This window comes from Mesorhizobium sp. CA4, from assembly GCF_020165075.1.
Classification (GTDB): Bacteria; Pseudomonadota; Alphaproteobacteria; order Rhizobiales; family Rhizobiaceae; genus Mesorhizobium.
On record NZ_JAIUHK010000002.1, the window covers coordinates 111201 to 168871 of the forward strand.

53 protein-coding genes (2 of these 53 cut by a window edge) are annotated in these 57671 nt (G+C 63.9%); 37 read left to right on the top strand and 16 right to left on the bottom strand.

Going from position 1 to position 57671, the window contains the following annotated elements; genetic code table 11:
• The 6 genes from LB528_RS02180 to LB528_RS02205 all read left to right on the top strand — a co-directional run.
• Positions 1–421, top strand: partial view of a glutathione S-transferase family protein gene (locus LB528_RS02180; protein WP_224713669.1) — the 3' portion only. 185 nt of this gene lie to the left of the window's left edge; only the last 421 of its 606 coding nucleotides appear in the window; the start codon falls outside the window, past its left edge; it ends in the stop codon at positions 419–421.
• The gene (ureE, locus tag LB528_RS02185) at positions 418–1002 is read left to right on the top strand and encodes an urease accessory protein UreE (RefSeq protein ID WP_224713670.1); all 585 of its coding nucleotides are present in this window, start codon (positions 418–420) and stop codon (positions 1000–1002) included. Before LB528_RS02180 ends, ureE begins: the two co-directional genes overlap by 4 nt.
• Positions 956–1666, top strand: coding sequence for an urease accessory protein UreF (locus tag LB528_RS02190; protein WP_224713794.1), 711 nt, complete (start codon positions 956–958; stop codon positions 1664–1666). Before ureE ends, LB528_RS02190 begins: the two co-directional genes overlap by 47 nt.
• Positions 1663–2103, top strand: coding sequence for a DUF3995 domain-containing protein (locus LB528_RS02195; RefSeq protein ID WP_224713671.1), 441 nt, complete (start codon positions 1663–1665; stop codon positions 2101–2103). The genes LB528_RS02190 and LB528_RS02195 overlap by 4 nt, the downstream gene beginning before the upstream one ends.
• Positions 2100–2732, top strand: a complete 633-nt coding sequence (gene ureG, locus LB528_RS02200; protein WP_224713672.1) for an urease accessory protein UreG — start codon at positions 2100–2102, stop codon at positions 2730–2732. Before LB528_RS02195 ends, ureG begins: the two co-directional genes overlap by 4 nt.
• A gap of 80 nt (positions 2733–2812) precedes the next feature.
• Positions 2813–3580, top strand: coding sequence for a class II aldolase and adducin N-terminal domain-containing protein (locus tag LB528_RS02205; RefSeq protein WP_224713673.1), 768 nt, complete (start codon positions 2813–2815; stop codon positions 3578–3580).
• Between the two features lie 68 nt (positions 3581–3648).
• Here LB528_RS02205 and LB528_RS02210 read toward each other — a convergent pair whose 3' ends face one another.
• Positions 3649–4281 (bottom strand): HAD family hydrolase, encoded by a 633-nt coding sequence (locus tag LB528_RS02210; protein WP_224515037.1) that lies wholly within the window; start codon positions 4279–4281, stop codon positions 3649–3651.
• Positions 4282–4488: 207 nt separating this feature from the next.
• Between LB528_RS02210 and LB528_RS02215 the strand changes: the two genes are divergently transcribed.
• Positions 4489–5445 (top strand): sugar-binding transcriptional regulator, encoded by a 957-nt coding sequence (locus tag LB528_RS02215; protein WP_224713674.1) that lies wholly within the window; start codon positions 4489–4491, stop codon positions 5443–5445.
• Positions 5446–5468: 23 nt separating this feature from the next.
• On the opposite strand, the gene LB528_RS02220 is transcribed toward LB528_RS02215, so the two are convergent.
• Positions 5469–5702, bottom strand: a complete 234-nt coding sequence (locus LB528_RS02220) for a hypothetical protein (protein WP_224713675.1) — start codon at positions 5700–5702, stop codon at positions 5469–5471.
• 62 nt (positions 5703–5764) lie between these two features.
• Between LB528_RS02220 and gcvA (LB528_RS02225) the strand changes: the two genes are divergently transcribed.
• The 9 genes from gcvA (LB528_RS02225) to LB528_RS02265 all read left to right on the top strand — a co-directional run bounded on the left by gcvA (LB528_RS02225) (position 5765) and on the right by LB528_RS02265 (position 15758).
• Complete coding sequence (gene gcvA / locus LB528_RS02225; protein WP_224515039.1) at positions 5765–6673, top strand: transcriptional regulator GcvA; 909 nt, start codon at positions 5765–5767, stop codon at positions 6671–6673.
• A 173-nt stretch (positions 6674–6846) separates the two neighbouring features.
• A complete protein-coding gene (locus LB528_RS02230; protein ID WP_224515040.1) occupies positions 6847–8157 on the top strand; it encodes an ABC transporter substrate-binding protein in 1311 nt (436 codons plus the stop codon).
• Between the two features lie 143 nt (positions 8158–8300).
• Positions 8301–9173 (top strand): carbohydrate ABC transporter permease, encoded by an 873-nt coding sequence (locus tag LB528_RS02235; protein WP_224708610.1) that lies wholly within the window; start codon positions 8301–8303, stop codon positions 9171–9173.
• Between the two features lie 11 nt (positions 9174–9184).
• On the top strand, positions 9185–10009 hold the full coding sequence (locus tag LB528_RS02240; protein ID WP_140846390.1) for a carbohydrate ABC transporter permease: 825 nt from the start codon (positions 9185–9187) through the stop codon (positions 10007–10009).
• A gap of 46 nt (positions 10010–10055) precedes the next feature.
• Positions 10056–11060 (top strand): ABC transporter ATP-binding protein, encoded by a 1005-nt coding sequence (locus LB528_RS02245; RefSeq protein ID WP_224515042.1) that lies wholly within the window; start codon positions 10056–10058, stop codon positions 11058–11060.
• Positions 11057–11827: an L-iditol 2-dehydrogenase gene (locus LB528_RS02250; RefSeq protein ID WP_224713676.1), complete on the top strand. Its 771-nt coding sequence runs from the start codon at positions 11057–11059 to the stop codon at positions 11825–11827. Before LB528_RS02245 ends, LB528_RS02250 begins: the two co-directional genes overlap by 4 nt.
• A gap of 165 nt (positions 11828–11992) precedes the next feature.
• A complete protein-coding gene (locus tag LB528_RS02255) occupies positions 11993–13471 on the top strand; it encodes a mannitol dehydrogenase family protein (protein WP_224713677.1) in 1479 nt (492 codons plus the stop codon).
• A gap of 20 nt (positions 13472–13491) precedes the next feature.
• Entirely contained in the window at positions 13492–14175 is a 684-nt protein-coding gene (locus LB528_RS02260; protein WP_224713678.1) for an HAD family hydrolase, read from the top strand.
• Positions 14172–15758, top strand: coding sequence for an FGGY-family carbohydrate kinase (locus tag LB528_RS02265; RefSeq protein WP_224713679.1), 1587 nt, complete (start codon positions 14172–14174; stop codon positions 15756–15758). Before LB528_RS02260 ends, LB528_RS02265 begins: the two co-directional genes overlap by 4 nt.
• A gap of 62 nt (positions 15759–15820) precedes the next feature.
• On the opposite strand, the gene LB528_RS02270 is transcribed toward LB528_RS02265, so the two are convergent.
• The 6 genes from LB528_RS02270 to LB528_RS02295 form a co-directional block, all read right to left on the bottom strand.
• On the bottom strand, positions 15821–16906 hold the full coding sequence (locus LB528_RS02270) for an ABC transporter ATP-binding protein (protein ID WP_224713680.1): 1086 nt from the start codon (positions 16904–16906) through the stop codon (positions 15821–15823).
• Between the two features lie 3 nt (positions 16907–16909).
• A complete protein-coding gene (locus LB528_RS02275) occupies positions 16910–17956 on the bottom strand; it encodes an NAD(P)-dependent alcohol dehydrogenase (protein WP_224713681.1) in 1047 nt (348 codons plus the stop codon).
• A gap of 14 nt (positions 17957–17970) precedes the next feature.
• Positions 17971–18798, bottom strand: coding sequence for a carbohydrate ABC transporter permease (locus LB528_RS02280; RefSeq protein ID WP_224515056.1), 828 nt, complete (start codon positions 18796–18798; stop codon positions 17971–17973).
• Positions 18795–19661, bottom strand: a complete 867-nt coding sequence (locus tag LB528_RS02285; protein ID WP_224515058.1) for a carbohydrate ABC transporter permease — start codon at positions 19659–19661, stop codon at positions 18795–18797. Before LB528_RS02285 ends, LB528_RS02280 begins: the two co-directional genes overlap by 4 nt.
• A gap of 99 nt (positions 19662–19760) precedes the next feature.
• Positions 19761–21035: an ABC transporter substrate-binding protein gene (locus tag LB528_RS02290; protein ID WP_224515059.1), complete on the bottom strand. Its 1275-nt coding sequence runs from the start codon at positions 21033–21035 to the stop codon at positions 19761–19763.
• 238 nt (positions 21036–21273) lie between these two features.
• Positions 21274–22191: an AraC family transcriptional regulator gene (locus tag LB528_RS02295; RefSeq protein WP_224713682.1), complete on the bottom strand. Its 918-nt coding sequence runs from the start codon at positions 22189–22191 to the stop codon at positions 21274–21276.
• 244 nt (positions 22192–22435) lie between these two features.
• Between LB528_RS02295 and LB528_RS02300 the strand changes: the two genes are divergently transcribed.
• The 4 genes from LB528_RS02300 (at position 22436) to LB528_RS02315 (ending at position 27234) form a co-directional block, all read left to right on the top strand.
• Positions 22436–23839 carry an MATE family efflux transporter gene (locus tag LB528_RS02300; protein ID WP_224713683.1) on the top strand — a complete coding sequence of 468 codons (1404 nt, stop codon included), beginning with the start codon at positions 22436–22438 and terminating at the stop codon, positions 23837–23839.
• Positions 23840–24362: 523 nt separating this feature from the next.
• Positions 24363–25262, top strand: coding sequence for an ABC-three component system protein (locus tag LB528_RS02305; protein WP_224713684.1), 900 nt, complete (start codon positions 24363–24365; stop codon positions 25260–25262).
• A complete protein-coding gene (locus tag LB528_RS02310) occupies positions 25262–25504 on the top strand; it encodes an ABC-three component system middle component 6 (protein WP_224713685.1) in 243 nt (80 codons plus the stop codon). Before LB528_RS02305 ends, LB528_RS02310 begins: the two co-directional genes overlap by 1 nt.
• On the top strand, positions 25501–27234 hold the full coding sequence (locus LB528_RS02315; protein WP_224713686.1) for a DUF2326 domain-containing protein: 1734 nt from the start codon (positions 25501–25503) through the stop codon (positions 27232–27234). The genes LB528_RS02310 and LB528_RS02315 overlap by 4 nt, the downstream gene beginning before the upstream one ends.
• 159 nt (positions 27235–27393) lie before the next feature.
• Here the strand turns inward: LB528_RS02315 and LB528_RS02320 are convergent, their stop codons facing one another.
• From LB528_RS02320 to speB, 4 genes are all read right to left on the bottom strand, one after another.
• On the bottom strand, positions 27394–28041 hold the full coding sequence (locus tag LB528_RS02320) for an amino acid ABC transporter permease (RefSeq protein WP_224713687.1): 648 nt from the start codon (positions 28039–28041) through the stop codon (positions 27394–27396).
• Positions 28038–28706 (bottom strand): amino acid ABC transporter permease, encoded by a 669-nt coding sequence (locus LB528_RS02325; protein ID WP_224713688.1) that lies wholly within the window; start codon positions 28704–28706, stop codon positions 28038–28040. Before LB528_RS02325 ends, LB528_RS02320 begins: the two co-directional genes overlap by 4 nt.
• 76 nt (positions 28707–28782) lie before the next feature.
• Positions 28783–29586 carry a transporter substrate-binding domain-containing protein gene (locus tag LB528_RS02330; RefSeq protein WP_224515067.1) on the bottom strand — a complete coding sequence of 268 codons (804 nt, stop codon included), beginning with the start codon at positions 29584–29586 and terminating at the stop codon, positions 28783–28785.
• Between the two features lie 140 nt (positions 29587–29726).
• Positions 29727–30782, bottom strand: coding sequence for an agmatinase (speB, locus tag LB528_RS02335; RefSeq protein ID WP_224713689.1), 1056 nt, complete (start codon positions 30780–30782; stop codon positions 29727–29729).
• Between the two features lie 217 nt (positions 30783–30999).
• Between speB and gcvA (LB528_RS02340) the strand changes: the two genes are divergently transcribed.
• The 8 genes from gcvA (LB528_RS02340) (at position 31000) to LB528_RS02380 (ending at position 39875) form a co-directional block, all read left to right on the top strand.
• Positions 31000–31974: a transcriptional regulator GcvA gene (gene gcvA / locus LB528_RS02340; protein ID WP_224713690.1), complete on the top strand. Its 975-nt coding sequence runs from the start codon at positions 31000–31002 to the stop codon at positions 31972–31974.
• Between the two features lie 189 nt (positions 31975–32163).
• Positions 32164–33468 carry a nicotinate phosphoribosyltransferase gene (gene pncB / locus LB528_RS02345; RefSeq protein WP_224713691.1) on the top strand — a complete coding sequence of 435 codons (1305 nt, stop codon included), beginning with the start codon at positions 32164–32166 and terminating at the stop codon, positions 33466–33468.
• Between the two features lie 204 nt (positions 33469–33672).
• Positions 33673–35115, top strand: coding sequence for a hypothetical protein (locus LB528_RS02355; protein WP_224713692.1), 1443 nt, complete (start codon positions 33673–33675; stop codon positions 35113–35115).
• Between the two features lie 155 nt (positions 35116–35270).
• Positions 35271–36575: an ABC transporter substrate-binding protein gene (locus tag LB528_RS02360; RefSeq protein WP_224713693.1), complete on the top strand. Its 1305-nt coding sequence runs from the start codon at positions 35271–35273 to the stop codon at positions 36573–36575.
• A gap of 16 nt (positions 36576–36591) precedes the next feature.
• Complete coding sequence (locus tag LB528_RS02365; protein ID WP_224713694.1) at positions 36592–37470, top strand: branched-chain amino acid ABC transporter permease; 879 nt, start codon at positions 36592–36594, stop codon at positions 37468–37470.
• Positions 37467–38429 (top strand): branched-chain amino acid ABC transporter permease, encoded by a 963-nt coding sequence (locus tag LB528_RS02370; RefSeq protein ID WP_224713695.1) that lies wholly within the window; start codon positions 37467–37469, stop codon positions 38427–38429. The genes LB528_RS02365 and LB528_RS02370 overlap by 4 nt, the downstream gene beginning before the upstream one ends.
• A complete protein-coding gene (locus LB528_RS02375; protein ID WP_224713696.1) occupies positions 38426–39154 on the top strand; it encodes an ABC transporter ATP-binding protein in 729 nt (242 codons plus the stop codon). The genes LB528_RS02370 and LB528_RS02375 overlap by 4 nt, the downstream gene beginning before the upstream one ends.
• Complete coding sequence (locus tag LB528_RS02380; RefSeq protein ID WP_224713697.1) at positions 39147–39875, top strand: ABC transporter ATP-binding protein; 729 nt, start codon at positions 39147–39149, stop codon at positions 39873–39875. The genes LB528_RS02375 and LB528_RS02380 overlap by 8 nt, the downstream gene beginning before the upstream one ends.
• 110 nt (positions 39876–39985) lie before the next feature.
• Here LB528_RS02380 and LB528_RS02385 read toward each other — a convergent pair whose 3' ends face one another.
• Together LB528_RS02385 and pncA are read right to left on the bottom strand one after the other, a co-directional pair.
• Entirely contained in the window at positions 39986–41407 is a 1422-nt protein-coding gene (locus tag LB528_RS02385; protein WP_224713698.1) for a sodium:proton antiporter, read from the bottom strand.
• Between the two features lie 249 nt (positions 41408–41656).
• Positions 41657–42271: a bifunctional nicotinamidase/pyrazinamidase gene (gene pncA, locus LB528_RS02390; RefSeq protein ID WP_224515090.1), complete on the bottom strand. Its 615-nt coding sequence runs from the start codon at positions 42269–42271 to the stop codon at positions 41657–41659.
• 284 nt (positions 42272–42555) lie between these two features.
• Here pncA and LB528_RS02395 point away from each other — a divergent pair, with 284 nt between their 5' ends.
• Genes LB528_RS02395 through LB528_RS02420 form a run of 6 tightly spaced genes read left to right on the top strand, consistent with a single transcriptional unit; the run spans position 42556 to position 49665 of the window.
• Positions 42556–43413, top strand: coding sequence for an FAD binding domain-containing protein (locus tag LB528_RS02395; RefSeq protein ID WP_224713699.1), 858 nt, complete (start codon positions 42556–42558; stop codon positions 43411–43413).
• A 47-nt stretch (positions 43414–43460) separates the two neighbouring features.
• A complete protein-coding gene (locus LB528_RS02400; protein WP_411962089.1) occupies positions 43461–46208 on the top strand; it encodes a molybdopterin-dependent oxidoreductase in 2748 nt (915 codons plus the stop codon).
• Positions 46205–47746: a 6-hydroxynicotinate reductase gene (locus LB528_RS02405; protein WP_224713701.1), complete on the top strand. Its 1542-nt coding sequence runs from the start codon at positions 46205–46207 to the stop codon at positions 47744–47746. Before LB528_RS02400 ends, LB528_RS02405 begins: the two co-directional genes overlap by 4 nt.
• Positions 47746–48630 (top strand): UPF0280 family protein, encoded by an 885-nt coding sequence (locus tag LB528_RS02410; RefSeq protein ID WP_224713702.1) that lies wholly within the window; start codon positions 47746–47748, stop codon positions 48628–48630. Before LB528_RS02405 ends, LB528_RS02410 begins: the two co-directional genes overlap by 1 nt.
• Positions 48623–49207: an amino acid synthesis family protein gene (locus LB528_RS02415; protein WP_224515100.1), complete on the top strand. Its 585-nt coding sequence runs from the start codon at positions 48623–48625 to the stop codon at positions 49205–49207. The genes LB528_RS02410 and LB528_RS02415 overlap by 8 nt, the downstream gene beginning before the upstream one ends.
• Entirely contained in the window at positions 49204–49665 is a 462-nt protein-coding gene (locus LB528_RS02420; protein WP_224515124.1) for a MarR family winged helix-turn-helix transcriptional regulator, read from the top strand. Before LB528_RS02415 ends, LB528_RS02420 begins: the two co-directional genes overlap by 4 nt.
• A gap of 231 nt (positions 49666–49896) precedes the next feature.
• Here LB528_RS02420 and LB528_RS02425 read toward each other — a convergent pair whose 3' ends face one another.
• Both LB528_RS02425 and LB528_RS02430 read right to left on the bottom strand, forming a co-directional pair.
• The gene (locus tag LB528_RS02425; RefSeq protein ID WP_224515102.1) at positions 49897–51585 is read right to left on the bottom strand and encodes a hydantoinase B/oxoprolinase family protein; all 1689 of its coding nucleotides are present in this window, start codon (positions 51583–51585) and stop codon (positions 49897–49899) included.
• A gap of 1 nt (position 51586) precedes the next feature.
• Entirely contained in the window at positions 51587–53659 is a 2073-nt protein-coding gene (locus tag LB528_RS02430) for a hydantoinase/oxoprolinase family protein (protein ID WP_224515104.1), read from the bottom strand.
• Between the two features lie 222 nt (positions 53660–53881).
• Here LB528_RS02430 and LB528_RS02435 point away from each other — a divergent pair, with 222 nt between their 5' ends.
• From LB528_RS02435 to LB528_RS02445, 3 genes are all read left to right on the top strand, one after another.
• Positions 53882–54709 carry a ferredoxin--NADP reductase gene (locus LB528_RS02435; protein ID WP_224713703.1) on the top strand — a complete coding sequence of 276 codons (828 nt, stop codon included), beginning with the start codon at positions 53882–53884 and terminating at the stop codon, positions 54707–54709.
• A gap of 143 nt (positions 54710–54852) precedes the next feature.
• Positions 54853–55905 (top strand): deoxyribose-phosphate aldolase, encoded by a 1053-nt coding sequence (gene deoC / locus LB528_RS02440; protein WP_224713704.1) that lies wholly within the window; start codon positions 54853–54855, stop codon positions 55903–55905.
• Between the two features lie 162 nt (positions 55906–56067).
• On the top strand, positions 56068–57671 hold the 5' portion of the coding sequence (locus LB528_RS02445; protein ID WP_224713705.1) for an aldehyde dehydrogenase family protein. It continues 772 nt past the right edge of the window; the window shows 1604 of its 2376 coding nt (coding positions 1–1604); its start codon is at positions 56068–56070; its stop codon lies off the right edge, out of view.

Below are 57671 nucleotides of genomic sequence, written 5' to 3' on the forward strand. Positions count from 1 at the left end.
GATCTGCGTCTATCTGGCCGACAAACATTCTGACAAGGGCATGGGCGCCAATCCCGGTCTCGCCGGCCGCGCCGAGATGGATTCCTGGATGCATTTTGCCCAGAGCGAGCTGGAAGCGCCGCTCTGGAACAAGCTGCGCCACCGCTTCCTGCTGCCCAAGGATGTTCGGGTCGATGTCGGCCCAGCCGCGGCCTATGATTTCGCATCCGAAATAAAGGCGCTGGATCGCCGGCTTGGCGATCAGCCCTTTGCGCTGGGCGACCGGTTCTCCGCCGTCGACGTGCTGCTCGGCGATATCGGCGGCTGGGCCCGCGCCGGGCGTTTCCCGATCGATTCCGAGCGCGTCAACGCCTATTTCGACCGTGTCCTTCAGCGCCCCGCTCGTGCAAGGGCGCAAGCCAATGGCGGAGCCATGAAATGAAGCTCAACATTAACACCGATTTCACAAAATTCCCGCGTGCCGTTTCGGTGCTCGCCGCCGGCGATCCGGCTTTGACCGAACCCTACGACAAAGCCGTGCTGCCGCATGACGAGCGGCACCTGCGTCGCCGCGCCATCGAGACGGCCGGTGGCGAAAAGGTGCTGGTCGACCTGCCCGAGCCGGTGGCGCTGAACAATGGCGACCGGCTGGTGCTGGAAGACGGCCGCCAGCTCGAAATCGTCGCAGCACCCGAGGAGGTCTACGACATCCGCGCCCGCGACGCGGTTCATCTCACCGAACTCGCCTGGCACATCGGCAACCGTCACCTTGCCGCGGCGATCGAGGCGGACCGCATCCTTATCCTGCGCGATCATGTCATCAAGGCGATGCTCGAAGGCCTCGGCGCCACGGTGAACGAGGTTTCGCAACCCTTCAGCCCAGTGCGTGGCGCCTATTCCGGGCATAGCCGCGACCACGGCCATTCGCATGGTCACGATCATGACCACCACGGCCATGATCACGATCACCACGATCATGCGCACGACCACGACCACCACCACCACCACCACCACCATGACTGAGGAGCTTTCCAGCGTCGCGCTGCTGCGGCTGATGGCCTGGCTGTCGCCGTCCTTTCCGGTGGGCGGCTTCTCTTACAGCCACGGCCTCGAACGCGCCGTGCAGGACGGGCTGATCGCCGACCGGGAAGATCTCGCCGGCTGGCTGGAGACGCTGGTCGAGATCGGCTCGGGCTGGAACGATGCCGTGCTCTTCGCCGAAAGCTGGCGCCGCGGACGGGACGGCGGCGATCTCAGCGAGGTTGCCGCGCTGGCCGAGGCGCTTGCCGGATCGCAGGAGCGTCATCTCGAAACCATGCTGCAGGGCACGGCCTTCCTCCAGGCGGCGTCGGCCTGGTCGTCTCCGGTGCTGGAGCGTTTGCCGGCCGATTGCCCCTATTGTGTTGCGGTCGGCGCCGTTGCGGGCAGCGGCGCCATCGTCCTTTCGGATGCGCTTTCCGCCTTCCTGCAGGCTTTCTTCTCCAATCTCGTGCAGGCGGCAATCAGGTTGGGTGTTGTCGGCCAGGTCGACGCCGTCGCATTGTTAGCCGGCTTCGAATCGCTGGCGCTGGCGACTGCGTCGCGTGCCGCCGCTTCCAGCCTGGACGATCTGGGCGGCGCGGCCTTCATGTCCGACATCATGGCGATGCAGCACGAGACGCAATACTCCAGGCTGTTCCGCTCATGATCGTGCTTGCCGTCATCCTTTCCTTCGTCCTGCTCCTGATCACCACGCTGCATGTCTATTGGGGCATAGGCGGCATCTGGCCGGGCACGGACCGCGCGTCTTGCGCCCGCGCCGTCGTCGGCTTCCGCGGCGTCGATGAGATGCCGTCGTCATTCGCGAGTTTTGCTGTCGCCGCTTGCCTCGCGCTCGCGACGCTCTGGCCGCTGGCGCTCGCGGGTATCTTTGCGACGCCCTTTCCAAGAGAAGGCCTGGCTGCCACGGCGATGATGATCGGCCTCGTCTTCCTCGGCCGCGGCATTGCCGGCTTCACGCCCTGGTGGCGCCGGCTTGCGCCCGAACAGCCTTTCGCGTGGCTTGACCAAAGCCTTTATTCGCCGCTTTGCCTCTTGATCGGGGCAGGCTTCGCAATCCTTGCCATCACGGAGTTTCCGGCATGACGTCGAAAAACGGTCCTCTTCGCATCGGCATCGGCGGCCCGGTCGGCTCCGGCAAGACGACGCTTACCGAACAGCTCTGCAAGGCGCTGCGCGACGATTTCTCGATCGCCGTCGTCACCAACGACATCTACACCAAGGAGGACGCGATGATGCTCGCGCGGCTGCAGGCGCTGCCGGAAGAGCGTATCGTCGGTGTCGAGACCGGCGGTTGCCCGCACACGGCCATCCGCGAGGATGCCTCGATCAATCTGCGGGCCATTGCCGAGCTGAACAAGAAATTCCCTGATCTCGACATCATCTTCATCGAATCTGGTGGCGACAACCTCGCCGCCACCTTCTCGCCGGACCTTGCCGACTTGACCCTCTATGTCATCTCGGTCTGCCAGGGCGAGGAGATCCCGCGCAAGGGGGGCCCGGCCATCACCCGCTCGGATTTCCTGATCATCAACAAGAGCGACCTTGCGCCTTATGTGAACGTCAACCTCGACGTCATGGAGAGCGACGCCCGCCGCATGCGCGGCAAAAGGCCGTTCGGCCTCACCGACCTGTCGCGCGGCAAGGGCTTGCAGGAAGTGATCGAGTTCATCGTCGAGCAGGGCGGCCTGCAGTCGGCGCGCCCGGCGGCTTGATCCGCTGAGCCAGCGTTTACCGGTTGCTGGCAGCCGCCATGCGCGGCATTCTCGGAACACAACCCAAGCGGAGGATTTCGATGAGCCTTGCCCGTCTGCACAAGGAACCGCTGAGCAACCTGCCTTACTATGAGGAGCGGGTCGATCTTGCCGCCGCCTTCCGCTGGACGGCGCGGCTCAACATGCATGAGGCGGTGGCAAACCACTTCTCGCTGTCCGTCAGCGAGGACGGCACGAAGTTCCTGATGAACCCCAACCAGGTGCATTTCTCGCGCATCAAGGCGAGCGACCTGCTGCTGATCGACGCCAACGATCCCGACACGCTGTCCGGCCCCAACGCCCCCGACCCGACCGCCTGGGGCCTGCATGGCGCCATCCACCGCAACGTCCCGCATGCGCGCTGCGTCATGCACGTCCATTCGATCCACGCCACCGTGCTTGCCTCGCTGGCCGATTCGACGCTGCCGCCGGTCGACCAGAACTCGGCCATGTTCTTCAACCGCCATGTCGTCGACGCCAATTATGGCGGGCTGGCCTTCGAAGAGGAGGGCGAGCGCTGCTCGCAGCTTCTGACCGACCCCAAGGTCAAGGTGATGGTCATGGGCAATCACGGTGTGATGGTCATCGGCGACACTGTCGCCGACACCTTCAACCGCATGTTCTACTTCGAGCGCGCCGCCGAGACCTACATCAAGGCGCTGTGGACCGGACGTCCGCTGCGCACGCTCTCCGACGAGATCGCCGAGAAGACCGCGCGCGAGATGGACGACTACCCGGGCCAAGCCGAGCGCCATCTGGCCGAGCTGAAGGCGATCCTCGACGAGGAAGAGCCGGTCTACCGGAATTGATCTTCCTTCTCCCCGGTCACGGGGAGAAGGTGCCGGCAGGCGGATGAGGGCAGCGCTGACGCCGGGGCTCAGAGCCCCAGTTGCGCCCGCAACTCCTCGGCGCTGTTGATGACGATGGCGCCGGGCGGACCTTCCATCGGCGCTTCCGGCCAGAAGATCGTCTTCATCCCGGCCGCCAGTCCGGCCATGGCGCCCGTGAGGCTGTCGTCGACGGCGAATGCGTCTGCCGGCTCGACCCCGGCCAGATAGGCGGCGCGCAGGAAGGGCTCGGGCAGCGGCTTGCCGTCGATCACATCGTTGCGGCTGACCGTCAGCATACCGGGATAGACAAGGCCGACGGCGCGCAGATTGGCATCGACGATCAGCCGGTCGGAGTTGGATACCACCGCCTGCTCGACGCCGAGCGCGCGCAATTCGTTGAACACTTCGATCGCGCCGGGACGCGGCTTCAGCGTTGCTGCCAACGGCAGATAGTGATCGTATTTGCGCACGATCCAGTCATCGAAGGGCAGGGCGAGGCCGAACTCGTCGCGCAGCATCTCGTAGACCGGCCATGCCGCGATGCCCAGCACCCGCTCATGCAGGTCGGGCGGCGGGGCGATGCCGACGCTGCGCAGGGCGGCCGCGAGTGCCGCCTCGTGCAGCGGCTCGCTATCGACCAGCGTTCCGTCCATATCCCAGAAAACGGCTTTCGGCGTCATGCGCGGCTCCTCTCGCCGATCCCTTAATCGGTTTCCCGGCGGAGATAAACCGTCCCACAGGCAAATGGTCGGAAGCGCGACGAATTCATCGTTCGGCAGCCTACGAGGCGTCCAAGCAATTGCTCTTTCGATAGACAATTGCGCGCCGAAATATTCGCGGTAAGCTATGGCGCCCGATTCAGCATTCTTGCGGGCGGGGAGGCGGACGTGAATTCGCGACAGGAAACCGGCAACACCAGGTTGGACGAAGCCGCGCGCGCCGGCTGGCTCTATTATGTTGCCGGCAACACCCAGGACCAGATCGCCGCCAAGCTCGGCATCTCCAGGCAGACGGCGCAGCGGCTGGTATCGCTCGCCATGTCGGAGGGCCTGATCAAGGTGCGGGTCGATCATCCGATCGCCAACTGCCTGGACCTTGCCGCGCGGCTGAAGTCGCGCTTCGCGCTCAACCTTGTCGAAGTGGTGCCGAGCGACCCGACCTCGAGCTCGACGACGATCGGCATCGCCGAGGCGGCCGCGGCCGAGATCGAACGCCGGCTGCGCTCTGAGGCTCCCATCGTCATGGCGATCGGCACCGGGCGCACGCTGAAGGCGGCGATCGAGCAGCTGCCGCCGATGGACTGCCCGCAGCACAAAGTCGTGTCCTTGACCGGCAACATCTCGCCCGACGGCTCGGCCGCCTTCTACAACGTCATCTTCACCATGGCCGACCGCGTCAAGGCGCGGTCCTTCCCGATGCCGCTGCCGGTCATCGCCTCCTCACCGGAAGAGCGCGAGATGCTGCTCAACCAACCGATGATCCAGCCGACCCTGGCGCTGGCCGCCGAAGCCAATGTCACCTTCGTCGGCATCGGCGATCTCGGGCCCAAGGCCCCGCTCTACGAGGACGGCTTCATTTCCGAAAGCGAGCTGAAGGCGCTGCAGAAGGCCGGCGGCATCGCCGAGATCGTCGGCTGGGTCTTCGACCGCGAAGGCCGCATGATCGAGGGCATCACCAACGACCGCGTGTCCTCCGCTGCGCTGCCGTCGCGGGAGAAGTCCCTGGTCATCGCCTTGGCCATGGGCGAGCGCAAGCTGCCTGGCATCCTCGCCGCCGTCAACCGCCGGCTGGTCAATGGCCTCATCACCGATGAACGGACGGCCGAAGCCCTGCTTGCCGGCTGACTGCCCATAAAAAGAGCCTCCTACTATTGCGAACGGCCTCGCGGGTCGTTGCCGTCGAGAAACCCCATGTCCCGCTGCAGATGCTCGGAAAATTCCCGGACATCGAGATAGCCGCGCCTGCGGCCGGCAAACCTTGCAAATCCCCGCACCAGCGCGAAAAACCAGCCCCGTGCCGGGGTTGAAACGAGTTTTTCCTGAACCGTGACCATGATCGTCAGCCTTCGCAATGCTTGAACTGGATTGACCGTCGACCCCAAATATCGGTCTGGCCGGTTCGTGCTTCCAATCAAACCTCGATCATGACCCATAAGGAGGCCTTATGCCCGATCTGAACTCTCCGCAGCTTGCGCCGCTGCCGCCGCTGCAGGCGATCCGGGTGTTCGAAGCGGTGGCAAGGCACCTGTCCTTCACCAAGGCGGCGCAGGAGCTGGGCATGACCCAGGCGGCTGCGAGCTACCAGATCAAGCTGCTGGAGGAACGCATCGGCGCGCCGCTGTTTCTGCGCCGTCCACGGCAGATCGAGTTGACCGAGCCCGGCCAGCGCCTGGCGCCCGCCGTCAGCGAGGCTTTTTCCATCCTGGGCCAGGCCTATGCCGCGGCGCGCGGCGGCGCCGACGGCCTGCTTTGCGTCACCACCGTGCTGACCTTCGCCTCGAACTGGCTGGCGCAGCATCTGGGCTCGTTCCAGCTTGCCCATCCCGCAATTGCCGTGCGGCTCGACACGTCCAGCCGCCTGACCGATTTCGCGCGCGAGGATGTCGATCTCGCCATCCGCTCCGGCGGCGGCAAATGGCCGGGCCTCGAGGCTCACAAGCTGCTCGACGCCGATTTCACGCCGATGCTGAGCCCCAAGCTCGCGGCGAGCATAGGCGGCGTCAAGGAGCCGGCTGACCTGCTGCGCCTGCCGATCCTCGACCCCGGCGACATCTGGTGGTCGCAATGGTTCGAGGCCGCCGGCGTGACCGGGCATGATCTCGCCAAGCGGCCGGGCTCCAGCATGGGCGCGCAGGCCTATGAGGCGAACGCGGCGATGGCCGGCCATGGCGTGGCCATCCTGACCAGAGCCCTGTTCAAGAACGAGCTCGCCGACGGCCGCCTGATCCAGCCCTTCGACCTCGTTGGCGATGACGGCCATGCCTATTGGCTGGTCTATCCGACGGCGCGCCGCAACGTGCCGAAGATCCGCGCCTTCCGCGACTGGATCCTGGCCGAGATCGCCTGCCCGTAAGCCGACCGCCGTAGCATCCTTCGCGAAGGGGACCGGCTTGTCGCCGGATCGGGTCACGTTGCGTCACTTCTGCTGCGCTGCAGCATAGATTCCCGCTTGACATAAATCACGGCAAGTGAGTAATTGCTCATAACCAAGGCAAATGCTCATCTTGGTTTATGGGAGGAATTTTGATGAAACTTCGCACGCTCACCCTGGGCCTGTTGTCGGCCAGCGCCCTCGCTTTCGCCGCGCATGCCGAATCCATCACCATCGCCACTGTCAACAATGGCGACATGGTCCGCATGCAGAAGCTGACGGACGACTTCACCAAGGCCAACCCGGACATCCAGCTCAACTGGGTTACCCTTGAAGAGAACGTGCTGCGCGAGCGCGTCACCACCGACATCGCCACCAAGGGCGGCCAGTACGACGTCATGACCATCGGCACCTATGAGGTTCCGATCTGGGCGAAGCAGAACTGGCTCCTGCCGCTCGACAAGCTCGGCGACGACTACGACGTCAAGGACATCATTCCGGCCATCGCCGGCGGCCTTTCCGTTGACGGCAAGCTCTATGCCGCGCCCTTCTACGGCGAGAGCTCCTTCGTCATGTACCGCAAGGACCTGATGGAGAAGGCTGGCTTGAAGATGCCCGACGCGCCGACCTGGGACTTCATCAAGCAGGCCGCCGACAAGATGACCGACCGCGCCAACGGCGTGAATGGCGTGTGCCTGCGCGGCAAGGCCGGCTGGGGCGAGAACATGGCCTTCCTCACCGCCATGTCGAACTCCTTCGGCGCCCGCTGGTTCGACGAGAACTGGAAGCCGCAGTTCGATCAGCCGGAATGGAAGAACACGCTGCAGTTCTATGTCGACCTGATGAAGGCCGACGGTCCGGAAGGCGCTTCCTCCAACGGCTTCAACGAGAACCTGGCGCTCTTCCAGCAGGGCAAGTGCGGCATGTGGATCGACGCCACCGTCGCGGCGTCCTTCGTCTCCGATCCGAAGGCCTCGAAGGTTGCGGACAAGGTCGGCTATGCGCTAGCGCCCGACAACGGGCTCGGCAAGCGCGGCAACTGGCTGTGGGCATGGTCGCTCGCCATTCCCGCCGGCACCCAGAAGGCCGATGCCGCCGAGAAATTCGTCTCATGGGCGACCTCGAAGCACTATCTCGAGCTCGTCGCCTCGAAGGAGGGCTGGGCCAATGTTCCTCCTGGAACGCGCTCCTCGCTCTACGCCAATCCTGAGTACCAGAAGGCGGCGCCCTTCGCGAAGATGACGCTGGACTCCATCAACGCCGCCGATCCGACGCATCCGACCGTCAAGCCGGTGCCCTATGTCGGCGTGCAGTTCGTCGCCATCCCTGAATTCCAGGGCCTCGGCACCACCGTCGGCCAGCTCTTCTCGGCAGCCCTTGCCGGCCAGTCGAGCGTCGACGACGCGCTGAAGCAGGCTCAGGACGCCGCCACCGCGGCGATGACCGAAGGCGGCTACATCAAGTAAGGCTCCTCCCGGTGCCGAACGCCGGTAGCGCATCATGACCGGCAAGGGGCCGCCCGAAACCCAGTTCGGGCGGCCACCCTTCAAAATCGGGAAAATTCTGGCACGACTCTGAAAATCCGGCTGACCTTGGGAGGGTGACCGTCATGGCTACTCAGCAAACCCGTTCGCTTGCCCGTTTCATGATGGCGCCATCGGTGATCCTGCTGTTCGTCTGGATGATCGTGCCGCTGCTGTTCACGCTGTGGTTCTCGTTCCAGCAATACAATCCGCTGAACCCGATCCGTAACGGTTTTGTCGGCTTCTCCAACTACGCGCTGTTCTATTCCAACCCGGCCTTCCTCTCCTCGATCCTCAACACGCTGATCATCGTCGTCAGCGTGCTGGTCATCACGGTCGTCGGGGGCATCCTTTTGGCGTTGTTGCTCGACCAGCCGATCTGGGGCCAGGGCATCGTGCGCATCCTGGTCATCTCGCCGTTCTTCGTCATGCCGCCGGTCGCGGCGCTTGTCTGGAAGAACATGATCATGCATCCGCAATACGGCGTCTTTGCCGATATAGCGCGCTTTTTCGGCGCCGAGCCGATCGACTGGTTCGGCCAGCATCCGCTGACCGCTATCATCCTCATCGTCGCCTGGCAGTGGCTGCCCTTCGCCACGCTGATCCTGCTGACGTCGCTGCAATCGCTCGACGGCGAGCAGAAGGAAGCGGCCGAGATGGACGGCGCCGGCTTCCTCAGCCGGTTCATCTATCTGACGCTGCCGCATATGTCGCGCGCCATCACCGTCGTCATCCTGATCCAGACGATCTTCCTACTGTCGGTCTATGCCGAGATCCTGGTCACCACCAATGGCGGCCCGGGCTACGCCTCCACCAACCTGCCCTTCCTCGTCTACCAGAAGGCGCTCCTGGAATTCAAAATCGGCCAGGCATCCGCCGGCGGCGTGATCGCCGTCATTCTCGCCAACATCGTTGCCTTCTTCGCCATGCGCGCCGTCGGCAAGAACCTGGACAAATAAGGGAGGATAAGATGGCACGCGCAGTCACCACCCAGCACAAGACCATCGCCACGGCCGCGGCCTGGATCGTCGCCCTGCTGATCTTCTTTCCGATCCTCTACACGATCATCACCTCGTTCAAGTCCGAGCAGGAGGCGATCCAGGGCTTTGCACTGATCCCGTCCGGCACCATGGAGAGCTATGCCGAGGTGCAGGCGCAGAGCGGCTATTTCAAGTTCTTCCTGAACTCGGTGATCCTGTCGGTCGGCTCGACGCTGCTTGCGATCCTGATCGCGGTTCCGGCAGCCTGGTCGATGGCGTTCTCACCGACCAAGCGCACCAAGGACATCCTGATGTGGATGCTGTCCACCAAGATGATGCCGGCCGTCGCGGTGCTGTTCCCGATCTACCTGATCTTCCGCGACACCGGCCTGCTCGACAGCCGCATCGGCCTTACCGTCATGCTGATGCTGATCAACCTGCCGATCGTGGTCTGGATGCTCTACACCTATTTCCGCGAAATCCCGGGCGAGATCCTGGAAGCGGCGCGCATGGACGGCGCCTCGCTGTGGAACGAGATCATCTATGTGCTGACGCCGATGGCGGTTCCCGGCATCGCCTCGACCATGCTCTTGAACATCATCCTGGCCTGGAACGAGGCGTTCTGGACCATCCGGCTCACCACCACCAATGCTGCGCCGCTGACGGCCTTCATCAGCTCCTTCTCCAGTCCGCAAGGCCTGTTCTGGGCAAAGCTGTCGGCGGCCTCGACGCTGGCGATCGCGCCGATCCTGATCATGGGCTGGTTCAGCCAGAAGCAGCTGGTGCGCGGCCTCACCTTTGGCGCTGTGAAGTAGCAACGCCCAAGCGGCGGACGACGAAGACCATCCCCGGGAGGAAACCATGGGAAACATCGCGCTCAAGAACGTCTCCAAGTCCTTCGGGTCGACAACGATCATTCCGAACATCGATCTCAATATCGAGGACGGCGAGTTCGTGGTGTTCGTCGGCCCCTCGGGTTGCGGCAAGTCCACGCTGCTCAGGCTGATCGCCGGGCTCGAGGACACAAGCGGCGGCATCATCAGCATCGATGGCCGCGACGTCACCCGCGAGGCGCCGGCCAAGCGCAAGCTTGCCATGGTGTTCCAGTCTTACGCGCTCTATCCGCATATGACGGTCGCCAAGAACATCGCTTTCCCGCTGAAGATGGCCGGCGAGGACCAGGCGACCATCGACAAGAAGGTGAAGGACGCCGCGCGCGTCTTGAACCTCACCAACTATCTCGAGCGGCGCCCAGGCCAGCTGTCCGGCGGCCAGCGCCAGCGCGTCGCCATCGGCCGCGCCATCGTGCGCCAGCCCTCGGCCTTCTTGTTCGACGAGCCGCTGTCCAACCTCGACGCCGCGCTTCGCGGCACCATGCGGCTCGAAATCAGCGAGCTGCATCATCAGCTCAAGACGACGATGGTCTACGTCACCCACGACCAGGTCGAAGCCATGACCATGGCCGACAAGATCGTCGTGCTCAATGCCGGCAACATCGAGCAGGTCGGCTCGCCGATGGAGCTCTACAAGACGCCGAAGAACCTCTTCGTCGCGGGCTTCATCGGCTCGCCCAAGATGAACATGCTCGAAGGCGCGCCGGCGCAGAAATACGGCGCCAAGACCATCGGCATCCGGCCCGAGCATCTCAACATCTCGACCTCGGCCGGCGACTGGAAGGCGACGGTGGGCGTTGCCGAGCATCTCGGCTCCGACACCTTCCTCCACGTCCAGGCGGACGGCATCGGCACCATCAATGTCCGCGCTGACGGCGAGGTCGCGGTCAAGCATGGCGACACCGTTTACTTGACTCCCGACAAGACTAAGCTCCATCGCTTCGGCGCCGACGGCAAGGCGCTGGTGCAGTGAGGTTGAAAGGCAAATCGGCGCTGATCACCGGATCGGCGCGCGGCATCGGCAAGGCCTTCGCCGAAGCCTATGCGCGCGAAGGCGCGACGGTGGCGATTGCCGACATCGACCTGGAAGCGGCGGAAGCGACGGCGAAAGCGATCGGTTCTGCGGCTTACGCAGTCCGGCTCGACGTCACGGACCAGTCTTCGATCGAGGCAGCGGTCAAAGCGGTCGAGGCGAAGACCGGTGGGCTCGACGTGCTGATCAACAACGCGGCGATCTTCGACCTCGCGCCGATCGTCGAGATAACGAGGGCGAGCTACGAAAAACTGTTCTCCGTCAATGTCGCCGGCACGCTGTTCATGCTGCAGGCGGCCGCCCGCTCGATGATCGCGCGTGGCAAGGGCGGCAGGATCATAAACATGGCAAGCCAGGCGGGCCGGCGCGGGGAGCCGCTAGTCGCGGTCTATTGCGCCACCAAGGCCGCCGTCATCTCGCTGACGCAGTCGGCCGGGCTCGACCTCATCAAGCATCGCATCAACGTCAACGGCATCGCGCCGGGCGTTGTCGACAGCGACATGTGGGACCAGGTCGATGCGCTCTTTGCCAAGTACGAGAACCGGCCCAAGGGCGAGAAGAAGCGGCTGGTCGGCGAAGGCGTTCCCTACGGCCGCATGGGCAAGCCTGAGGATCTCGCCGGCATGGCCGTTTTCCTCGCTAGCGACGAGGCCGAATACATTGTCGCCCAGACCTACAATGTCGATGGCGGTCAATGGATGAGCTGACGGGATGAGTTGAGGGGGAAGGCGCTTCTCTTCTTTCCTCCGGAGAGGGCGCCGCGGGGCAGGTGAGGGGCAGCATACTGGAACACAGGATGTTGCCCCTCATCCTCGCTCCTTCCGAAGGAGGCGTAATCAGTCGGGCTGCAGATCGGCCAAAGGGTAAATGAGGTGACCGTGAAACTCTCTTCCTCGAACCTCGCCAGGCTGCCGGCCAAGGTCGCCGGCCCCAAATATGACCGCTCCGCCCTCAAGGCCGGCATCGTCCATTTCGGCGTCGGCAATTTCCACCGCTCGCACCAGGCGGTCTATCTCGACGATCTGTTCGGCACCGGCGAGGGCCATGACTGGGCGCTGATCGGCGCCGGCGTGTTCGAAGGCGAGAAGATCGGCCGCTCCCGGCTCGAAGAGCAGGATTGGCTGACCACGGTGGTCGAGCAGGATCAGGGCCATATGAGCGCCCGCGTCACCGGCGCCATGATCGATTTTCTCACGCCCGGCGACGCGGCCGCCACCATCGAGCGGCTTGCCGATCCGGCGATCAAGATCGTCTCGCTGACCATCACCGAAGGCGGCTATTTCATCGATCCGGCTTCGGGCAAGTTCAACCCGGCCCATCCCGACATCGCCGCCGATGCGCAGCCGGGTGCTGTGCCTAAGACCGTTTTCGGCATTATCCTGGCCGGCCTGCTGCGCCGGCGCGCCGACGGCATCGTGCCGTTCACCGTCATGTCCTGCGACAACATCCCCCATAACGGCCATGTCACCTCCGACGGCGTCATTGGCCTTGCCCGGCTGATCGACGAGGACCTCGCGAAATGGGTCGGCGATCATGTCGCCTTCCCGAATGGCATGGTCGATCGCATCACCCCGGCCACCACCGACCGCGAGCGCAAGATCCTCGCCGATGATTTCGGGCTGGAGGACAATTGGCCGGTGTTTTGCGAGCCGTTCAAGCAATGGGTGCTGGAGGACCATTTCACTGCTGGCCGCCCGGCGCTGGAAAAGGTCGGTGTGCAATTCGTCAAGGACGTCTCGCCTTACGAGCTGATGAAGATCCGCATCCTCAATGGCGGCCACGCCACGATCGCTTATCCGGCCGGCCTGATGGACATTCATTTCGTCCATGAAGGCATGCAGGAGCCGCTGGTGCGCGCCTTCCTGTCGAAGCTCGAGCATGACGAGATCATCCCGACCGTGCCGCCGGTGCCGGATACGGATCTGGAGGATTACTACCAACTCATCGAGCGCCGCTTCTCCAATCCCAAGATCGGCGACACCATTCGCCGGCTTTGCCTCGACGGCTCCAACCGCCAGCCGAAATTCATCATCCCGACGATCGCCGACCGGCTGAAGGCGGGCGAGGGCGTCGCCGGTCTCGCGCTGGAATCCGCGCTCTGGTGCCGCTACTGCTTCGGCACCACCGACAGCGGCGCCGTCATCGAGCCGAACGACCCGAGCTGGGACCGCATGCAGGCGACCGCCAAGGCGGCGAAGGACGATCCGCAGGCCTGGCTGGCGATGGAAGACATCTACGGCGACGTCGGCCGCTCGCCCGTCTTCGCCGAGGCCTTCGCCCACGCCTTGAAGGTGCTGTGGGCGCACGGCGCGCGCGAAACCCTGACGCGTTATCTCGCCGGCAAGCTCTGAAAGCACCGGAAACCACCAGCATGATGCCCGAGCTGGTCATCTTCGACTGTGACGGCGTCCTGGTCGACAGTGAGGCGCTTTCGGTCTCGGCGCTGCTCGGCATGATCGAGCTCGCCGGCGGCACGGTCAGCGAGGATGCCGCCTACGAACATTTCCTCGGCAAGAGCATGAAGAGCGTGCGCGAGATACTCGGCCGCGATTTCGGGCTCAATATCAGCGACCGGCATTTGACCGCCATGCGCGTCGACCTGATGCGCAAATTCCGCGAGGAATTGAAGCCGATCCCAGGCGTCAAGGAGGTGCTGCCGAAGCTCGGCCGGCCATGCTGCGTCGCCTCGTCCGGCACGCTGGAGCGTATCCGCTATGCGCTCGACGTCACCGGCCTGCTCCCCTTGCTGGAGCCGCATCTGTTCAGCGCCACCATGGTCAAGCGCGGCAAGCCGGCGCCCGACCTTTTCCTCCACGCCGCCGCCGGCATGCAGGCGCATCCGCGCGAGTGCCTGGTGATCGAGGACAGTCCAGCCGGCGTCGCAGCCGCCCGGGCGGCGGGGATGCGCGTCTTCGCCTTCACCGGCGGCTCGCATGCTTCCCACCCCGCCCTCAAGGCGCGGCTTGCGTCGACGGAACCGGACTTTATATTCGCTGACATGCTGCAATTGCCCGATCTGATTGCAGGCTTGGGAGCGAGAGAAAAGGCATCTTGACGAAGAGTTTCGTTTGCGCGGTCGATGTCGGCACCGGGAGCGCTCGCGCGGGCATTCTCGACGCGCGCGGCAACCTGCTCGGCCGCGCCGACCATCAGATCGCCATGCATCAGCCCAAGCCCGATCACGCCGAGCATGATTCGGAAGACATCTGGTCGGCGGTGTGCCAATCCGTGCGGTCCGCTCTCCAAAAATCCGGCGTCGCCGCCGGCGATGTCGCTGGCATCTCCTTCGACGCGACCTGCTCGCTGGTCGCGCGCGACAGGCAGGGCGATCAGATCAGCGTCTCGGTCACCGGCGAGAAACGCTGGGACACGATGGTCTGGCTCGACCATCGCGCCATCACCGAGGCCGATGAATGCACGACGAGCGGCCACGCCGTTCTCGACTACATCGGCGGTGTGATGTCGCCGGAGATGGAAACGCCGAAGCTGATGTGGCTGAAGCGCCATTTGCCGAAGACATGGAACGAAGCCGGCTATCTGTTCGACCTCGCCGATTTCCTGACCTGGAAGGCATCGGGCTCGCTCGCCCGCTCGCAATGCACGCTGACGGCCAAATGGACCTATCTCGCGCATGAGGAAAAGAGCTGGCGGCGCGATTTCTTCGAGCTCGTCGGGCTCGGCGACCTGTTCGAGCACGGCAATCTGCCGGAAAATGCAAGCCCGGTCGGAAGCGACATCGGTCCGCTGACGGCGAAGGCCGCGGCCGAGCTCGGCCTTACCGAGAAATGCCGGGTCGGCGCCGGCGTCATCGATGCCTATGCCGGTGCGCTGGGCGTTCTCGGCGGCTTTGCCGGCGACGAGAAGAACATCAGCCGGCACCTGGCGCTGATCGCCGGTACATCGTCCTGCGTCATGGCGATGTCACCCGATCCGCAGCCCTTTGCCGGCGTCTGGGGCCCCTATTACGGCGCGGCTTTGCCGAGGCTGTGGCTGTCTGAGGGCGGCCAGTCGGCCACCGGCGCGCTGCTCGATCACATCATCCGCTGGCATGGCGCCGGCGGCGAGCCGGACGCGGCCATGCATATGAAGATCGCCAGGCGCGTCGCCGAGCTGCGCGCCGAGGATGGCGACGCGCTGGCGGCAAGGCTGCATGTGCTGCCGGATTTCCACGGCAACCGCTCGCCGCTCGCCGACCCGCATGCGGTCGGCGTCATCAGCGGTCTGACGCTCGATTCCTCCTTCGACAGTCTGTGCAAGCTCTACTGGCGCACCGCCGTCGCCATCGCGCTCGGCGTGCGCCATGTGCTCGAGGCGCTGAACGAGAACGGCTATCTGATCGACACGCTGCATGTCACCGGCGGCCACACCAAGAACCCGCTTCTGATGGAGCTTTACGCCGACGCCACCGGCTGCACCGTGGTCGAGCCGCTGGCCGACGAGGCGGTGCTGCTCGGCACCGGCATGGTGGCAGCGACCGCCGCAGGCCTCTACCCTGACCTCAACGCGGCCTGCGTCGCCATGCAGCAGGGCGGCAGGACGCGCGCGCCCAACAAGGAAGCCGGCGCCCGCTTCGACCGAGACTACCGCATCTTCCTCGAAATGCACCGCCAGCGGCAGGCGCTCGACGCGATTGGATAAAGCAATTCCAGGAAAAGTGCGTAGCGGTTTTCCGTTCGGAATTGCGCAGAAATCGATCCCTCTTATTGCCTGCGCAGCGACTTGCCGGTCTCTGCGTCGAACAGGTGGATGCTCTCTTCGTCGAACGTGTAGCGCACGGGCGCGCGCAACTCGGGGCATTCGCGGGCCGGCACCAGCGCGCTGGTCTCCTTGCCGCCCGAGCCGAAGGTCACCAGCGCGTCATTGCCGTGGAACTCGATGAGATCGGCGGTGCCTTGCAAAAGGTTTCCCGTGCCGGCTTGCGCCGTCTTCAGGTCCGGAGGCCGGATGCCGAGCACCACGCGCTCACCGTGCCGCAGGTCGAAGTCGCCGCCTTCCAGCGACAGCACCGTCCCGGCGCCGGTCAGCGTCCAGCCATCCCCCTTCCGGCCGACCATGGCCTCGATGAAATTCATGTTCGGCGTGCCGATGAAGCCGGCCACGAACAGATTGCCGGGGCGCCGATAGATCTCCGCCGGCGAGCCGATCTGCTCGATCACGCCATCCTTCAAGAGCACGATGCGGTCGGCCAGCGTCATGGCCTCCAGCTGGTCATGCGTGACATAGACTGTGGTGGTCTTCAGCGACTGGTGCAGCCTGGCGATCTCGACGCGCATATGGTTGCGCAGCTTGGCGTCGAGATTGGAGAGCGGCTCGTCGAACAGGAACACTTTCGGCGTCTTGATCATGGCGCGCGCGATCGCCACGCGCTGCTGCTGGCCGCCGGAAAGCTCTGTAGGCTTGCGGCCGAGATAGGGTTCGAGGCCAAGCGTTCGGGAGACCGCCTCGACCCGCTTCTTGATCTCGGCTGCCGGCACTTTCTGCCGCTTCAGTCCGAAGGCGATGTTGTCGAAGATCGTCATATGCGGATAGAGCGCATAATTCTGGAACACCATGGCGATCCCGCGGTCGCCCGGCTCGAGATCGTTCACCACCATGCCGCCGATCGACACCTCGCCGCCGCTGATATCCTCCAGCCCCGCCAGCATCCTGAGCAAGGTCGACTTGCCGCAGCCGGACGGACCGAGAAACACGACGAACTCATGCTCCTCGATCGCGAGGTTGAGGTCGCGGATGACGGTCGTGGCGCCGTAGGCCTTGTCGACATGGGAGCAAACGATCGCGGACATCCCTTATCCCTTCTCGCCGGTCAGCAGGATCTGCAGCTTGACGTCCTGCGCCTTGCCTTGCGCCGCGCGCTCGAACGCCTTGATGCTTTCGGAGAAATCATAGGTGCCGGTGATCAGCGGCTTGAGGTCGACCTTGCCGGAGGCGATCAGCTGCAGGGCGCGGTCGAAGATGTTGGCGTAGCGGAATACGGTCTCGATGCGCACTTCCTTGGAAATCGCCGCCGGCACGTTGAGCTCGACCGTCTCCACCGGCAGCCCGACCAGCACCACCGCGCCGCCCGGCCGCACGATGTCGAACAGATTGGCGAAGGCCTTCGGGCTGCCGCTCGCCTCGAACACGATATCGGCGCCCCAATTGTCGGTCGCGGCCCGCACCGCGTCGACCAGCGACTGCTTGCCGATATCGACCGGCACGATGCCGGGATACTGGGCGGCGATCGCAAGCTTCGGCGCGGAGAAGTCCGAGATCAGCACTTTGGAGCAGCCGCCCGCCAGCGCGGCGAGCGCGATCATGATGCCGATCGGGCCGCAGCCGACGACGACGGCGACATCGCCCGGCACGATGCGGGCGCGCGCCGCCGCCTGCATGCCGATGGCGAAGGGCTCGACCATCGCGCCTTCGGCGAAGGAGACATTGTCCGGAAGCTTGTAGGTAAAGGCCGCCGGATGAACGGCGTAGGGCGCGAGCACGCCATGCACCGGCGGCGTTGCCCAGAAGCGGACGTCCGGGTCGACATTGTAGATGCCGAGCTTCGTCGCGCGCGAGGAAAGGTTCGGCACGCCCGGCTCCATGCAGACGCGGTCGCCGACCTTCAGGCGCGTGACATTGGCGCCGACCTCGACGATCGTTCCCGAGGCCTCATGGCCGAGCACCATGGGCTCGCGAACTATGTAGCTGCCGATGGCGCCATGCGTGTAGTAATGCACGTCGCTGCCGCAGACGCCCACCGTGTGGATGGCGATCCTGACATCGTCCGGTCCGACATCGAGCGGCAGCGCGATCTCGCGCAGCGACAATTCGCCTTTTTTCTCAAGCACCAGTGCCCGCATCGGGTATCCTCACATCAACTTTTCTTTTGCCGGAAAACGGAATTCAGGAAGCCGCTGAGCACTCCGAGGAAGAGCAGCGGCGGCAGCGACAAGAGGACGACCGAGGCGTTGAGGATGCCCCACGGCACGTTCATGCCTTGCTGCGAGAGCTCGGAAGCCACGATCGGCAGCGTCTTGGCGTTGGAGCTCGACAGCATCAGCGCGATCAGGAACTCGTTCCAGACCAGCACGAAGCTGAAGGCGATGGCGCCTATGAGCGAGCGCGCCGCCACGGGAAGCGCGATCCGCCAGAAGACGGCATAAGCGCCGTAACCATCGACCAAAGCCGCCTCCTCGATCTCCTTCGGCACGCCCTGGAAGGCAGGGATGGCCAGCCACATGATGACCGAGATGGTCAGCAGCGAATAGGTGACGATCAGCGCCGGCAAAGTGTCGTAGAGCCCGAGCTGCAGCCAGATCACCATCAGCGGGATCGCCACCGCCACCGGCGGCAGGAAGCGCAGCGACAAGACGAAGAACTGGATGTCGCCGGCGAAACGGTTGGGATAGCGCGCCACCGCATAGGCCGCCGGCAGGCCGAGCACGATGCCGATCAGCACCGCCGCGCCGCAGGCGACCGCGGAGTTGTAGAGCCCGGTCAGCACGCTGTCGCGTCCGAGGATGTAGCTGATATTGGCGAGCGTCGGCGTGAATATCACCTTCGGCTCGCGCGTGATGATGTCGACATTGTTCTTCAGTGCGTTGAGCGCCGTCCAGACAAGCGGGAACACGGCCAGGAATCCGGCCAGCGCCAGAATGGCCTTGGCGATCAGGCGGCCCGGTCTTATCGGATATGGCCTCATGCCTGCACCCGCTTCCACAGCATGGTGAAGGTGATGACGGTCGCGATCATCATCAGCACCGCCATGGCCGAGGCGTAGGAGACCTTGCCGGATTCGATGAAGCCTTGCGAGAAGGCGTACATGTCGAGCGTCTCGGTCGCGACGCCGGGCCCGCCGCGCGTCATCACATAGATCAGGTCGAAGGAGCGCAGCGACTCGATCATCTTGACGAACATCAGGCTGATCAGCGGCGCCTTCAGCATCGGCAAGGTGACATAGGCATGGATCTGCCAGCGCTTGGCGTGGTCGAGCCTGGCCGCCTCGATCGGCTGCGGCGGCAAGGTTTCAAGCAGCTTCAGCACGATGACGGCGAAGAACAGCCCCCACTGCCAGACGTCCACCGAAGCGACGGCGAACAACGCAGTGCCGGGCTTGGACAGCGGATCGAAGATCAGCCCGCCGGTGATCAGCCGGTAGGGATAGGTGGCGATGCCGTAGAGCGGGTGATAGGCGAACTTCCAGACGAAGGCGGCGGACACGCGCGGCAAAAGCACCGGGATAATGAACAGGAGGCAATAGAAATTGCGCAGGCGTGGGCCGGCGGCCTCGAATATCAAGACGCCCAGTCCGATCGCCACCACCATCGTCGCGACGACGGTGACGATCTCCCATTTCACCGAAACCCAGACGGCGTTGAGGAAGCGGCGGTCGAGGAAGAGATCGGCGAAGTTCGAGAACCAGACCCAGGAATAGCCGGTCGTGCTCAGCTCGCGATTCTGCAAGGCGATGACGATGGCATAGAGCGTCGGCACCATCGACAGCACCAGAAGGATGGCTAAAGTCGGAACCAGAAATGTGACCGGCAGGGAAGAGCGTCGGCGCATGGCCTCCTCGGATGTTTACTGCTGTCTGGCGAAGGTCCCGCGGCGCACGGTCCCGGCATTCCTTCGAATGCCGTGCACCGCGCGCCGCGGGCGGGAGGATTACTTCTTCTTCACCAGCTCATTGGCATAGGCCTCGAGCTCGTTGAGGCCGCCCTTGATATCGGTGCGCGTGCCGGTGACCAGTTCCTCGAGGATGATGCCCCAGCGGTCGCCGAGATCGGGCCAGCGTGGATCCTGCCAGAAGTTCACCGCCGTGACCTTGCCGGTGTCGGCCAGCGCCTTGCCGAGATCGGCGCCGTAGATGTCGGCGAATTCCTTGCTGGAGAGGACGCTGGTGCGGTTCAATTCGCCAAACTGGTGCGCGTCGAGCCGGCGCTTCTCATTCTCCTTCGACGTCGCCCAGGCGATGAACAGGCCGGCGCATTTCTTCGCGGCGTCATCGGCATTGGCCTTGGTGCCGATGGCAAGCCCATGGCCGTAACCGCCGCCCGGCAGCGGCGAGGGCGGCGGCAGGAAGCCGACCTTGCCGACCACCTGCGAGGTCTTCGGGTCCACCGCCATGCCCGACAGCGGCGTCGATTCGACGAGGATGGCGACCTGGCCGGAGAGGAAGGCGCCGGTCGATTCATCCCAGCTGCCGGTCTGCGTGCCCGGGGCCGAATCCTTGAACAGCTTCAAATAGGTCTCCGTCGCCTTCACGGCGGCGTCCGAATTGAAAGCCGGCTTGTCGCCGTCGAACCACTTGCCGCCATAGGCCTTGAAGAACGGCATCCAGCGCCAGACATTGGCGCCCGAGCCGCGCGCGCCGCGCAGCGCGATGCCGTACATGCCCTTGTCGGCATTGGTCAGTTTCGGCACGTCGGCGATCAGCTCGTCCAGCGTCTTCGGCGGCTGAATGCCGGCGGCCTCCAGCACGTCCTTGCGATAGACCATCAGGTCGCCGCCGCCGGTCAGCGGCGCGAACCACACCTTGCCGTCATAAGTAGCGACCTTCTGGCGGCCCGGATCGAAGTCGGCATAGTCATAGTCAGCCGGGTAATAGTCGGTCAGCGGCACGATCCAGCCCGAGGAGGCGAACAGCGCCACATTGGCCTCGTCGACATAATAGACGTTGTAGTTGCCGACGGTCGAAGCGTCGGCGCGCGATTTGGCGCGGCGGTCGTTCTCGTTGAGGTAATCGATCTGGAATGAGGCGCCGGAGAGTTTTTTGAACTCGTCCTTGGAGTCCTCCAGAAGCGTTAGCCCATCGCGCGGCTGCGCCAGCACCTTGACCGGCGCCGAGCAGACCGGCGCCTGGGCAAGCGCCGCGGTTGATACGGAAGCGGTAAGCACGAACGCTGCGCCGAGGCTGGCAGCGAGCCGGTTTGAATTCATTGGTTTTTCTCCTCCAGGAACACTCGCGAAAAGCGGCAGGTCCTCGGGCTAAGCGACCCTCACCGTCGCCTTTTGACCTTCCACCCGTCGCCAAAATGAGCAGTTGGAGAGAGCGAGGCTAGAAGCCCCGTTGCAGCAGACCTGTACTTTTATGCATTGTGCGGCGCAAAATATGGCGCAGGCAGAGTCTGCCCGTCACACGAATATCAGTACCATCGAAGTGGGCGTATCGGCTGTCTTACGCTCTCAGCGTCAGCCGCTGCCGAGACAGCTTGCGATAGGATGACGGCGTCATCTTGTGCTTGCGCAGGAAGGCGCGGTTGAAGTTCGAGATGTTCATGTAGCCGACCTGGAAGCAGATGTCGGTGATCGGGATATCAGTGTCGGCGAGCAGCTTGCAGGCCTGCCAGAGTCTGAGCTTGGCGAGGTGGTCGCTGAAGGAATTGCCGGTGTTCTTCTGGAAGAAGCGGGAAAAACTGCTTTCGCTCATGCCGGCCAATGCGGCCACGTCCGGCAGCTTCAAATCCTCGGCGAAATGCTGGAACAGGTAGGTCAGCGAGCGCTGGACGATATCCAGCGACTCCGCGTCCAGAAGCGGGGAGAAGTCCGGCGACGACAGAAGCGTGTATTCGTCGGTGGTGGCCAGAAGGTCGAGCAATTCGAGGAACATGCGGAACCTTGCCAGCCCATGCACCTCACCCATTCGTTCCATCAGCCCGGCGCCGTCGAGCGCGGTCTGGCCATGGAAGACCATGCCGCGCAGCGAGCGTTCCAGGAACGGTTCCAGCTCGCGCAGCTCCGGCAGCAGCCCCGAGGAGCCGCGCAGCCGCTCGGCATCGAATTGCAGCACGATATCGCGGCCTTCGATCAGTTCGCCGGGCTGCACCGCCGTCACCCAATCATGCGGCAGCCCGCCGCCGACGATGGTCAGATAGCCCGGCCCGAATTCGCCGATATGGTCGCCGACCAGCACAACGCCTGACGATTTCCTGAGCAGATGGATTTCGTATTCCGGATGGAAATTCCAGACATTGCGCTCCCATGGATAGTCGTCCAGCCGCCACAGGAAGCTTTCGCTCGCCTCGGTCACGATGTGCTCGAAAGCGGGCGCCGTGCGCGGAATCGCGGCCGTGTTCTTTCTGCGCTTGAACGGCATCCATTCCTCCCGGCATGGCGCGCCGGCTGCACATGCCAAGGCCACCCCTAGCAGCCGACGGCCGGCAAATGAAAGAGGCGTCGCGGAATTCTGGCTCCGCCTGGATCAATCGCTAGCCGGGCCTCCGCCCTTGCCAACATGTCGCATTTCGTTCACAAGGCGACGCAAATGGCGCCATTTTGCGCCATTGTTGTACGGCTTCCGGCCCTTTGGCCGACGCGCCGTGTTCTGAAAGAGCGGAACAATGTCTGCGATCGAAGCCGGCGCTCGCGCGCCGGAAAACCTTTGGCGTCAGGAAATCAGGGCGACGATCGCGCTCGCCTGGCCGATGGTGCTGACCAATCTCGGCCAGACCGCCATGACCGCGACCGACGTCATGATGATGGGCCGCCTCGGGCCCGATACGCTCGCCGCTGGCGCGCTCGGCTCCAACCTCTATTTCATGCCGCTGATCTTCGGCCTCGGCCTGATGCTGGCGACCTCGCCGATGATGGCGACCGAGCTCGGCCGTCGTCGCCATTCGGTGCGCGATCTTCGCCGCACCGTGCGCCAGGGCCTTTGGCTGGCGATCCTGATCTCGATCCCGATCTGGATGTTTCTCTCGCACGGCGAAGAGGTGCTTCTGGCCATGGGCCAGAAGCCGGAACTCGCGCATGAGGCCGGCATCTATCTGCACTGGCTGCAATGGGCGGTGCTGCCCTTCTATGGCTATATCGTGCTGCGCTCCTTCATCTCGGCGCTGGAGCGGCCGGGCTGGGCGCTAATCATCGTTTTCGTCGCAGTCGCCTGCAATGCTTTCTTCAACTGGGTATTCATGTTCGGCAATCTCAGCGTCAGGTCGATGGGCATTGCCGGCTCCGGGCTCGCCACCACTCTGTCAAGCGCGCTGATGTTCGTCGGCCTGGCGGCGGTGGTGATCAAGGAAAAGAAGTTCCGCCGCTATCGTCTGTTCGGCCGCTTCTGGCGCGCCGACTGGCCGCGTTTCCGTGGCCTGCTCAGGCTCGGCCTGCCGATCGCCGGCATCCTTGCCTTCGAGGTGACGATCTTCAACGCGGCGGCCCTGCTGATGGGCCTGATCGATGCGGATTCGCTGGCCGCGCACGCGATTGCCATCCAGATCGCCTCGATCTCCTTCATGGTGCCGCTCGGCCTCAACCAGGCGGTCACGGTCCGGGTCGGCCTGGCGCATGGCGCCGGCAATCCGGAAGGCGTTTCGCGTGCCGGCTGGACCGCCTTCGTCATCGGCGTCTCCTTCATGGCGCTGATGGGGTTGGTGATGATTCTCTGGCCGCATGCGCTGATCAGCGCCTTCATCGATCTCACCGATCCCAAAAACGCCAGGATGATCACGCTTGCCGTCTCGTTCCTGGTGTTTGCAGCGCTGTTCCAGATTTTCGACGGCGCCCAGGCTGTTGCAGCCGGCATGCTGCGCGGCCTGCACGACACCAAGGTGCCGATGATCTATGCCGCGATCGGCTATTGGGGCGTCGGCCTGCCGCTCGGCGTGCTGCTTGCCTTCCATTTCGGCCTCAACGGCGTCGGCATCTGGATCGGCCTGGCCTCGGGACTGGCCGTGGTGGCGGCGCTGCTCCTGGCGCGCTGGCTCAGGCGCGACCGCATCGCGCCGCCGCTGGTGTTTGGACATTGAAGGGGTGGTCGCTGGTTAGGTAGCCGTTATGTCCTGACACCGCGGCTCATAGAAAAGTCTCTTAAAAACTGCCCGAGAACGGACGGCCAGACGACACGAGCCGTCATAGCTACAGGCGACATTGAGCGACCGTCTTTGGGGCCGTTTCCTGACAGTCTGGTTTCGGTCTTGCACAAACGAAAGCTACCGTTCGGCAACCGATTCCGTTGCGAACGTTCGCGGTCACCGATAACTGCTCGAAAGCTGTCGTTTCCGGCACACCACCTGTCGGCGTGACGGGGCCGAGAGCGGACTATCCACCATCAGCTGGAATGGGAAATAGTTTTACAACTTTCATTCGCTATCCCATAGCACCCTCTTTTCCAGAGATACCGAACACTGCGTCCCTCGACGGCAGGGATCTCTCGCTATTCTGTAAAAATTCGCGGCCTTTCCACCACATAGCCAGAGTGATCACTTCACAAACTACAACCATTATGAGCACATTCCGGACGAGAATCATACTTTCTGGCCGGGTCCTAGAATGAAAAACAAATCTGACTTCGGCCTGTTCTTCGACCTCAATTTCAATTCCCTCAATCAGACCGGCTTCGAACAATGGTTCGCCACAATGGCTGAATGCGTCTATGGCAGGGACTTCGAACTCATTAAGGCAGGTGGACCGAAAGGCGACAAGAAGAGTGACGGCCGACGTCTCTCCACTGAAACTATATTCCAGTGCTATGCGCCTGAGTCGCCTGCAAAATTTGCGAGCAATGCTGCGACAAAGATGGCGGATTCATTCCCGGAGGTGGTCGAGTTTTGGCCAACGATGAAAGTTTGGCACCTCGTCCATAACAACGATGGTGGGTTGCCAACCTCGGCGAGCGATAAGATCGAAGAGCTGCGGAAAGCCTATCCGAGCATCAAATTCCTCTCAGGCTCGCGGCGATTCCTGAAAGACGAGTTGCATGACAAACTATCTCTGCAGCAACTGATCCACCTTTATCCAAAGGCCGCCCTGAATATCGAAGGGGTGCAGATGGAGCATATTCGCCCTCTCCTAAAGCGGATCATCACCGAACGTGGGAAGCAATTCGGTTCAACGGAGTTTGGCGAAATACCGGATAGGGCTAAACTGGAATTCAATCGGCTTAGCGAGGCATCGAAATTCGATATCCGCAGGGCCCGGAGCAATGTGGATGTAGTGAGCCGGTTCCTAGATGGTCAAAGCAATCCGGCAGCGGTTAGCGTCATCCAGTCTGCTATGCGTGAAAAATATCTTCAGCTCGTCGACCTTGGATACGATCCTGACGAGATTTTTTTCAAGTTGTGCGATTATGTTCGAATCAACGCGACGTCGGAAGAAGTCGCAGCCTCTCATGTCATCATAACCTATTTCTTTGAATCCTGCGACGTTTTCGAAAACGTGCCGGTGTCCTGATGCTTTTGCCCACGAAGCACATCAAGATTGAAAATGCACTTTTAGGGGTGGGTGCAGAGGTGCTGGCGGAACTGGATCGCCCAAAGACCGTCTCCACACTGTTTTATGATATCCAGGCGCGCCGGTCAGAGTATGAAATGACGACGATCGAATTCGACTGGTTTCTGCTTGCGGTTGATTTCCTATATGCAATCGGCGCGGTGCGCCTAGAGGCGGGCGTCCTCAAGAAGTTCAACCAATGATCACTGAAATCTACAGCAACCTGCAGAGTTTCAGAACCCTGACATTTAAACCGGGGATGAGCATCCTCTTGGCTGAGAGGCATGAGGCCTCGAGTGCACGCGACACTCGCAATGGTACCGGAAAGACCAGCATGGTCGAACTGATCCATTTGCTAGTGCAGGATCGAAAGAACCCTGACGACGATTTTCACAAAGAAATCCTGGTGGGCCGAACATTCGGAGCGAGGTTTCGCGAGGCCAAGCACCAATTTACAATCGAACGGAGGACGAATCCCGGCAAGGATAAAGACGAGGCCTTCCTTGACGGCGTGTCAATCGATTTTAAAGAGCTTCGGTCAAGGCTTGCGCGGCAGTGGTTCGGGTTAACTGACGAGGACGCGGGAAGCATATATTCACCCAAGTTCGGCGCATTGTTCGCATTTTTTGTACGAAAGGCGAGAAACGGGGCCTTTAATAGCCCTGCCTTAAACTCATCTGACCAGAGCGCTTGGGATAGTCAGGTCAATCTCGCTTACCTTCTCGGCTTCGACTGGCGTCTAGTACAAAAACTCCAACTGCTCAAAGAAGAAAAGAAGAAGTCCGACAACCTTGCTGGGATGATCCGCGAAGGTTACTTTTCCCATGGCGCGCTCGATCTGAACAAGATGCAGTCTCGCCTCGACATTCTTGAGATTGAGGTGGAAAGAAAGCGCGGCGAGATCGCTTCGATGGAAGTCGTCGACGGCTATCGAGACCATCAGCAGATCGCCAATGGAATTGCCGCTGAAATCCGAGATTTGAACGAAGCAAATCTGCGGGACCTTGACCTTAACGAGAATATCAATCTGGCTTTGCAAGAGGTCGAAGAAGCGAAACTTGCTGATGTCAAAACAGTGTACGAGCAGGTTGGAATTTTCTTCGCCGACCATGTCAAGCGACGCTTCGACGAAGTGACTGAATTCCATAGAAAGCTCGCTGAAAATCGACGCGCGCAGCTGAACGACGAGAAGACTCGGGCACTACAGCGCATAAAGGACCGCCGAACTCAGATTGACCGCCTGCAGAAGGCCCTTAAGGAGAAAATGGCGATCCTGCGCTCGGGCATCGCAATTGATCGAATGACGTTGATGCAGTCCGAACTGACCGCCCTTGAAAGAGAGATGGCGGACCTCAACCAACAAATCCCGCGCCTTCGTGATGTGATTGAGGATCAGGCTCGTCTTAAGCGGCAAATTGGCGAGCAGGTGGAACTAATCGGACGCGACGTGTTGGAGCGCGAGGAGGTCCGAAAGTTTGCTGTCCAAGCCTTTGCCGACGTTTCTAGATATCTCTACGACGAACCTGGAAATTTGATCATCGGGCGCTCTAAGGGTGTAGGCGGTCTCGAAATTGACACGGATATCGTCGGAAAAAAGAGCGGTGGCAAAAGCCACATGCAGGTATTCTGTTTCGATTGGATGCTTGCCCAAGCGGCAAAGCGACACGACCGCTCGCCAGGCTTTCTGATCCACGACAGCCATATCTTTGACGGTGTAGACGGACGCCAAATCGGTCTTGCGCTCAGCTTTGCCGAGCAGAAATCCCGCGAAATTGGCATACAGTATATCGTCGCGATGAACTCCGACGACCTCGACAAAATCAAGACCGAGGAAACCGCCACCGGAGAGCCAATTTTTGATCCAGAACCGTTTATCATAGACCCCCGTCTTACGGACGATGAAGCTGGGGGACTGTTCGGCGTCCGGTTCTAGGTTAAACACGCCCCGCTATTAACAGCACTTAAGTAGTTCACGACGAATGACCGCTATCAGACCGGTCACGAACGGCGAAAGGACCGACATGAGGCGCACAGCTGCCGTTCATTTCTGCGGGTCAAAAACCGATGCTGGCGAATGACCGCTTCTCGCGCCTCAGCGCGAAGGCGTCTGCTGCTCCAGCCGCCGTGCGTATTGCGTCAGCGGGAAGCACATGACGAAGAAGATCAGCGCAACCAGCCCATAGACCTTGAACGGCTCGAAGGTCGCGTTGTTGATGGCGTTGGAGGTCCTGACCAGTTCCTCGAAGCCGATGATCGAGGTCAGCGCCGTCGATTTGATGAGCTGCACCAGGAAGCCGACGGTCGGCGCGCGGGTGATGGCGAAGGCCTGCGGCAGGATGATCAGCCTGAGCTCCTGCAGATAATGCAGCCCGAGGCTGGCGCCGGCGTCCCACTGGCCGCGCGGCAGCGCGTCGACGCCGCTGCGCCATATCTCGGCCAGATAGGCGCTGGCGAAGAAGGTCAGCCCGAGCGCCGCTGCCGTCCACGGTTCGATGCGCAGCCCCAGCATCGGCAGGCCGAAGAACATCAAAAAGAGCTGCATCAAGAGCGGCGTGCCCTGGAGGAGCGCGATATAACCGGAGGCGATCCGCTTCACCCACTTGTTCTTGGCGATGCGAAAGAACAGCACCGCCAGCCCGACCAGCGCGCCGCCGATGAAGGCGGCGAGCGACAACAGCACCGTCCAGCGCGCGGCGAGCAGCAGGTTGCGGACGATGTCCCAGAAGGTGAATTCGATCATGACACGCCCGTCCCCAGAACACGGCGGCCGCCGCCGACCAGCAGCCGGCGCAGCCCCATAGACAGGCCGAGATAGACAATCGTCACCACGAAATAGGTCTCGAAGGCGCGAAAAGTGCGCGCCTGCAGCATGTCGGCCTCATAGGTCAATTCGCGCACTGCGATCTGCGACACCACGGCCGATTCCAGCATCATGATGACGATCTGGCTGGTCAGCGCCGGGTAGATCACCTTCAGCGCCTGCGGCAGCACGATCTTGACAAACACCTGGCGTGGCCTGAGGCCGAGCGCCAGCGCGGCTTCCGTCTGGCCGCGCGGCACGGCGTCGAGGCCGGCGCCGACGATCTCGATCGTATAGGCTGCCATGTTGAGCGTCATCGCCAGCATCGCGGCCAGGATCGGGTCGAGCCTGATCCCGAGCGTGGGCAGCCCGAAGAAGATGAAGAACAGCTGCACCAGGAATGGCGTGTTGCGCATCACCTCGACATAGATGCCGATCGCCAGCTGAAGCGGCTTGGGGCCGTTTCTCTTGCCGGCGGCGCCGAGGATGCTGAGGAATGTGCCCGCCAGCGTCGTGACGGCGATCAAAAGCAGCGTCATCGCCGCGCCGCGCGCGATCACGCCCGCCGCACCCGCAAGCCAGCCGAAGTCGAGGCTGTAGCCCATGGCGATTGACCTTGTTGGAGGTGCCTGACCGAAGAGGGGGTTCGGCGCCCCTTACGGCGCCGAACCGGTAGGCAGATCAATCCTTGAGGTTGGCGGGATTGAGCGGCGTTTTCAGCCAGGCCTTCGAGCTCTCGTCCAGCTTGCCGTCGGCCAGCATCTTGGCGACCGCGTCGTTCACCGCCTTCTTCAGCCGGTCCTCGTTCTTGTTGAGGCCGATATGCGAGGGCGAGGTCAAAAGCTGGAATTTCTGCTCCGGCTTCAGCGCATCCTGCTTGGCGAGCACCTGGGCGCCGACATCGTTGCCGACGACCATCAGCTGCGTCTGGCCGGAGATGAAGGCCTGGATGACGGAATTGTAGTTGTCGAAGCGGCGGATGTCGGCGGAAGCGGGAGCGGCCCGGGTCAGCGAGGTGTCCTCCAGCGTGCCGCGATTGACGGCGATCGACTTCTCGGCGAGGTCTTCCTTGCCTTTGACGGCAAGCTCGGCCGGGCCGATGACGGCGATGTAGTAGGGTGCGTAGGCGGCGGCGAAATCGATCACCTGCTCGCGCTCCTTGGAGTAGCCGACGCTCATCAAAATATCGACGCGCTTGTCGGTGAGATAAGGAATGCGGTTCTGGCCGGTGACGCTGACCAGGTTGAGCTTCACCTTGAGTGAATCGGCGATCGCCTGCGCGACGTCGATGTCATAGCCCTTGATGCTCATGTCGGCGCTGGCCGAGGAGAAGGGCGGGAAGTCCGAGAAGATGCCGACATTGATGGCGCCGGCCTTGGTGATGTCGTCGACGGCGTCGGCTTTCGCGGCCTGGGTGGAGAGACCGGCGGCGCCGAGCATTACAGCCGCCGTGATGGCGGATTTCAGTGCGTTGCGAAGAGTCATTGTTATTCCCCTGCTGGAAGCTTGTTGTTGAAACCGGCCGCCGGCTCCAGCGCGGCGGCCGTGTTGGCAGAGCAATTCCAGGAGACGCGGTTTAGGCTTGGCGACTTCGCCATAGCTTCCGTCTGGAATTGCGTGAGGCATCAGTCCTTCTTGATCGCCGGGCTGAACACCATCAGGCTCAGAATCTCGAACAGCACCTGGGCGCCGACATGGGCGGTGTTGGTGGTCGCGTCATATTGCGGCGCCACCTCGACCACGTCGCCGCCGACGATGTTGAGGCCCTTCAGCCCGCGCAGCAGCTCGAGCACCTCGCGCGTCGTCAGCCCGCCGACTTCCGGCGTGCCGGTGCCAGGCGCGAAGGCCGGATCGATGCTGTCCACGTCGAAGGAGATGTAGGTCGGGCCGTCGCCGACGATTTTGCGCGCCTTCTCGATGATGGCCGGGATGCCGAGGCCGGTCACCTCCTCGGCATGCACGACGGTCATGCCGGACTCGTAGGTGAATTCCCACAGATATTCGGCCGAGCCGCGGATGCCGATCTGGATCGTGCGCGAGGGATCGAGCACGCCGTCCAGCACCGCGTTACGGAACGGTCCGCCATGGTGGAACTTGGTCATGTCGAACAGCCCGCTGGTGTCGCAATGGGCGTCGATATGGATCATGCCGACCGGCGCCTTTTTGCCGACCGCCTTCAGAATCGGATGACTGATCGAATGGTCGCCGCCGACAGAGAGCGGCAGCACGCCTGCGTCGACGATCTGGTTGGTGCGATTTTCGATGTCCTCATGGCTGATCTCCAGCCGGTAGCGGCTGCGGAACGGCGTGTCGCCGATATCGGCGACGCGAAGCTCATGCGTCGGCGCGCATTCCAGCACATGGTTGTAGGGGCCGATGCGCTCGATGGCGCGCAGCGCGCGCGGCCCGAAGCGCGAGCCCGGACGGTTGGTGACGCCGAGATCCATCGGCACGCCGATCATCGCCACCTGCAGGTCGCCGAAATCCGGGTTCTCGGCGGCGATTTCGCGGTAGGGCGCGGCGAGGAAAGTCGGGATGCCGGAATAGGGGGCGAGGCGTGTGCCCGACTTGTTGAAGATCTTGTCGGCCACCTTGCGGAATTTCGGGTCGAACATCTCGCCGCCATGGCTCTCGCCATATTTGCGGCGCAACGCTTCGAGCTTGCCGCGATCGTAACCCATGTCCGGTCCTCCTCTTGCCTGCCTGTAGCGCTGCCCGCATGGACGAGTTGCCAAGCCAGCCTGCTGTCCGGCTGGATCGTTGCCCGCCGGCTGCGCTGCGGATTCCACGTCTCTTGAAGCTGTTCCGGACAAAAGTGTCGGGCAGCCGCATTGAAAAATCAATTGATATTGTTAGGGTCCTGCCTGTGAGAAAATCTCACAAAGTAGGAGCCCTTCCATGGCCAAGCGCCTGCCGCCGCTGAATCCCCTGCGCGCCTTCGAAGCCGCGGCGCGGCATGCTTCGCTGACCAAGGCCGCGGGTGAGCTCAACGTCACCCATGGCGCCGTCAGCCACCAGATCAGGGCGCTCGAGCAGTCGCTCGGCGTAAAGCTCTTCGAGCGCAGCGGGCAGCGCGTGAAGCTGACGCCGCATGGCGCCGAATTCCTGCCGGCGGTATCGGCCGCCTTCGACGGCATCGCCGCCGCCACCCAGCGCATGACGCGGCCGGCAAGTGCCGGCGCGCTGTCGATCTCCTGCGTCCCGGCGCTGCTCTTGCTCTGGATGACACCGCGGCTCGGCTCCTTCACGGCGCAATATCCGGACATCCAGCTGACGCTGATCCCGTCCAACGATCCCAAAGACATCCGCGCCGCGGATATCGACGTCTGCGTGCATTATGGCGACGGCAGCTGGACCGATTGCTGGATACGCAAATGGTCCGGGCTGGAGCTCTTCCCTGTGGTCAGCCCGACGCTGATCAACAACCGCCCGATCCGCAGCGTCCGCGACCTCGCCGGCCACGTCTTCCTGCATGGCGACGATGGCCGTGAATGGCACACCTGGCTGGCCGCCGCCGACGCGCTCGATCTGGAACGCGGCCGCCGCCATCGTCTGGGCGATGCGCGCATGGCGACGGAGGCCGCCGTTCACGGCCACGGCGTGGCGCTGGGCGATTCCGTCACCGCGCGCGCCTTGCTCGCCAGGGGCATGCTCGTCGCGCCCTTCAGTTTGTCGGTGCCGGCGGTCGATGATTTTTACGTCGTCTGCCGCAACGAGATGCGCTCGGCGCCGATCGTGCAGCTCTTCATCGACTGGCTGTTCGCCGAGAAGGAGCAGGACGAGGCCCGCGCCGACGCGCCGGTGGCCGGCCGTGTGCTCAGCCGCAGGAAACGTCCGTCCCTCAAGGTCATAGGCGCCAGGACCGCGTCCTGATGGCTGGACTTGCATAGCTGCTTTTTGTCGGGCCAGCTTGCAAAGCAGCAAGCGCGTTCGGAAATACGGTGCTAAGAGGCAGTTGGCTAAAGCAATTCCGTGCAACGGGGTTCCGTCCGGAATCGATCGAACAAGGATTTGAAGCGTGACGCCCCGTTTCCGTGCGTTGTGCTTTATGGATGAGCGAGCATGGCAAAGACCGATATAGCGCGGCGCGTCTACAACCACACCTGGAAGCTCGACCCGATCGTCCGCAGCCTGCTGGATACCGACTTCTACAAGCTTTTGATGCTGCAGATGATCTGGGGCATGTATCCCAAGGTCGATGCCACCTTCACGCTGATCAATCGCACCACTTCGGTGCGGCTGGCCGACGAGATCGACGAGGGCGAGTTGCGTGAGCAGCTCGACCATGCCCGCACCTTGCGCTTTTCTAAGAAGGAGATGATCTGGCTGGGCGGCAACACTTTTTACGGCCGCAAGCAGATCTTCGAGCCGGAATTCCTCGCCTGGCTCGAGGATTTCCGCCTGCCCGAATACGAGTTGTCCAGGCGCGACGGCCAGTTCGAGCTCTCTTTTGCCGGGCCCTGGATGTACACGACGCTCTGGGAAATCCCGGCACTTGCGATTATCAACGAGCTGCGCTCGCGCGCGGCGATGCGCTCTTTCGGCCCGTTCGCGCTCGACGTGCTCTACGCCCGCGCCAAGGCCAAGATGTGGGACAAGACCGAGCGGCTGAAGGCGCTGCCCGGCATCCGCATTTCCGATTTCGGCACGCGCCGCCGCCATTCCTTCCTGTGGCAGCGCTGGTGCGTCGAGGCGCTGAAGGAAGGCATCGGCGATGCCTTCACCGGCACCTCCAACGTGCTTCTGGCCATGGACAACGATCTCGAGGCTTTGGGCACCAACGCGCATGAATTGCCGATGGTCTTCGCCGCACTCGCCAATTCCGAGAAGGAAATCAGAGAGGCGCCTTATAAGGTGCTGCAGGACTGGCAGCGCTACTATGGCGGCAATCTGCTGATCGTGCTGCCCGACGCCTTCGGCACCGATTCCTTCCTGCGCGACGCGCCCGACTGGGTCGCCGACTGGACCGGCTTCCGCCCCGACAGCGCGCCGCCGATCGAAGGCGGCGAGAAGATCATCGACTGGTGGCGCAAGAAGGGCAAGGACCCCAAGCAGAAGCTGCTGATCTTCTCCGACGGCCTGGAGGTCGAGACCATCGAGGAGACCTACAAGCACTTCCGCGGCAAGGTGCGCATGTCCTTCGGCTGGGGCACCAACCTCACCAACGATTTCGAGGGCTGCGCCCCGACCGAAACCGACAGCCTCGATGCGATTTCGCTGGTCTGCAAAGTCACCGAAACCAATGGCAGGCCGGCGGTGAAGCTGTCGGACAACCCCGCCAAGGCGACTGGGGACGAGAAGGAGATCAAGCGGTATCTGAGGATATTTGGCGAGAAGGGACGGGTGGAGCAGCTGGTGAAGGTGTAGAGGGCATCGGCGATGTCCATGCTGGGATCACCACCTGACGCCCATAGTCCTGAAACGTTGAGTTCCCGCCCACCCCCCTCTGTCCTGCCGGACATCTCCCCCGCAAGGGGGGAGATTGGCAGCTTCGGGCGCCCCGTCTCCTTCTGCGATGTCGAAAATTGGCGAAAGCCAAAGCAACATCCGATCTCCCCCCTTGCGGGGGAGATGTCCGGCAGGACAGAGGGGGGTGTGAAGGATCGCGGCGCTGGCGTTATTCTCGCCCTAGCCGTCGCGCTCACCTCGCTCCTTCCAACCTCCGCCTTCGCCCATGCCTCCGACCGCGGCCACGTCCTGCTTCTCCCGACGGGCTACTACATCGCAGGTGGCGCGCTGGCGGTGGCCCTCAGCTTCCTTGTCCTAGCGCTGCTGCCGCCGGCTTCCCTCGATCGCTTCTGGCGCCGACGCCTGCCCCTGTTCACCTTCGGCGACGCTTCACGCACCATTATCAGCTTGATTTCCTTTGCTGGCTTCGCGCTTCTCGTCGTCGCCGGCCTCGTCGGCAGTCGCGACCCGCTCTCCAATCCGCTGCCTCTGGTGATCTGGACCCTCCTCTGGGCCGGCTTGACCCTGCTGCAGGGCGTCTTCGGCGACCTCTGGTCGTGGCTTAACCCGTGGTATGGGCCATGGCGCGTCTTAAGTCGGCTTGTCGGCAGCCGACGGGCCGAAGCCCCGCCGTCGCGCCTGCTCAACTGGCTCGGCTACTGGCCGGCCTTCGCGCTGTTCTTCGCCTTCGCCTGGTTCGAGCTGATCGATCCGGCGCCCGACGATCCGGCCCGCCTGGCTTTTGCCGCCGGCACCTACTGGCTGGCGAGCTTCGTCGCGATGCTCCTCTTCGGCTACGACGATTGGAGCCGGCGCGGCGAATTCCTCACTGTCTTCTTCGCCATGGTTACCCGCTTCGCGCCTGTCGGGCGCCTCGATGGCCGGCTCTCGCTCTGCTGGCCCGGCGCCAAGCTGCTTGCGGCCGCGCCGCTGCCGCTGAGCGGCACGGCTTTCCTCTTGCTGGCGCTGTCTTCGGTGTCCTTCGACGGCCTGTCGAAAACCTTCTTCTGGCTCGGTCTGTTCGGCGTCAATCCGCTGGAATATCCAGGCCGCACCGCGCTGATCGGCGTCGGCAGCTTTGGCCTAGTCCTGACTTTCGTCCTCCTGGCAGCGGTATTCGCGTTGGCCGTCTTTCTTGGACAGCGCCTCGCGGGCGATGCGCAGTCGTTCGCAAAAGCCGCCGGCCTGCTGGTCTGGTCGATCGTGCCGATTGCGCTCGCCTACCACATCGCGCATTACCTCACCGTGCTCTTGGTCGACGGCCAGTATACGCTGGTCGCGCTCTCCGATCCTTTCGGGCTCGGCTGGAACCTGTTCGGCACCGCCGACAGGATGGTCGAGGCCGGCGTTGTCGCCGGCGCCCAGTCGGCCTGGTGGCTGTGGAATATCCAGGCCGGCGTCATCATCGCCGGCCATGTGCTGGCGGTTCTGGTCGCGCACGGCCTTGCCTGGCGCCTCCATCCTCAGCCTTCGCGTGCGGCGCTCAGCCAGCTTCCGCTCACATTTCTGATGATCGCCTACACGATCTTCGGCCTCTGGCTGCTTGCCACCCCGACCGCCGGATGAGACAAGGGCGCGCCTCCGATGCCGTCGGGTAAAGCTCGCTTGCCAGGCCAGGGCTTTGGTGATTTAGTTTGTACACATGCAATTTTCCATCCTTCGCAAGAGGATGGTCTAGCCGCCTTATCGCTGGTCAAAACTGAAAAAACAGGGGAACCGACATGGCTGACAAGAACGGATTTTTCGACCTCTCCAAGACGACGCTGTCGCGCCGCACCGCGCTGAAGGGCATGGCCGCCGGGGCCGGCCTGGCGCTGGCGCCGGGCTTCGTCCGTTACAGCCAGGCGCAAAGCTCGGCGCCGATCAAGATAGGCTTCCAGTCGCACCGCACCGGCATCGGCGCCGCCTATGGCCGCTGGTATGAGAAGACGAGTGCGGCCACCGTCAAGGCGATCAACGATGCCGGCGGCATCGGCGGCCGCAAGGTCGAGCTGGTCATCGAGGACGACGGCACCGATCCGGCGCGCGGCGCCGAGGTGGTCAACAAATTCGCCAAGCAGCACAAGACCGACATCGTCTTCGGCACTTTGTTCTCGCATGTGGTGATCGGCTCGGCGCCCGCCGCCGGCGAAAACAAGATCCCTTATTTCGTCGTCAGCGAAGGTCATCACGTCGCCTCCACGAAGCTCAACCGCTACGTCTTCCAGCCCGGCATCACCGACGTGAAGAGCCAGATCCAGTCGATGGCGCCGTGGATCGCGGCCAACGCCGGCAAGAAGGTGACGCAGATCTTCCCCGATTTCGCCTTCGGCTACGACCACCGCGACTACCTGCCGCCGGCGCTGAAGGCGCAGGGCGCCGACGTGATCGCCCAGATCGCCATCCCGCCGACGGAGAGCTCCTTCACCAAGTACTTCCCGCAGATCCCGGCCGAGACCGAGGTGATCTATCATGTCATGGTCGGCCCTGCCGTGCTTACCTTCGTCAAGGAGCTCGGCGAGTTCTACGGTTCGCAACGGCCGCAGCTCTTCGGCTTCATCGACTCGCTCGAAGCCGTCGACATCAACAGCTCCGGTCTCGAATTCCTCGACGGCAGCCATTTCTGGGAAGGCTCGCCGCGCTATGCGCAGCCTGACGATTCCGCCGCGCAGAAAGCCTACCGCGCCGCGGTCGGCATCGACGACAATGGCGCCGCCGTCGGCGATCCCAAGGACGTCTCCACCGCCGCCCACATGTTCGGCTGCTGGGAAACGCTCTATGTCGTCAAGAAGGCGATGGAAGATGCCGGCTACAAAGGCCCGGAGGACCGCGCCAAGCTGGTCGAGGCGACCGAGGCGCTGAAGGAATTCGCCGAGGGGCCGGAGCATCCACAAGGTCCGAAAACCTTCAACGGCAAGATCCACCAGTGCTTCGGCATCCAGAACATCTCCAAGGTCGAAGGCGGCAAGCTCAAGGTCGTCCACAAGACCAAGATCGAGGACGGTCTCTACGAGCCGGAAGGGGATTATACGAAGCAGGCGCTGTGAGCTTGTCTCATAGCATATGCATTTCGGACCCCATCTCCTCCTCGCCGCGCTCGAAGGCCTCGTCACCTCCGCGGTGCTGGCGCTGACGGCGCTTGGCCTGTCGCTGGTGTTCGGCGTCATGCGCGTCGTCAATGTCGCGCATGGCGAGTTCTTCATGTTGGGCGCGGTGCTCGCCTGGGCGGTCTCGACGGCGATTTCCGGCCACCCGGCGGTCGGCTTCGTCGCCGCGCTGGTGATCGCACCTTTGCTGGTTGGACTGATCGCGCTGATTGCCGAACGCCTGGTGCTGCGCCGGCTGAACTACAATCCCGAAGGTACCATCGTCGCCACCATCGGCATGCTCTATATCATCCAGCAACTGGCTCTGACCTTCTATGGTCCGGAAGCGCGCCCGGTCGAGCCGCCCTTCAGCTACCGCATCCTTTTGCCGTGGTTCGGCTATTCCGGCTACAAGCTCTCGGTGGTCGCCGCCTCCGCCATTCTGCTGGTGATCACCTGGCTGGTGCTGACGCGAACGAAGATCGGCCTGATCATGCGGGCAACCCAATATGACCGGGAGACGGCGCAGGCCTTCGGCATCCCGGTCGAGCGCGTCTATGCCGGTGTCTTCGCCGTCGGCGCCATGCTGGCGGCGATCGCCGCGGTGCTGATCGTGCCGATCAGCCAGGCGCATTACCTGATGGGGCAGGACCCGCTGCTCTTATCCTTCATCGTCGTCATCATCGGCGGCCTGGGGTCACTCCGCGGCACCGTGGTCGCCGCCGTCCTGATCGGCCTCTCCGACGGCATCATCTCGATGTTCTTCTCGCCGACCCTGGCCAAGATCATCGCCACGCTGGTCGTCGCCATGGTGCTGGTGTTCCGCCCGCAAGGCCTGTTTGGGACCACGCGATGAGGGATGCTTCACCGGCAAAGACCTACGCCCTGCATATCGGCGTCATCGCGCTTCTCTTCGTGCTGAACTTCGTCCTGCCGGACTACCACCAGGGCCTGTTCGCCCGCATCATGGCGCTGGCCGTTTTCGCCCTGGGCTACAATCTGCTCTTCGGCTATGTCGGCCTGCTCAGCCTCGGCCATGCCATGTTCTTCTCGGCCGGCCTCTACGGTGCTGGCTTGACAGTCTATCACCTCGGCTGGGGCGTGCCGGAAGCTTTTGTCGCCGGTGTCGCCTGTGGCGCGCTGCTCGCCCTGGTCATCGGCCTGCTGGCGCTGCGCACCTCGGGTGTGGCGTTCATGATCGTCACCATGATGTTCGCCCAGGTTTTCTACCTGCTCATCCTCTATTTCGCCGCCTGGACCGGCGGCGACCAGGGCGTTGTCATCCAGCAGGCATCGCGGGTGATCGCGATCGGCGGCGCATCCTTCGATCTGGCCGATCCGACCGTGCGCTACATGAGCGCCCTGGCGCTTTTCTCGATCATTCTGCTCATCACTTTAGCCGTCGTCCGCTCGCGCTTTGGCCGGGTGCTGGTCGCCATTCGCGAGAATGAGGAGCGCACCAAGATGCTCGGCTACGACACGGTCGCCAACAAGCTCGCCGCGGTCGTCGCCTCCGGCGCCATCTGCGCGGCCTCGGGCGCCGCCTATGCCTTGCTCTTCGGCTATGTCGGCTCGAGCTTCGCTTCCGTGCAATATTCCATCCTGCCGCTGCTCTGGGTGCTGCTCGGGGGTGCCGCGACCACGCTCGGCCCGCTCATCGGTACGCTGTTCATGTACTATGTCACCGACATCACCAGCGGCTTCACCTCCGCCTATCTGCTGATCGTCGGCGTGGCGCTCATCCTGTTGGTGCTGTTCTTCCCAAAAGGCATTCTGGGCAGCATCCGCGAGCGCTGGCTGGGGTGGCTGCCATGACGCCGCTGCTCACCACCAAGGGCCTGTCGCGCCATTTCGGCGGTCTGCGCGCGGTCGACGGTGTCGACTTCGCGCTGATGCCGGGTGAGATCCGCGCCATCATCGGTCCCAACGGCGCCGGCAAGACCACTTTCGTCAGCCTGCTCTCAGGCCGCATCCGGCCGTCCTCCGGTATGGTCGTCTTCGACGGCGCCGACATCACCGCCATGCCGGCTTACAGAAGGGTTCGCCTCGGCGTTGCCTATACATTCCAGATCACCAGCGTCTTCGCCAACCTCACGGCCTTCGACAATGTCGCGCTGCCGGTGCAGCGCACGCTGACCGACGGCCGCACGAAGGGCCAGGTGAGAAGCGGCGTCATGGCTGCGCTGGAGCGCACCGGCCTTGCCGAGCGGGCGGGCACGCTTGCCGGGCAACTCTCCTACGGCCACCAGCGATTGCTGGAAGTGGCGATGGGCCTGGCGCTGAAGCCCCGTCTGCTGATCCTCGACGAGCCCACCCAGGGTCTCGCCGACAGCGAGATCGACAATTTCATCATGCTGGTGCGCGAGATCGCCAGGGACGCCACCGTGCTTTTGATCGAGCACAACATGCCGGTGGTTATGCAGCTTGCCGGCCGCATCACCGTCTTCAATTCGGGAAAGATCCTCGCCGAAGGCACGCCGGGTGAAATCCGCGCCAACGCCGAGGTCCAGGACGCCTATCTCGGAGCAACGCATGGCTGACTCCGTTAGAACCAACGGCGGATTGCTCACCATTTCCGGCCTCGATTGCTTCTACGGCGAGGTGCAGGTGCTCTACGGCCTCGACCTCACGCTGAACAAGGGCGAGGTGCTTTGCCTGTTCGGCCGCAACGGCGCCGGCAAGACGACGACGCTGAAGGCGATCATGGGTCTGGTGTCCGCGGCTGCCGGCTCGATCAGGCTGGACGGCAAGGAACTGACCGGGCTCGCCGCGCATGACGTGCCGAAGGCCGGCGTCGCCTATGTGCCGCAGGGCAGGCGATTGTTCGCCGAGATGACGGTGGCGGAAAACATCGAGATCGGCCTGATGGCGCGCGGCAAGGGCAAGCAAACACGCGAGAGCGTGCTCGATCTCTTCCCGTTGCTCAGGGAGCGGCTGAGGCAACGCTCCGGTACGCTTTCCGGCGGCGAGCAGCAGATGCTGGCGATGGCCCGCGCGCTCTGCCTCGAGCCGCAAGTACTGCTGCTGGACGAGCCGACCGAAGGGCTGATGCCGTCGATGATTGCCAAAATCCGCGAGACGGTGGCGAAGCTGCGCGAACTCGGCGTCTCGACGATCCTGGTCGAGCAGCGCGTGGACGCCGTGCTGTCGGTCGCCGACCGCGTCTCATTCATCGAGAACGGCCGCAACCGCGAGACGGTCGATGTCGAGGCACTGCGCGCCGATCCGTCGGCGGTGCGCAGGTATGTGGGCGTGGGATAATTACCCTCCCCTGTGGGGAGGGTCGCTGCGAAGCAGCAGGGCGCTGGCAGCGCCGACCCCCGCCCGGACCTACGGTCCGACCTCCCCACAAGGGGAAGTAAGGCGCCGTCTCACTCGAAAAACAAAAACCCTGCGATCAAAAACGTCGGGATCAGCACCGCACCCGACCACGCCATATAGCCGAAGAAGCCGGGCATCTTCACGCCGCGATGCCGCGCGATGGCATAGACCATGAAATTCGGCGCATTGCCGATGTAGGTGTTGGCGCCCATGAACACCGCGCCGGCCGAGATCGCCGCGAGCGTCGAGGCGGCCTCCGTCATCAGGTGGCGCGCATCGCCGCCGGCAAGCTCGAAGAACACGAGATAGGTCGGCGCATTGTCGAGGAACGACGACAACGCCCCCGTCAGCCAGAAATAGGCGAGGTCGTTCGGCTGGCCGTCGGCAGACGTGACCAGTGCCACCAGCGGCGCCAGCGCGCCGTCATGGCCGGCCCGCAGGATGGCGATGACCGGCACGATGCAGATGAAGATCCCGGCAAAGAGTTTCGCCACCTCGGCGATTGGCTCCCAGGTGAAGCCGTTCGCCTCGCGGTGGCTCTTGTACGAGACTTGGAGAGACAGCAAGGCAAGCGCCAGGATGAGAGCGTCCCGCACCAGGTTCTGCAGCTCGAGACCGACGCCGAGGATTGGGATGCTGATGCCCGGCTTCCAGCTCGCCGAAAGCAGGATCGCGCCGATCACGCCTGCGAGCAGCGGCAGGTTGGCCAGGCCGCGCAGCCGCACCTTCTTGTCCGGCGTCGGATCCTTGATCTTCGGCATGCCGCCCTCGCGGCGATGCAGCACGATATCCAGCGCCAGGAAGACGATGAGCACCAGCCCGCCGCTGAACAGCGTCTCTCGCCACAGATTCGCGGTCGTCCAGAAGAAATCGACGCCGCGCAGGAAGCCGACGAACAGAGGCGGATCGCCAAGCGGCGTCAGCGAGCCGCCGATGTTGGAGACCAGGAAGATGAAGAAGATCACCACATGCGCGTTGAACGGCCGATTGTCGTTGGCGCGCAGCATCGGCCGGATCAGGATCATCGAGGCGCCGGTGGTGCCGATCACCGAGGCAAGCAGCGCGCCGATGAGCAGCAGGCCGGCATTGGTAAGCGGCGTGCCGTGGATGTTGCCGGCAAGCAGGATGCCGCCCGAGATGGTGTAGAGCGCGAACAAGAGGATGATGAAGGACAGATATTCGGTGAGCAGTGTATGCAGCACCGCTTCGCCTGCGGTCGGAATGCCGAAGGCGACCGCCAGCGGCACGACCGCCAGCGCCGCCCACCCAGTGGCGATCTTGCCGTAATGATGTTCCCAAATATGCGGGAAAAGCAGGGGCCCCGTCGCGATTGACAACAGCAGGCCGGCAAAGGGCAATGCCCACCACAGCGACATCGCGGCGCCCGGCAGCCCGTGGATTTCGGCGGCGAGAGCCTGGACCGGAAGCAGCACTGCGATGGCGGGCGCGGCGAATGAGAAAAGCCCCCTCATCCGGCCGCTCCGCGCTCTCCCTTCTCCCCTTGTGGGAGAAGGTGGATCGGCGCGCAGCGCCGAGACGGATGAGGGGTGCTCCAGCGGAGTGAGACGCTGGCGTCCCCTGGAACACCCCTCGTCCGTCGCCTTCGGCGACACCTTCTCCCGCAAGGGGAGAAGGGGGAACCCGCATCTTGGCTCCGCAAACTGGTGGCCCCTCCCCACCAGGAAGATACGAAAGGAACCGTCGCCTGCCCCACGATCCGGTCAGTCCGCCGAATGGTCTTCGAGCGTGACGCCGGCGTCACGCATGCGCTTCAGCATCGCCTCGACCGAGCCGTTAAGGTCGATGCCGCGGCAGGCGTCGAGCCGCACCGTCGCCTTGAACCCCTGCTTCACCGCGTCGAGCGCCGAGAACGCGACGCAGAAATCGGTGGCGAGGCCGACCAGCGTGATCGTGTCGATGCCGCGTTCCTTGAGATAGCCGGCAAGGCCGGTCGGCGTCTTGTGGTCGTTCTCGAAGAAGGCGGAATAGGAATCGATCGCGGTACGAAATCCCTTGCGAATCACCAGTTCCGCCTTGGTCCAGGCGAGCCCGGAATGGAAGTCGGAACCGAGGCTGCCCTGGATGCAATGATCCGGCCACAGCGTCTGCGGCCCATAGGGCATCTCGATCGTCTCGAAGGCCTGCTTGCCGGGATGGCTGGAGGCGAAGCTCGAATGTCCAGCGGGGTGCCAGTCCTGCGTCAGGATCACATGCTCGGTCCGCCGGATCAGGTCGTTGACCAAAGGCACGATCTCGTCGCCGCCGGCAACCGCCAGCGCGCCGCCGGGGCAAAAATCATTCTGCAGGTCGATGACGATGAGCGCTTCTTCGGCCATGCGGTTCCCTCTCGTTTCAGCTTGGGGTTCCAGTCCAAAAGCCGCTGACGCGACCGGACAGCGAACCTTGACCAGATGGCCGGCGGCGTCAACCTCCGGGGCCATAACAATCGCGTTCAGGTTCTTCGCGGCGCCAACTCCGGCCCAACTCCGGCTTTGACAATTCCGGCCGGCCTGATATCATTTGCATACGAATGAATTTGCCCGGTCCGGAGATCGGCAAGAAGACCCGGGGCAGGCACCTCGGGAGGCCAGGGAAGGCCCAATTGTCTGGAAGGCAGAGCGTGATCCGTTACGCGAAACCCACCACGGTCGAAGAGGCGCTCGCTCTGCTCGGCGAGGATCGTTGGCGCATTCTCGCCGGCGGCACGGATTTCTATCCGGCGCAGGGCGCGAAGCCGTTCCGCGACAACGTCCTCGACATCAACGCTCTCGCCGAACTGCGCGGCATCGCCGAGACGGACGATCATTGGCGGGTTGGCGCCCGCACGACCTGGACCGACATCGTGCGCCAGCCGCTCCCGCCCGCCTTCGACGCGCTGAAGGCGGGCGCGCGCGAGGTTGGCTCGGTCCAGATCCAGAATGTCGCATCAATTGCCGGCAATCTCTGCAATGCCTCGCCGGCAGCGGATGGCGTGCCGGCTCTTTTGGCCCTCGACGCCGATGTCGAATTGCGGTCGCTGAAAGCTGTCCGTCATCTTCCGCTTGGTGAATTCATCCTCGGCAATCGCCGCACGGCGCTGCAGCCGGACGAGATGGTCACCGCCATCCGTGTACCGAAGCGATCCGCTGCCGGCAGCTCGGCTTTCGTCAAGCTCGGCGCCCGGCGTTATCTCGTCATATCGATCGCCATGGCGGCGGCGCGGCTGGTGGTCGAGAACGGCGTGATTGCCGAAGCGGCGATCGCCGTCGGCTCCTGCTCGGCGGTTGCCCGCCGCCTCGCCGGCGTCGAGGCGACCCTGCGCGGGCGTCCGATCGATGAGGCGCTTGTCGATGCGGTGCTGTCGGCGGCGTACGATGAATTGTCGCCGATCGCCGATGTGCGCGGCAGCGCCGAGTACCGAGAGCAGGCGGCGCGCGAGATCGTCGTCCGTGCCGTGCGCGCGGCGGTCGGGCTTAATCAAGGCAAGGTGGCCGCATGAGCATGGTCCAATCCGGCATGGCCCAGTCCGGCATGGCCCAGTCTGGCATGGAACGCGCCGACATCGCCTTCGAGGTCAACGGCACGACTGTCAGCGTATCCGTGCCGCCGGTCAGGCGGTTGTCGCAGGTGTTGCGCGACGAGTTGCGGCTGACCGGCACCAAGGTCGGTTGCGATGCCGGCGATTGCGGCGCCTGCACTGTACTGGTCGATGGCAATCCGGTCTGCGCCTGCGTGATGCCGGCAGCCTCGGTGTCCGGCGCTTCCGTCACCACTGTCGAAGGCTTGGCCAATGGCCGGCTGTCTGCCCTGCAGGCGTCGTTCCTGGAACATGGCGCCGCGCAATGCGGCATCTGCACGCCCGGCTTGCTGGTCGCGGCCACCGCGCTGCTGGACCGCAACCCTATGCCGAGCGAAGCCGAGACGCAGGATGCGCTTGGCGGCGTGCTCTGCCGCTGCACGGGATACCGAAAGATCGTCGCGGCGGTGATGCAGGCCTCGCAGCACATGCACGACCTCGATCTTCGCCTGCCGGAAGTGGGCCGCGCGGTCGGCGCCTCGCCGATCCGCCTCGACGGCGTGCCGAAGGTCACCGGTGACGAGAAGTTCGGCGGCGACTCTTTTCCGGACGATGCACTGTCCGTGCTGGTGGTCCGCTCGCCGCATTATCATGCCCGCTTCAGCTTCGGCGATCTCGACGCCTGGACCAAGGCGCATCCTGGCCTCACCGGCGTCTTCACCGCCGCCGACATTCCGGGAAAGAATTGCTTTGGCGTCATCGGCCCCTTCGCCGACCAGCCGGCGCTGGCCGAGGGTTTTGTCCGCATGCGCGGCGAGGCGGTGGCGCTGGTGGCTGGCGAGCGCGAGGCGATCCTCGATCTCGACCTGACGGATTTTCCGATCACCTGGACCGAGCTGCCGCATGTGCTGCAGCCGCGCGAGGCGAAAGCTGACGGCGCGGCACTGATCCATCCGTACCGGCCAGCCAACTTGCTCACCTCCGGCCATGTCGGGCGCGGCGATCCGGAAGGAGCGTTCGCCAGCGCGGCCGCCACTGTCTCCGGCACCATCGAGACCTCTTTTGTCGAGCACGCCTATATCGAGCCGGAAGCCGGCTACGCCTATATGGACGGCGACACGCTGGTCGTCGTCGCCTGCACTCAGGCACCCTACATGGACCGCGACGACACGGCGAAGGTGCTGGGCCTTCCTGTGGAGAAGGTCCGTATCGTGCCGACCGCCACCGGCGGCGGCTTCGGCTCCAAGCTCGATGTCTCGCTGCAGCCGCTGATCGGCTTAGTGGCGATGAAGACGGGCCGGCCGGCGGCACTTGTCTACACTCGCAACGAATCGATGATGTCGACCACCAAGCGCCATCCCGCTGAGATGAAGGCGACCATCGGCGCCGATGCCGAGGGACGAGTCACCGGCATGGTCTTCGAAGGCGATTTCAACACCGGCGCCTATGCCAGCTGGGGCCCGACCGTCGCCAACCGCGTGCCGGTGCATGCCTCCGGCCCGTACCTCACGCCGAACTACCGGGCGACGGGCTACGCCATCCACACCAATGGCCCGATCGCCGGCGCCTTCCGCGGCTTCGGCGTGCCGCAAGCCACCATCATGCAGGAAACGCTCTATGACGAGCTCGCCGCCAAGCTCGGCATGGATCGTCTCGATTTCCGGCTGAAAAACTGTCTTCGTAACGGATACGAAACGGTCACGGGTCAGCGCCTGGAATCCGGTGTCGGTATCGGCGAATGCCTGGAACAGCTCAAGCCGCACTGGGCGCGTGCGCTGGCGGACGCGGAGACGTTCAATGCCACCCATGCCGCAAGCAAGCGCGGCGTCGGCGTCGCCTCCTGCTGGTATGGCTGCGGCAACACTTCGTTGCCCAATCCGTCCACCATCAAGGTCGGCATCTCGGCCGCGGGTGACGTCGTCCTGCACCAAGGCGCCGTCGATATCGGCCAGGGCTCCAACACGGTCATCGCTCAGATCTGTGCCGACGCGCTCGGCCTGCCGCTGGAAAGATTCCGGTTGAAGAGCGCCGATACCGCAATCACGCCCGACGCCGGCAAGACATCCGCCTCGCGCCAGACCTTTGTCACCGGCAAAGCCGCCGAGAAGGCCGGCCGGGCGCTGCGCGAGAAAATCCTGCGTTTTGCCAATGTCTCCGGTCAGGCGACGATCGCGCTCGACGGCGACAGCATCTCCATCCGCGAGGGCGATGCCGCGCGGCGCATCGATCTTGCTGCGCTGAAGGCCGATGCCGACGGCTTCGTCTTCGTAGCGGAAGAAACTTACGACCCGCCGACGCTGCCGCTTGACGCCAAGGGCCAGGGCAAGCCTTACGCGGTCTACGGCTATGGCGCGCAGATCGCCGAGCTCGAGGTCGATCTCGAGCTCGGGACCGTCAAGCTGATCAAGATCACCGCAGCGCACGATGTCGGCAAGGCGATCAATCCGGTGCTGGTCGAAGGCCAGATCGAGGGCGGCATCGCGCAAGGCATCGGCATGGCGCTGATGGAGGAATACATCCCCGGCCGTACCGAGAACCTGCACGACTATCTCATCCCGACCATCGGCGACGTGCCGCCCGTCGAGCATATTCTCGTCGAGGTTCCGGATCCTGAAGGCCCCTTCGGCGCCAAGGGGCTGGGCGAGCATGTGCTGATCCCGACGGCGCCGGCGATCCTCAACGCCATCCGTCATGCCACCGGCGTCCTGGTTACCAAGGTGCCGGCGACGCCGAGCCGCATCCTGGCGGCGATCCGCGAGAAGGAGGCGCGCCGATGAGCGAGCTTGCCGAACGTTTCGAAACCCACGCTCCCGGCGAGAAGCAGGTGGCGGAAAAGATCCGCTGCGATGCCTGTCCGGTCATGTGCTACATCGCCGACGGCCGCACCGGCGCTTGCGACCGCTACGGCAATGTCGGCGGCCGCATCGTGCGCATGGATTCGCTGACCATCCTCGACCACGCGGCCGAGACCGGCGGCGCGGTCGTGCCGTTCATTGCCGAGGGCGAGGCCTGGAACGGTGAGCTGGTCAACACCGGCCGCCGCTTCGTCACCGCGATCGGCGCCGGCACCACCTATCCGGACTATAAGCCCGCGCCTTTCATCGTCAGCCAGGAAGTCGAAGGCGTCGATCTCGTCACCGTCGTCACCGAAGGCATCTTCTCCTATTGCGGCGTCAAGGTGAAGATCGACACCGACCGCCATATCGGCGACGAGACGGCGACCGTGCGCTCCGAAGGCGAGGCGATCGGCCATGTCACGACCGGCGAATACGGCTCGCAAATGCTGTCGCTTGGCGGCGTCCATCATTTGACCGGCGGTTCCAAGGCGGAAGGCCGCGCCACCTGCGACGCGGTGCTCAACCTCTGCAACCGCAAGCCGGTCGAACTCACCATCGATGGCGGCGCGACGGTCATCGTCGAGGCCGGCAAGGCGCCGGTCATCGACGGCAAGGTCGAGCATCGCATGCGCGTCGGCTGCGGCTCGGCCACCATCGGCATGTTCGCCACGCAATGGCGCGGCCTCGTCGACGAGGTGGTGGTGGTCGACGACCACATCACCGGCGTCGTTTCCGAGCATCAGGCCGGCAAGGTGCTGGGCTGGGAAGATACCGGGATAAAGATCATCGGCCGCCGTTCGACCCCCGGCCGCTATTTCAAGGTGTCCGAGCCCGGCCTCGGCTGGGGCGGCACCACGATTTCCGATCCGCTGTCGATCCTCGGCGACTGGAACGCCAAGAAGGGCGCGCGTCCCGGCTTGTCGTTGCTGATGGTGTCGACCACCGGCGAGCAGTTCGCCTATTACGAGCTGGACGACCAGCTGAAGCCGGTCCAGAAGCCATTTCCCGAGCGGCTGCAAAAGTCCGTCGGCCTGATCGAGGACAATTGCGAGCCGGCGCTGTGCACGGTTCTGTTCATCGGCGGCGCCGGCGGCTCGCTGCGCGCCGGCGTCACCGAAAACCCGGTCAACCTCACCCGCTCGGTGCAAGGCCTGAAGACCTATGTGACGGTGGGCGGCGCGCCGGTCTATGTCTGGCCGGGCGGCGGCATCACGCTGATGGTCGACGTCACCCGCGTGCCGGAAGGCGCCTTCGGCTATGTGCCGACGCCGGCGCTGGTGGCGCCGATCGAGTTCACCATGCGCCGTGACGACTATGTCCGGCTGGGCGGTTACGAGAACGAGATCCGCAGCATCGAGGACATCCTCGCCAAGGGCGGCGAGTATCTCAATCCGCGCAGCAACACCGGCGCGCCGGCCGGCAATCCCTGGCCGCCGTTGGCGCAGTTGCGGCGTTCGGCGGCGAACGGGGCCGGGTGATGAACGGCCCGCAGGCGCATTGGCTTGCCGACGGGAGGCGGCTCCATCTCAACCATGGGCCGATCGACCTTATCGTCGAGGCTTCTGGCGAGCCGGGTGAACGCCGCGCCGCTTACGAACAGGCAGTCGCGCGCTTTCAGACGATCCTGATCGAGGTGGTTGAAGAGCTTCCCGAATTGCGCCTGCCGGCCTTCTTCCTGGCGCCGCGTGACTTCGCGGGTCCGACCGCGCGCCGCATGGAGGCTGCCGTCATGCCGTTGGCAGAATGCTTCATCACGCCGATGGCCGCCGTTGCCGGTTCGGTAGCCGACGAAATTCTCAGCGCAATGCTCGCCGGCCGCCAGCTCGACCGCGCTTACGTCAACAATGGCGGCGACTGCGCTCTCCATCTTGGCATCGGCCAGACGATGACGGTGGCGATCGCCGGCACCGGGAATGGCATGGCCGACCGCGTCGCTATCCGCAGCGAAGACGGCGTGCGCGGCGTCGCCACCAGCGGCTGGCGCGGCCGGTCGTTTTCACTGGGCATAGCCGATGCCGTCACGGTGCTGGCGCCGACGGGCGCAGAGGCCGACGCGGCGGCGACGCTGATTGCTAACGCCGTCGATCTGCCCGGACATCCCGCCATTGCACGCGCCGCGGCGCGCGATCTGGCGCCAGACAGCGATCTCGGCGAGATGCTGGTGACGCAAAGCGTCGGCCCGCTTGACGCCGCCGAGATTGCGCGCGCGCTGGACAACGGCCTTGCCGTCGCCGAAGATTTTCGCCGGCGCGGCCTGGTCGCCGCATCGGCTTTGTTTCTGGCGGGCGAGGCCCGCATCAGTGGCTCGGTGACGCTCGCTGCGCCCAACGAGCATGCACAGGAGGAATTTGCCGATGCCTGAGTTTCCGATCCGCAAGGTTGCGGTCCTGACCGAGGAGATTTTTCACGACGGTGGCCCCGTGGCGAAAGAACCCCGCCTGCGCGCGGCGGCTCTTGCCGTGGTCAAGAACCCTTTCGCCGGGCGCTATGTCGAGGATTTGCAGGGCGCGATGGAGGACCTGAAACCGCTCGGGCTTCTGCTCTCGGACAGGCTGATCGCGGCGCTCGGCGGCGACGTGAAGAAGATCGACGGCTACGGCAAGGGCGCCATCGTCGGCACGGCAGGGGAGCTGGAGCACGGCGCGCTGTGGCATGTGCCGGGGGGCTACGCCATGCGCGAGCGTCTGGGCGACGCCAAGGCGATCGTGCCCTCGGCCAAGAAGGTCGGCGCCTTCGGGTCAAGGCTCGATGTGCCGCTCGGCCACATCAACGCCGCCTATGTGCGCAGCCATTTCGACGCCATGGAGGTCGGCATCAGCGACGGCCCGCGTCCGGACGAGATCCTGTTCTGCCTCGCCATGACCTGCGGTCCGCGCATCCACAACCGCATGGGTGGCCTGGCGGCAGAGGACATCAAGGCATGGGACGGCCTCAGATGAGCGGCGAGGACAATCTGCTGCGGCTGGTCGAGGCCGAGGACGGTGACGAGAACGACTACCACCTGCAGGACCAGGTCGGCTTCATCCTGCGCAAGGCGCATCAGCGCCATGTCTCGATCTTCGCCTCGCATATCGGCGACCTGACGCCGCCGCAATTCGCCGCTTTGGCCAAGCTTTACGATATCGGCGAAACCTCGCAGAACCAGCTCGGAACGCTGATCGCCATGGACGCCGCAACCGTGAAGGGCGTCATCGACCGGCTGAAGGCGCGCGGGCTGGTCGAAGTCTCCAAGCACGAGGTCGACAAGAGGCGGCTGCTGGTCAATCTGACGTCCGAGGGCCGCGAGGCGATCGAGCGGCTGATCCCGCTCGCCCGCGCCATCACCGAGGAGACGCTGGCGCCGCTGACCGCCAAGGAGACCGCGACGTTCCTGCGGCTGCTGGCGAAGCTGGCGTGAAAGGTTGCTTTCGACGCTGGAGGGACAGCACCCCCCTCTGGCCTGCCGGCCATCTCCCCCGCAAGGGGGGAGATTAGCAGTTCGGACGCTCGCGCTCGTCCTGCAGCGTTGGCGATTGGCGAAAGCGAAGGTGACGGCTGATCTCCCCCCTTGCGGGGGAGATGCCCGGCAGGGCAGAGGGGGGTGGCGGGAACTCGAGCTGGGCATTTAGCCTATGCCAGGCCCGTCCGCCTACAAGTCCACCCCGAACATCTCCCTGGCCTGCTCCGGCGTATAGTAGCCAAGCCTGACATCCTCGGCGACCAGCTTCGGGTCGCGCTCGCGCGGATCGCCGTAACCGCCGCCGCCGGGCGTGCCGACACGCACGCGATCCCCGGCTTTGAGCGCGATGTCCTGTTCTTTGGAAAGATGCGGCGGTACATGCGCTTCGCCGCCCCGGAACACCGTCACGCTGTTCGGCGCGCCGTCCTTGCCGCCGAGCGCGCCCTGCGGCCCGAAACGGCCGTGATCCATGACGAAGGACGCTCGGGCTTCACCGCGCAATATCTCGACCTCATAGGCGAGCCCGAAGCCGCCACGATGTTTTCCCGCGCCGCCGGAGCCTTCGCGCAGCGCGTAATGCCGGTAGAGCACCGGAAAAGCCTGCTCCATGATCTCGACCGGCGGCGATTTCGAAATGCCGATGGTCGAACAGCCATTGCTCAAGCCGTCGTGGCTGGCATTGCCGCCATAACCGCCACCCGAGATCTGGTACATGACATAGTCGCGCCCGCGCGCCGGATCATTGCCGCCGAGCGCGAAATTGCCGCTGGAGCCGGCGGGCGCCGCCGTCACCTTTTCCGGCAGCGCCTGCACCATGGCCGCGAACACCGCTTCGGCGATGCGCTGCGAAACCTCCGCCGCGCAGCCCGACACCGGGCGCGGATATCTGGCGTCTAGGAAGGTGCCTTCCGGCCGCTTGACGTTCAGCGGCTCGAAAGCGCCGGCGCTGATCGGCACTTCTGGAAAAATATGCCGCATGGCCAGATAGACCGATGATAAGGTCGTGGCCAGCACGCTGTTCATCGGTCCGGCGCAGGGTTTCGATGAGCCGGCAAAGTCGAAGGTCAGCGTGTCGCCTTGCTTCTCGACGGCGAGATTGATGGTCAGCGGCTCATTCACCACGCCGTCGGAATCGACAAAGGCCTGCGAGCGGTAGATCCCGTCAGGGATCACGGCGATCGAGGCGCGCATCTGCTCGGCGGCGCGGCGGCGCAGTTCCGCGATCGCCTCGACAACCGTTTCGTCACTGTAACGATCCAAGATCTCATTGAGCCTGTCCTGACCGATCAGCAGCGCGGCGGCCTGCGCGCGGATATCGCCGATGCGTTGGTCAGCGACCCGGATGTTGGAACAGATGATGGCGTAGATTTCCGGATCGAGCGCGCCCTTCTTGAACAGTTTCACCGGCGGCAGGCGCAGGCCTTCCTGTTCGACCGCCGTGGCCGAAGCGGAGAAGCCGCCCGGCACCGAGCCGCCTATATCCGGCCAGTGGCCGGTGTTGGAAAGCCAGCAGAAGATCTTGCCGCCGCGATAGACGGGCATGACGAAGCGCACATCCATCAGATGCGTGCCGCCGAGATAGGGATCGTTGACGATGTAGATGTCGCCGGGCTCCGGCGGCAGGCATCGTCCGTCGGCGATCATCTCAATCACCGTCTTTGTCGAATATTGCATGACGCCGACGAAGACCGGCAGGCCCTGGCTGCCTTGCGCGATCAGCGAGCCGTCGACGGCCGAATAGATGCCGTCCGAGCGGTCATTGGCTTCCGCGATGACCGGCGAGAAGGCCGCGCGTGAGAAGGTCAGGTCCATCTCGTCGCAGACCTGCTGCAGCGCCGCCTGCAGCACCGAAAGGGTGATCGTGTCGAGCTTTGCCATCTTAGGCCTCGCCGATGTCGATAATGATGTTGCCGTCCTCATCCGAGCGCGCCCGGTCGCCTGGTTCGAGCACGGTCGTGGCATCCATCTGCTCGAGGATCGCCGGCCCGACAATTGTTGCGTCGAGCGGCAGCTTTTCGCGCGCATAAACCGGCGTGTCGTGCCAGCGCCCGCTGTACCAGACCGGCCGGATTTCGCGCCGCGCCTCCTCGAGCGTGGCGGCACGTCCTGCGGGGTCGATCAGCCGCGACAGGTCGATCTGCGGCCGCACGCCGGTGACTGAGGTGTTGAGGTTGACGAGGTTGGCGCGGATCTCCGGCAACTCGACCTTGAAGCGGGCGAAATAGGCTTTTTCGAACAGAAGCTGCAGTGTTTCTCGTGAAACCGACGAGGAGGGCAGCGGCACGTTGATGATGTGCGTCTGGCCGACGAACTGCATGTCGGCCGAATGGGTGACGCGGATCACCTCGGGTTTAACCGCTTCCTTGCCGATCAGCGCCTCGCCTTCGTTACGATGCCGTTCCAACACCTCGCGAAGCGCAGCTTCGTCGAGGCCGCCGACCGGCTGGTTGATTGTGTTGACGAAGTCATGCCTGAGATCGGCGACGACACAGCCGAGCGCGTTGGTGATGCCCGGGCGCGCCGGCACCAGCACCCGGGGCAGGCCGAGCTCGCGGGCGAGCGCCGTCGCATGCAGCGGCCCGGCGCCGCCGAAGGCGAACAGCGCGAAATCGCGCGGATCGTGGCCGCGCGAGACCGACACCATGCGGATCGCGCCCGCCATCTTCATATTGCCGAGCCTCAGCACAGCACCCGCCGCTTCGACACCGGAGAGGCCTGTGCGCTTGCCGATCTTCTCCTCGAAAATGCCGGTGACGCGCTCGACGGTAACCGGATTGTCGACCGCCAGCAATTTCTTCGGCGCCAAGCGGCCGAGCACCAGATTGGCGTCGGTGATGGTCGGCTCGATGCCGCCCCGCCCGTAGCAGATCGGGCCTGGGTTGGCGCCCGCGCTTTCCGGGCCGATCTGGATCAGCCCGGCCGCATCGACGCGCGCGATCGAGCCGCCGCCGGCGCCGACGGTGTGCACCGCCACCATCGGCACATGGATCGGCATCGCATATTCGATCTCGATCTCGTTCGACACGGCAGGCTCGGCGTTGCGGATCAGCGCCACGTCGGTCGAGGTGCCGCCCATGTCGTAGGTGACGAGGTTGCCGAAGCCGGCGCGCTTTCCCGTATAGGCAGCGGCAATCACGCCCGAAGCCGGGCCGGACATCACGGTCTTGGCCGATTCCTGCGTGACGAAGCGGGCCGAGATCATGCCGCCATTGCCGTTCATGATCAGGAAGTCGCGGGCGTAGCCCTTCGCCGCCAGCTCCTTGCGCAGCCGTTCGACATAGCGCTCCAGGATCGGCTGAACCGAGGCATTGACCGCCGCCGTCACGCCGCGTTCGAACTCGCGCGCTTCCGAAAGCAGCGCATGGCCGGTGGTGATGTGGCCGTTCGGCCAGAGCTCCGCCGCGATCTCGGCGGCGCGCCGCTCATGCGACGGGTTGGCGTAGGAGTGCAGGAAATGGATGACCAGCGACTCGCAGCCGGCGTCGAGGAGCTTCTTCACCGCATCGCGCATCTCGGCTTCGTCGAGTTGAATGCGCACGGCGCCCGACGCCTCGACCCGCTCCGACACTTCGAGCCGAAGGTCGCGAGGAATGACGGGGACAAAAGTGCCCGTCATGCCATAGGCCTGCGGCCTCGTGCGGCGCCCAAGCTCGATCACGTCGCGAAATCCGCGTGTGGTGATCATGCCGGTCCGCGCCAGCCGCCGTTCCAGCACGGCGTTGGTCGTGGTCGTCGTGCCATGCACGATGAGGTCGATGCCGTCGATCGGAAAGCCGGTGGCGCCAAGCGCTGCGACCACGCCGAAGGCCTGGTTTTCCACCGTGGTCGGGGTCTTGGCGATATGGACCTTTCCACCCGCCTTGCCGTCGATCAAAAGCAGATCGGTGAAAGTCCCGCCGACATCGATGCCAGCCACGACGCTTCCCGCCGACGCCGAAAATTTCTCATTCATTGCCGAAACCCGAAATGCCAGGACTACGGATATGCCTCGGTTTGGAAAGGCGTTTTACGTCGCCATCTTGACCTCAAGATCATTTGTATACTAATAAGTTTCGGACACAAGAGCTTACCGCTTGTCAATGTGCAGCGAGCACGCCGGGACCTGACCGTTCGGGCGCGCAGGAGAAAGTTTGGCGCCCAGTGCGTTCCATCTGGGCCGGAAAGTTGGGTTGGAATGAACACGACATCCGCGTTGAACGTCGCCGGCGCGAGGCCGCTGCAGTTCCCGATCCCGGCCAATGTCTATGCCGAGACCGTGGTGTCGGTGAAGCATTACACCGACCGGCTGTTCTCCTTCCGCATCACCCGGCCGCAGTCGCTGCGCTTCCGCTCCGGCGAGTTCGTCATGATCGGCCTGCCCAATGCCGAGAAGCCGATCTTCCGCGCCTATTCGGTCGCCAGCCCCGCCTGGGATGATGAACTCGAATTCTTCTCGATCAAGGTGCCGGACGGTCCGCTGACCTCCGAGCTGCAGAAGATTGAGGTCGGCGACACCGTCATCATGCGCCAGAAGTCGACCGGCACGCTGGTGCTCGACGCGCTGACGCCCGCCAAGCGCGTGATCATGATCTCGACCGGCACCGGCATCGCGCCCTTCGCCAGCCTGCTGCGCGACCCTGACACCTACGAGAAGTTCGACGAGGTCATCCTCACCCACACCTGCCGCGACAATGCCGAGCTCACCTATGGCCAGGAACTGGTGGCCGGGCTCGAGAGTGACCCGCTGATCGGCGAGCTGACCGGCGGCCGCGTCACGCTCTACAATTCGACGACCCGCGAGGAATCGGCGCGCATGGGCCGTATCACCGCTCTGATCGGCTCGGGCAAGTTCTATTCGGACCTCGGCATCGACAAGCTCAATCCCGAGACGGACCGCATCATGATATGCGGCTCGATGCACATGCTGAAGGACGTCAAGGAACTTGCCGAAAGCCTCGGCTTCCAGGAAGGCTCCTTGAGCCATCCGGCCAGCTTCGTCGTCGAGCGCGCCTTCGTCGGCTGAGGCGCGCCGCCGTTCTGTTTTGACCATGTGGTCAAAAATCAGCTGCTTTCGCAGCCTTTTTCCGCTATGACCCTTTGAAGGACTCGTGATGCGCTGCTTCACGGGCTATCTTCGGCTGAGGTCGCTGAATGAAAGGGCAGGAGATGAGCACGATCCGCGAGGCCGGCGCAGGCGCAGGCGCGTCCAAGGTGATGCCGCTGCCGGCGCGCGCCGCCGCCAATACGCCAGTGCCGCTGGAACATGGCATTGCCCGCAACCCCGGCATGAAGCTCGATCTCGGCTTCCTGGAATCGGTGCGCGCCGTCAACCGCTCGGCGCTGGAGCGCCGCGTCGCGACGCTCACCAAGCGGCGCTCGATCAAGGCCGACAATCAGGCCGCCTGGCTGTTGCGCGCCATTGCCTGCATGGATCTCACCACGCTGAACTCCAACGACACGGACGAGCGCGTGCGCCGGCTTTGCGCCAAGGCGATCAACCCGCTGCGCCGCGATATCATCGAGGGCCTCGGCATATCAGGCGAAACCATCCGGCCGGCGGCGGTCTGCGTCTATCATCCCTTCGTGGCCACGGCAGTCGACGCCGTGCGCGGCACCGGCATCCGTGTCGCCGCCGTCTCGACCGCCTTCCCGCATGGCCTTGCGCCGCTCTCGACCCGCCTGCAGGAGATCGAGGCCTCGGTGAAGGACGGCGCCGACGAGATCGACGTCGTCATTCCGCGCGGACTGGTCTACGGCGCCAAATGGCGCGAGCTGTTCAACGAGATCGTCGCCATGCGCGCGGCTTGCGGCGATGCGCATCTCAAGGTCATTCTCGGCACCGGCGATCTCGCCACTTTGCGCAACGTCATGCTCGCCTCGATGGTGGCGATGATGGCGGGCGCCGATTTCATAAAAACCTCGACCGGCAAGGAAAGCGTCAACGCCACACTTCCCGTCGGCCTTGCCATGGTGCGCGCCATCCGCGCCTATTTCGAGGAGACCGGCTATCTCATCGGCTTCAAGCCGGCCGGCGGCATTTCCACCGCCAAGGTTTCTCTCGATTGGCTGGTGCTGATGAAGGAAGAGCTCGGCCGTCCCTGGCTCGAGCCGGACCTGTTCCGCATCGGCGCGTCCAGCCTGCTCACCGACATCGAACGCCAGCTCGAACATCATTTGACCGGCCACTATTCGGCCAACCACCGCCATGCGATGGCGTGAGCTTCGACCTCCCGCTTGTGGGGAGGTCGCCGGCGCAGGGTGGTGATCGTAAAAACCAGATCAGCCAGTCCAATGAACGAAACCATCAGCCATTTACCCCCCACCCCGATCGGCTCTGCCGATCGACGCTCCCTACAAGGTGTAGGGTAAAGGAGCCGCTCCATGAACATCCTCGAACGCTATCACGCCATGGAATACGGCCCGGCGCCGGAAGCCCGCAACGAGGCCGACGCCTGGCTCGCGGCGCGCGATTTCTCCAATGCCCTGTTCATCGACGGCTCCTGGAAGGCGGCAGCCGGCGGCAAGACTTTTGAGACCAGCGAACCATCTTCCGGCAAGCTGCTTGCCAAGGTCTCGGATGCGGGCGCCGCCGACATCGATGCCGCGGTCGCTGCTGCGGCAAAGGCGCTGCCGAAATGGTCGGCATCCTCGGGCTACGCCAGAGCAAAAGTGCTCTATGCCATCGGCCGCGCCATGCAGCGCCACCAGCGCCTGTTCGCGGTGCTGGAATCGATCGACAACGGCAAGCCGATCCGCGAGAGCCGTGACATCGACGTGCCGCTGGCGATCCGCCACTTCATCCATCATGCCGGCTGGGCACAGACGCTGGACAAGGATTTTCCCGACCACAAGCCGGTCGGCGTCGTCGGCCAGGTCATCCCGTGGAATTTTCCGCTGCTGATGCTGGCCTGGAAGATCGCGCCGGCTTTGGCCGCCGGCTGCACGGTGGTGCTGAAGCCGGCCGAATTCACGCCGCTCACCGCCATATTGTTCGCCGAGATCTGCGAGCGGGCCGGCGTGCCGAAAGGCGTCGTCAACATCGTCCAGGGCGGCCCTGAGGCGGGTGCGGCCATCGTCAATCATCCCGGCATCCAGAAGATCGCCTTCACCGGCTCGTCGGAAGTCGGCAGGATCATCCGCAAGGCCACCGCCGGGTCGGGCAAGAAGCTTTCACTGGAGCTCGGCGGCAAGTCGGCCTTCGTCGTCTTCGAGGATGCCGACCTCGACAGCGCCGTCGAGGGTCTGGTCGACGGCATCTGGTTCAACCAGGGCCAGGTCTGCTGCGCCGGCTCGCGTCTCCTGGTGCAGGAAGGCGTTGCGGAAGCCTTGATCGCCAAGATCAAGGTCAGGATGAGCCGGCTGCGCGTCGGCAGCCCGCTCGACAAGAATACCGATATCGGCCCGCTTGTCGACCGCACCCAGCTCGACCGCGTCAAGGGTCTCATTGCCGAGGGCGCGAAACAGGGCGCCGTCTGCTGGCAGCCGGACGCCGCTTTGCCGTCCTCCGGCTATTATCACCTGCCGACGCTGGCGACGGGTGTTTCGCCGGCTAATATCCTCGCGCAGGAAGAGGTGTTCGGGCCGGTGCTGGCGACGATGAGCTTCCGCAACACCGAAGAAGCGATCGAGCTTGCCAACAACACGCGCTACGGCCTGGCTGCTTCGGTGTGGAGCGAGAACATCAATCTGGCCCTGCATGTTGCGCCGCAATTGAAGGCGGGCGTGGTGTGGGTCAACGGCACCAACATGTTCGACGCCGCCTGCGGCTTTGGCGGCTATCGCGAAAGCGGTTTTGGCCGCGAGGGCGGCCGCGAGGGCATGTTCGAGTATCTGGCGGTGAAGCTGCCGATTGGCCCGGCCATCAAGCCGGCCGCCGCCGGCTCGGCCCAGCCGGTCGAACAGGCCGACGGCACGGCGATCGACCGCACGGCAAAGCTGTTCATCGGCGGCAAGCAGGTGCGCCCGGATGGCAACTATTCGCTCGC

Bases quoted from the DNA above. Each gene is read 5' to 3' on its own strand.
- ureE (WP_224713670.1), top strand. From the start codon at position 418: ATGAAGCTCAACATTAACACCGATTTCACAAAATTCCCGCGTGCCGTT.
- LB528_RS02190 (WP_224713794.1), top strand. From the start codon at position 956: ATGCGCACGACCACGACCACCACCACCACCACCACCACCATGACTGAG.
- LB528_RS02195 (WP_224713671.1), top strand. From the start codon at position 1,663: ATGATCGTGCTTGCCGTCATCCTTTCCTTCGTCCTGCTCCTGATCACC.
- ureG (WP_224713672.1), top strand. From the start codon at position 2,100: ATGACGTCGAAAAACGGTCCTCTTCGCATCGGCATCGGCGGCCCGGTC.
- LB528_RS02205 (WP_224713673.1), top strand. From the start codon at position 2,813: ATGAGCCTTGCCCGTCTGCACAAGGAACCGCTGAGCAACCTGCCTTAC.
- LB528_RS02210 (WP_224515037.1), bottom strand. From the start codon at position 4,281: ATGACGCCGAAAGCCGTTTTCTGGGATATGGACGGAACGCTGGTCGAT.
- gcvA (WP_224515039.1), top strand. From the start codon at position 5,765: ATGCCCGATCTGAACTCTCCGCAGCTTGCGCCGCTGCCGCCGCTGCAG.
- LB528_RS02230 (WP_224515040.1), top strand. From the start codon at position 6,847: ATGAAACTTCGCACGCTCACCCTGGGCCTGTTGTCGGCCAGCGCCCTC.
- LB528_RS02235 (WP_224708610.1), top strand. From the start codon at position 8,301: ATGGCTACTCAGCAAACCCGTTCGCTTGCCCGTTTCATGATGGCGCCA.
- LB528_RS02240 (WP_140846390.1), top strand. From the start codon at position 9,185: ATGGCACGCGCAGTCACCACCCAGCACAAGACCATCGCCACGGCCGCG.
- LB528_RS02245 (WP_224515042.1), top strand. From the start codon at position 10,056: ATGGGAAACATCGCGCTCAAGAACGTCTCCAAGTCCTTCGGGTCGACA.
- LB528_RS02260 (WP_224713678.1), top strand. From the start codon at position 13,492: ATGATGCCCGAGCTGGTCATCTTCGACTGTGACGGCGTCCTGGTCGAC.
- LB528_RS02270 (WP_224713680.1), bottom strand. From the start codon at position 16,906: ATGTCCGCGATCGTTTGCTCCCATGTCGACAAGGCCTACGGCGCCACG.
- LB528_RS02275 (WP_224713681.1), bottom strand. From the start codon at position 17,956: ATGCGGGCACTGGTGCTTGAGAAAAAAGGCGAATTGTCGCTGCGCGAG.
- LB528_RS02280 (WP_224515056.1), bottom strand. From the start codon at position 18,798: ATGAGGCCATATCCGATAAGACCGGGCCGCCTGATCGCCAAGGCCATT.
- LB528_RS02285 (WP_224515058.1), bottom strand. From the start codon at position 19,661: ATGCGCCGACGCTCTTCCCTGCCGGTCACATTTCTGGTTCCGACTTTA.
- LB528_RS02290 (WP_224515059.1), bottom strand. From the start codon at position 21,035: ATGAATTCAAACCGGCTCGCTGCCAGCCTCGGCGCAGCGTTCGTGCTT.
- LB528_RS02295 (WP_224713682.1), bottom strand. From the start codon at position 22,191: ATGCCGTTCAAGCGCAGAAAGAACACGGCCGCGATTCCGCGCACGGCG.
- LB528_RS02300 (WP_224713683.1), top strand. From the start codon at position 22,436: ATGTCTGCGATCGAAGCCGGCGCTCGCGCGCCGGAAAACCTTTGGCGT.
- LB528_RS02305 (WP_224713684.1), top strand. From the start codon at position 24,363: ATGAAAAACAAATCTGACTTCGGCCTGTTCTTCGACCTCAATTTCAAT.
- LB528_RS02310 (WP_224713685.1), top strand. From the start codon at position 25,262: ATGCTTTTGCCCACGAAGCACATCAAGATTGAAAATGCACTTTTAGGG.
- LB528_RS02315 (WP_224713686.1), top strand. From the start codon at position 25,501: ATGATCACTGAAATCTACAGCAACCTGCAGAGTTTCAGAACCCTGACA.
- LB528_RS02320 (WP_224713687.1), bottom strand. From the start codon at position 28,041: ATGATCGAATTCACCTTCTGGGACATCGTCCGCAACCTGCTGCTCGCC.
- LB528_RS02325 (WP_224713688.1), bottom strand. From the start codon at position 28,706: ATGGGCTACAGCCTCGACTTCGGCTGGCTTGCGGGTGCGGCGGGCGTG.
- LB528_RS02330 (WP_224515067.1), bottom strand. From the start codon at position 29,586: ATGACTCTTCGCAACGCACTGAAATCCGCCATCACGGCGGCTGTAATG.
- speB (WP_224713689.1), bottom strand. From the start codon at position 30,782: ATGGGTTACGATCGCGGCAAGCTCGAAGCGTTGCGCCGCAAATATGGC.
- gcvA (WP_224713690.1), top strand. From the start codon at position 31,000: ATGGCCAAGCGCCTGCCGCCGCTGAATCCCCTGCGCGCCTTCGAAGCC.
- pncB (WP_224713691.1), top strand. From the start codon at position 32,164: ATGGCAAAGACCGATATAGCGCGGCGCGTCTACAACCACACCTGGAAG.
- LB528_RS02355 (WP_224713692.1), top strand. From the start codon at position 33,673: ATGTCCGGCAGGACAGAGGGGGGTGTGAAGGATCGCGGCGCTGGCGTT.
- LB528_RS02360 (WP_224713693.1), top strand. From the start codon at position 35,271: ATGGCTGACAAGAACGGATTTTTCGACCTCTCCAAGACGACGCTGTCG.
- LB528_RS02365 (WP_224713694.1), top strand. From the start codon at position 36,592: ATGCATTTCGGACCCCATCTCCTCCTCGCCGCGCTCGAAGGCCTCGTC.
- LB528_RS02370 (WP_224713695.1), top strand. From the start codon at position 37,467: ATGAGGGATGCTTCACCGGCAAAGACCTACGCCCTGCATATCGGCGTC.
- LB528_RS02375 (WP_224713696.1), top strand. From the start codon at position 38,426: ATGACGCCGCTGCTCACCACCAAGGGCCTGTCGCGCCATTTCGGCGGT.
- LB528_RS02380 (WP_224713697.1), top strand. From the start codon at position 39,147: ATGGCTGACTCCGTTAGAACCAACGGCGGATTGCTCACCATTTCCGGC.
- LB528_RS02385 (WP_224713698.1), bottom strand. From the start codon at position 41,407: ATGAGGGGGCTTTTCTCATTCGCCGCGCCCGCCATCGCAGTGCTGCTT.
- pncA (WP_224515090.1), bottom strand. From the start codon at position 42,271: ATGGCCGAAGAAGCGCTCATCGTCATCGACCTGCAGAATGATTTTTGC.
- LB528_RS02400 (WP_411962089.1), top strand. From the start codon at position 43,461: ATGGAACGCGCCGACATCGCCTTCGAGGTCAACGGCACGACTGTCAGC.
- LB528_RS02405 (WP_224713701.1), top strand. From the start codon at position 46,205: ATGAGCGAGCTTGCCGAACGTTTCGAAACCCACGCTCCCGGCGAGAAG.
- LB528_RS02410 (WP_224713702.1), top strand. From the start codon at position 47,746: ATGAACGGCCCGCAGGCGCATTGGCTTGCCGACGGGAGGCGGCTCCAT.
- LB528_RS02415 (WP_224515100.1), top strand. From the start codon at position 48,623: ATGCCTGAGTTTCCGATCCGCAAGGTTGCGGTCCTGACCGAGGAGATT.
- LB528_RS02420 (WP_224515124.1), top strand. From the start codon at position 49,204: ATGAGCGGCGAGGACAATCTGCTGCGGCTGGTCGAGGCCGAGGACGGT.
- LB528_RS02425 (WP_224515102.1), bottom strand. From the start codon at position 51,585: ATGGCAAAGCTCGACACGATCACCCTTTCGGTGCTGCAGGCGGCGCTG.
- LB528_RS02430 (WP_224515104.1), bottom strand. From the start codon at position 53,659: ATGAATGAGAAATTTTCGGCGTCGGCGGGAAGCGTCGTGGCTGGCATC.
- LB528_RS02435 (WP_224713703.1), top strand. From the start codon at position 53,882: ATGAACACGACATCCGCGTTGAACGTCGCCGGCGCGAGGCCGCTGCAG.
- deoC (WP_224713704.1), top strand. From the start codon at position 54,853: ATGAGCACGATCCGCGAGGCCGGCGCAGGCGCAGGCGCGTCCAAGGTG.